Source organism: Emticicia agri, assembly GCF_004168285.1.
In the GTDB taxonomy this organism is placed as follows: Bacteria; Bacteroidota; Bacteroidia; order Cytophagales; family Spirosomataceae; genus Emticicia; species Emticicia agri.
The window spans coordinates 57,672-110,799 of the sequence record NZ_SEWF01000023.1 but is presented as its reverse complement, the minus strand read 5'-3'; the positions used below and the strand labels follow the sequence as shown (position 1 = coordinate 110,799).

Genomic DNA, 53,128 nt, shown 5'->3' with positions numbered 1-53,128 from the left:
TCCCGTCCATAAACCTCAAAAATCACCCCAATTCTTATGCAATATAATGAAAATAAGCTAATTGAAATCTTTGTGAGATGCGATGATTTCTGTCAATTATTTGATAATTGGTTAGCAAAAAGGGGGGTACCTGCAAACCAAAACCAACCCTTAAGTACCTTAAGTGATAGTGAAATTTTGACACTTATTATATTCTATCATTATTCAGGATATAAATGCTTTCAGTACTATTATCAAGATTTAGTAAGGAATGTTTTAGTGAAAGATTTCCCTAAAATACCTTCATATAATCGTTTTATTGAATTAATTCCCTATCAGACTCTGAGATTACAAATGTTCTTAAAATACCTTTCTTTGTTTTCTATTAGGACGGGTAATTATTTTATTGATAGTAAGAAAATGCCCGTTTGTGATAATAGACGAATTCATTCAAATAAAGTCTTTGTAGGGTTTGCTGGTCGTGGAAAATCTTCTACTGGTTGGTTCTATGGACTAAAAACCCACCTGATAATCAATGAATTAGGTCAAATTATTAATTTCGCCCTTACACCAGCCAATATCTCTGATAATGATGACAGACTTATGAATTATATGTTTGATGGTCTAAAAGGACAATGCTTTGGTGATAAAGGATATCTAACTAAACTCTTTGAACAATACTATCTCAGAGGGCTTTTATTGATTACTAAAGTCAGAAAAAATATGAAAAATAAACTGATGAAAATAAAAGACAAAATCAACCTAAAAAAACGGGCTTTGATAGAATCTGTCAATGACATTCTAATGACTGTTTTTGACATAGATCATACCAGACATAGAAATCCTATCAATGCTATGGCTCATACTTTTGGTGGACTAATTGCATATTGCTTTTATGAGACTAAACCAGCTACTTTCATCATTAAATAAACATCGAATTCACGTTAAACTATAAAACTGGTTATATTTGTACATAAACTTCAGAAAAGATGGCAACGGGAACAAGTGATTTTTTACCAAGAATTAGCCTTCATAAACCTGCTCGTAAATATACTTTGGAAGAATATTTACGAAAGGAGGGTAATTCGGCGCATAAACATGAATTTATAAATGGGGAGATAATAAAAATGCCTAACGCAAGATATAATCATAATCTGATAGCGATGAATGTGGCTGTTGATATGACTAATACTATTGAAAAATCTGAAAAGAATTATCTGGTGTTAGGTTCCGACCAGAAAATATATTTGCCAGTTCTTGATGAAAGTGTTTATGCAGATGCCTTAGCCGTTTGTGAAAAGCCGTTATTCTGGGATGATGAGGATTTATTATTAATAAACCCGATTTTAGTGGTGGAAGTTTTGTCAAAATCAACTCAACGTTACGATCGTACAAGTAAGTTTGATAAATATAAAACGCTTGAATCGTTCAAAGAATATGTAATGATTCGTCAGAATGAGTGCTATGCAGAAGTTTGGTATAGAGAGCGCCCCGGCCTTTGGCATGAAACAATAATAACTACTATTGAAGGAAAATTGCCGCTTCAATCTCTCGGAATAGAAATTTCTATGAAGCGAATTTATAAAAATGTAAAGTTCATTGTTTAGGGTAAGAGCTTATACATAATCTATATATTTTGGAAAAATTATCTTCTTAATAAGAGGCACTTTTTGATATATTTTCTCAGCAACAGCAAAAACAAAAAGCCCTCTTGGGTTACAAGAAGGCCTCTATCAATATTTTCTGTCGAGATTATGCTTTTAGCGCATTCTGCAATTCTTCCATAGGAACCATTTCTTCCTTGAAAGTATATGCACCTGTTTTAGGAGACTTCACAGCTTTGATAACTTTTGCGAAGTTTTTTCCTGCGGTTTTATCACGAAGCGTAGCGACTACTTTCTTTGCCATTTTAGTATCGTTTTATGATGTATTGATTCAATTGATTTCCCAGGATTCTGATACAATCTATGAACCCTTACAATCAAAAATTATTTAATTTCTTTGTGAGTAGTATGTTTTTTCAAGAATGGGTTATATTTCTTTAACTCCATACGACCAGTAGTATTTTTACGGTTTTTAGTGGTAACGTAGCGAGACATACCTGCTACACCGCTTGTTTTTTGCTCAGTGCACTCTAAGATAACTTGTACACGATTGCCTTTCTTCGCCATTGTTTTATGTATTTAATATCTTTGCTAATCTAATTCGGGCTGCAAAGATACTAAACTCTTGATTATTAAACAAAACTCTTTTAAAAGTTTTTTGTCTATTTATTAGATTTTTTGCTCCTTATCACAATTTTATAGATTCTTGTATCGACTATTTTCAAAGAAATGCAATAAATTCGTTTTAATATTATAGTTTTGAACTGTACAGATAAACAGACCTGAAATCTTATGAATAATACACGCATTAACTTACTGGCTCGTCCGATTGGTAATCCAACCCCCGAATGTTGGGATATAGAAGAAGTAGATACACCCGATTTACAGGAGAATCAGGTGTTAGTACAAGTGCAGTATCTTTCTATTGACCCTGCCATGCGTGGTTGGATGAATGAAGGAAAATCTTATGTGCGGCCAGTAAGAATCGGAGAGGTAATGCGGGCTTTAGGCGCAGGTATAGTGATAGACTCTAAACATCCTGATTTCAAAGCAGGAGATGCAGTAACAGGAATCACAGGTGTGCAGCAGTATGCGGTGTTAGATGGAAAGGATTTAGTAAAAGTTGACCCGAATTTTGTGCCTTTGCCTGCCTATTTGGGTACATTGGGTATGTCGGGTCTGACGGCTTATTTCGGGCTTTTGGATACAGGCCAGCCTAAATCTGGTGAAACAGTAGTGGTATCAGGCGCTGCAGGTGCCGTTGGAAGTGTAGTAGGGCAGATTGCCAAGATTAAAGGCTGCACAGTTGTGGGCATAGCAGGTGGTGAAGAAAAATGTAAATATGTAGTAGAAGAATTAGGTTTCGATGCCTGTGTGGACTATAAAGCCGGAAATTTGAGAGGACAATTGAAAGAGGTTTGTGCCAATGGTATTGATGTTTATTTTGATAATGTAGGTGGAGAAATATTGGATACCGTTTTGACGCTTATTAATATGAAAGCAAGAATCGTAATTTGTGGGGCTATTTCGCAATACAATGCTATTCAGAAACCGGCAGGGCCGAGCAATTATATGTCGTTGTTAGTCAACCGTGCCCGTATGGAAGGGATTGTGGTTTTTGATAATGCGGCTAATTATGGCAAAGCTATTAAAGAAATGGCAGGCTGGGTGGCGCAAGGAAAACTCAATGCCAAAGTAGAAATTGCCGAAGGAGGTATCAGGGCTTTTCAGGATACATTGATGAAACTATTCAAAGGAGAAAACACAGGTAAGCTGGTTCTGAAAGTAGCATGATGCCAACAGATACCATTCATTCAATCATTCAGACAATCGCCTCGTTACAGTCACGGGGCGATAAATATTTCCCCGAAGGTATTTTCCCTGCTCACCGACAGAATAAATACCTGCTTTACAAAAGACCTGATACTAATATTTTCTATACAGCTTCCATTGTTTTTGTACTCAATCAACTCAAATCTTCTCTGCCTTCTGCTTCACAAACTATTGTTGATGAGATTACAAAAAAGGCTATTCAGAATTATCCGGCATTTCAGAATAAAGATGGCTTAAAGACTTATAATTTCTGGCAGACACCAAAGGATGGTCAGGTTTCTAATCATTTTCCGAATGGCTCTATTTTCCGCCACATGGAGCATTTCAGATTACCCGATGACATTGACGATACATCGTTGATTTATATAACTTCACAGGCAGATAAATCACAAGTGCTGTGGCTGAAAGAAAAACTGAAACTACATGCCAATTTATCGGAAGGTGTTAAAAAGAAAAGACGAGTAAAGAATACTTTTAAGCATTATAAAGATTTAAACATTTACTCTACCTGGTTTGGTAAAAACATGGCTATAGAGTTTGATGCCTGTGCCTTATGCAACCTCATGTATCTGTTTGAATCTCATCAACTGCCACGTAATGAGTATGATGCAGATACCTATATGTATCTCAAAGGAATTATCAGCAGAAAGGAAATGATAAGCCACCCGTTTCAGGTATCACATAATTATGCAACATCACCTCTGATTATCTATCATCTGGCTCGCTTATTAGGCGATTTTAGAGATACTCCTTTAGAGGAATATAGAAAAGACCTGATTGAAAAAACGCTCTTACTGTTTGAAATAGAAAAAGTTGCCTTGAATAAAGTGCTTTTACAAACAGCTTTACTAAAGTTAAGCAGCATAAATGATTTTGGCTATACCAAAGAAATTACGGAATGTTTAAAAACTGACGCTGTGCTGACCATACAAATACCAGACCCTGACTTCTGTTATTTCTTAGGACCTCTCCTAAGTTCTTACGAGAACCCCATTCTACGATTTTTTGCCCCTATGAAAATCACGCAAATGGATTGGAAATGTGATGCCCACGAATGGGTTTTGGTCTTGGAAAATATGATAGAACGAAATAAAAATTAACGTTTCAACCTGTTTTAGTAGCCGTTCATAGCGTTTAGTCTTGTATATATGCAGCCAAAGTAGTAGTATAGCATAGCAAATAGCAGCAAATGTATTGCCTGCTAAGGTTTTATGAAATTTCTCCATCTAAACTTTTATAAGTATGTACCTCCGTTTGCCTTTTGAATCTTCAATTAGCCGACATAAAAACAGATTATTGATTTTTCTATTAGCAATTGCTCTTATAGCAGTTGGACTAATTGTGTTATTGATAAACTATCTAAATGGTAACAAACTTTTTCACAGCTTCCAGGCAGCGCCTACAGCTTATCAGCTTGAAAATGCTTTCCCAAACCTGAAATTCAATAGTCCGGTTGAGTTTGTGCATGCGGGTGATGGTACCAACCGGATTTTTGTATTGGAACAGGAGGGAGTCATTAAGGTATTTGACAATAATCCATCAGTGAAAACGGCCTCTACTTATATGGACATAAGAGACAAGGTAGATGATTTAGGCGAAATGGGGCTATTAGGGATTGCCTTTGACCCGAATTTTAAGGAAAATGGCTATTTCTATGTAAATTACAATAAAAGAAACCCCTTAGAAACGATTATTGCCCGGTTTAAAGCGAACTCTTATAAAGATGCCAAAGTCTCTCCTTCCTCAGAATTGATTATCATGAGATTTCCACAACCTTATGATAACCATAATGGCGGAAAAATAGCTTTTGGCCCTGACGGCTACCTCTATATTGCCGTAGGTGATGGCGGTGCCTGGGGCGACCAGCACAATTATTCGCAGAATAGAACCTCTATATTAGGCAAAATGCTACGGATAGATGTGCATAAAACCGATAAAGGCCATTATGGGATTCCGGCTGATAATCCTTACGTAGGCAATACAGAGGGTTTCAGAGAAGAGATTTATGCCTATGGTCTGCGTAATCCCTGGCGTTTTTGTTTTGACTCAGAAACCGGACAGATGTGGGTAGGAGATGTAGGGCAGAATGAGTTTGAAGAAATAGACATTGTTACGAAAGGAGGTAATTATGGCTGGCGTCTGAAGGAAGCCAATCGTTGTTATAATCCAAGAAATGACTGTAACCCTACAAACACACTCATAGACCCTATTCATCAATACCCTCGTGGTGATGGCACTTCTGTTACCGGAGGATATGTGTATCACGGCAAGCGTATTCCTGCGCTACAAGGTAAATATATCTTTGCCGATTATGCTAAAGGAAATGTATGGGCTCTCTCTTTTGATGGAAATACCAAAACGGGCAATGAATTATTGAGTTCAGAGGGTGGTTCTGTATCATCTTTTGGGGTAGATGCCAATGAAGAAATTTATATCCTTGACCATTATAGCGGACAAATCAAGCGTCTGGTAGCAGGGAAATAAAGGCTATTCAGACACGCATAGAAATGCCCTTACCTTTGAGGTAATACTTTAATTCAGGGATACCTATTTCCTTGAAATGAAAGATACTGGCAGCCAATCCCGCATCGGCTTTTCCGGTAGTAAAAACATCGTAGAAATGTTCCATTGTTCCGGCACCGCCTGAGGCAATAATAGGAATATTGGCATTGTCAGAAATCTGTGCGGTGAGTTCTAACGCAAATCCGGCTTTAGTGCCATCGGTATCCATCGAAGTCAACAGAATTTCTCCTGCTCCCCGGTTTTCTACTTCTTTTGCCCATTCAATGGTTTTCAATTCGGTTGGTTTTCTGCCACCGTGTGTATGTACGATATGCTCCTGTGTGCCATTCTCTAAGTTAATATATCGGGTATCAATAGCTACTACAATACACTGAGAGCCAAATTCTAAAGCCAACTCATTAATCAAATCAGGATTGCGCACGGCCGATGAGTTGATAGAAACCTTATCTGCTCCGGCATTCAGTAATTTAGAGACGTCAGCGACTGACCCAATCCCTCCGCCTACACAAAAAGGGATATTAACTGTTCGGGCAACCCGACGAACCAAATCTATTAACGTTTTACGTTCTTCAACAGTAGCTGTAATATCCAGAAACACCAATTCGTCTGCTCCTTGCAGGGCATATTCTGCTCCTAATTCAACAGGGTCTCCGGCATCACGCAGGTTTACAAAATTTGTGCCCTTTACAGTTCGTCCGTCTTTTATATCTAAACAAGGTATGATTCTTTTGGTAAGCATGAGTTAAATCAAATGTGAATTAGTGAATGAGTGATTTAGTGAATGAGTGATTATTTTGTCTGAACTTTGATTTACCGGATTTAACTGATTGCAGGATTTAAGTTCAGTAAATCCCAAAATCATCTAAAACGGTACGCTGTCGCGGCAAATTTCAAGACTAATCACTAAATCACTCATTTACTAAACCACTCAATTCTTTGTAAATATTAGGCCTTGCAATCTGCATCATTATATCTGGATTATCTAAGGGCGTGAAGCCGAATTGTGCATATAAGCTATGCGCATCACGGGTAGCTAAACCCCAGCGTCTTAGGTTTTGCAATTCAGGTAATTGCATAATACAAGTCATGAGCCATTTTGATAAACCTTTCCCTCTTTCTGACTCCAATATAAATATATCAGCCAGATAAGCAAAAGTAGCACAGTCTGAAATCACACGGGCATAACCTACCTGTTCGCCTGAATCTTTGTAAATACCAAAAGTAATAGAACCTGCGGCTGCTCGTTTCACCACTTCCATAGGAATCTCCGGCGACCAGTAACTGGTTGTAAGGAATTTATGAATCACATCAAACTGCAACAATTGCTGGTCTGTGCTAATGATATATCCGTCTTTCTTGAATTCGTGATTCATATAAATCTGCGTTCTATATCTTTCAAACTAATACGGTTTTCATAAATAGCCTTGCCGACAATTACGCCAAAAATATTCAGTTCAGCTAATTCTTCAAGGTCATCCATCGAACTTACACCACCACTGGCAATCACTTTTAAATCAGGGAATTGCTCCTGCATTTTTTTATACAAGTCCACTGATGGACCTTGTAACAAGCCATCTTTGGCTACGTCAGTACTGATAGTGTATTTGATGCCTTTCTGAATCCATTCGCCCACAAAATCATAGACCCACACACTGGTTTCTTCTTCCCAACCGCTCACGGCAATTTTTTCCTGACGGGCATCGGCTCCTAAAATAATGGCCTCGCTCCCATAAGATTTGAGCCACGATTCAAATAACTCTGGGTTTTTAATAGCAATGCTTCCTCCGGTTACCTGTCTGGCTCCACAATCAAAAGCTAATCTGATGTCAGTATCTGATTGTACTCCTCCGCCAAAATCAATCTGCAGATTGGTTTTGGAAGCAATGGTTTCTAATACTTTGGCATTGACAATCTTTTTTTGTTTGGCACCATCTAAATCAACTAAATGCAAACGCTTGATTCCGGCATCTTCAAACATCTTGGCAACTTCAAGCGGATTTTCATTATAGGTTTTTTTCTGGGAGTAATCACCTTGGGTCAGGCGAACACATTTGCCTTCTATGATGTCAATAGCTGGTATGATTTGTAAACTCATGATATTACGTCTAATGCACAAAATTCTAATTGTTTTTCTAATTTCTCAAACTCTTCGTCCCATAAACTATATTTAACTAATATTTCTCTAATAATAATATAATCATCATCATTTAGCAGGTAGGAAGCCACCACTGCACTATACTCGGCTTCAGGAGTTCCTTCATAAAAGAGGTTTCTTAATTTCCGAAGAATATTATTTCTTTTACGAGTAGTTTTTACTTCTAATCTATCATATTCCTGTAATTCTTGACTAATATCCTCTAATGTCTCAACTGCTTCATTCCCAATTTCATATCTTTTATCAACCCATAAACGAGTATCATTCAAGTTTAAAACCTCTATCGTTTTTCTTCCTATTTCATCTTTCCCTTTAAAACGAAAAGTTTTAAAGGCTAAATGTTTTTTAGGGTTATCAAAACGAGGATTAATAATTGGTTCAAGTTTAGTATCATGAGCCGATTTAGCTTTATTGACAGCATTATTAATAGGTAGTAAATTCTCCCACTTTACTACTTCATCAGGATAGAGAGATTTAGGATGAAAATGCTCAACTTCGGCATATTTTCCTTCTTCGGAAAGTTTACATTCTGAAAAACAACATTTTCCATTCGACATTGTCATAAGTTGTTCAGCAATATAATCTTTCTTCCAAACCGAATTTCCCGTAGTCTTAAATTCGTCAGTAAGTGCTTGCGCTACTTCTTCTGTCAATTCTGGAGGACAAGATAAGTCTTTAAGCTTTATCATGTGTAGGCAGGTGCAATAGAGCCAAGTTGCAATTTCAATAATTTGCGTTGGCTACTTGTAGAGTGTAATATTTTGTCTAATATTTCAAAGGCAGAATTTGCCTTTTCGTAATTTTCTTCATCCATTCCCTCTTCAAATTGCTTTAGTAATTCCAAATATTTATCAGAAACCGTTTTTTCACCTAATCCCATTAAATTTTGGAGTATTTCTTCTACTGTCCAACCTTGAAAAGTACCAAACTCCTGACGGATATGAGTATTATCTTTATCTTTTTCTAAAATTATTAAATTAATATCGTCGGCTGATTGGATAATAAGCGGACTATGAGCTGTAGCTATAAATTGAACATTAGGGAAAATATTGCTTAGATAGCCAATCAATTTTCTTTGCCAATCTGGGTGTAAGTGCAAATCTATTTCATCTATTAAAACTATGGCAGAACCAGTTAATGGATTTTCTAATTCAGGATATTTCTCGAACATTTTTTTTGCTAAATCGACTACCCATGTTAAAGTAGATTGATAACCATATCCTAAATCTTTTAAACGAACTTTGCCATAATCAGTATGAAATAATACATAATTTTGAATTGAGTTAGTTTTTTTATTTATTTCTGATATTAACTCAATATCTTTTACATCTGGCAATAAACCGGTGATTATTATATTCTTTATTTTAGAGAAAATAGCCTTTGCTTCTGTAACAGCATTTTTTTGACTATAGTCTAATTGTATTAACCATTCTTCCGCATTAATATATTCAACTTTGTCATTAAAAATTCCTTGAGAATTATTTGTTGTTAATATATTATTAGAGATATTAGTTTCAGACATTTTCCTTGAAGTACCATATCCGATAAAAAAAGAGTTGTCTAAGGAATTAAAATTAGATTCGGTCTCATCAACAGATTGAAATATAATAGGGTTAATAAATCCTCCACTATCAAGTTTAATTCGAGTTTTAGAAAAATGCCAGTCTAATGAATTGCTTAATATTGAGCTTATACTATAGCTTTTTTCTACTTCTTTTCTTATAGTAGCAGATGGTTGATAAGATTTCACTTCTCTACTTACAATATTACCTCCAACATTAACATCCACTTCATCAAAATAAGTGTATTCTAATTTAGGTTCCAATGAAGCTAAAATTTTTAGAATAGTAGTTTTTCCAGTATTATTGTTGCCTAATATAATATTCCATTGATAAGCCTCTCCATTTGGATTAGTAAAGGAGATTTTATGAGTGTTTTTAAAACACTTTACATCTGTTATCTCTACCTCTTTTAAATAAACACCCTCTTTATCCATTTTTACTTATTTTTAAGTAAATATAAGTAGAAAATAATAAAACTCTAACTTGATTTCTAATTTACACCTTCAAAAAATTCTCAAAAATTTTCTGCCCTACATCACCACTAATCTCAGAGTGAAACTGAGCGGCAAAGAAATTATCTTTTTGTAACATGGCCGAGTATTCGAGCATATAGTCGGTCTTAGCTACGGTATAATCACATAACGGAGCGTAATAACCGTGATTATAATAGACATACGAATGTTCGGCCAGTCCATCGGTCAATTCAGACGCATAGCCATAAATATCATTCCAACCTGTTTGCGGTACTTTAAAGCCTTTAATCTGAGGGAATTTGAGTACAGGTACATCAAATACGCCTAAACAATCGGTATTATTTTCTTCTGATGATTTACAGAGCAATTGCATACCTACACACGTACCTAAAAAAGGTTGTTTCAAAGTCGGAATCAGTTTGTCCAGCCCATTCACACGCAGGCTTTTCATGGCCGTGCTGGCTTCGCCTACACCCGGAAAAATAATTCTTTCTGCCGAGCGGATTGTATCGGTGTCGTCAGATAATTCGTACGCTACCCCAATACGCTCTAAGGCATACATTACCGACTGCACATTGCCTGCGTTATATTTAATAATGATGACTTTCAAAATCAGAGAAAATTGAAGATGATAGATTGTGGTGTTGTTACTACAAATCTATGGCTATACATTGATAATGTATATACAAAATCAAAAAAGTACTATAATTTCTTTTCTTTATTTTATTTAGCTGGATAGGTATTTCAATTAAGAGAATATTAAAAACCATCTTTTGTGTCTTTTGTCCAAAATGAGTAAAAGAATGACCGTTTTGAACTATGTCTTATTAGCTATTTTTCTCCAATTTTGTTACCTATTGGTGTCTGAAATTTTCATTGAGTGAAACTATGAACGAACGAATAATTGTATGTCATAATTTACTAAAGTAGTTCTGACAATTTTAATAACTGAGTATGCAAAAAACAATCTACCACGATTTGCTCCAGTTAACGCTTAACAAAATTTTCGGTAATTTAAGTATTGAAGCTTTTGAGTCAGTATTTAGTTTGCTTGAATGGAAAGAGTTATCAGGAGGAGAAATTTTATTTCATGCAGGAGACCAGTCAGATAGCCTGTATGGTGTTTTAAGTGGCCGACTACAGGCTTATGTTACCGATGGTTCAGGAGAAAAAGTGATTCTTGGAGAAATTCCTCCAGGTGAAACAGTAGGCGAAATGGGCGTTTTTACAGATTCGCCACGTAGTGCAGATATTATTGCCATTCGCGATTCGGTACTGGTAAAAATCAGTAGAGAAACATTCGAGAAAATTATTGCGATATCTCCGAGAGTAGTGCTTAATATCACCAATCTGATTATTGAGCGATTAAACAGGCAGAATCTTTCAAAAAAGACCAACTATAAAATTACAAACATTGCCCTGATTTGTTTACATAATTCGGAAGTTGAAAAACAATTCTGCCAGAAAATATTTCAATCGCTCAGGAAACAGGATACCTGCCAATACTTATCAATCCCTGTCATTAGCAAGTATTTTAATAATACACAGATTGCGAATGCAGAAAAATCAGATGTAGAAAAATACCGGCTATTGAGTAACTGGCTTGATGAACAGGAGGCGCAGTATAGTTATGTATTGTACGAAACTGACTCCATGAACAGCGAATGGACAAAAAGATGTATTCGTCAGGCAGATAAGGTATTGATTATCAGCGAAAGCCATTTTGCGCCCAATCCCCAGCCATCCGAAACTTCTTTATTATATGGGCGTTATTCAGATGTCAGCAAGACCCTTATTCTCATTCATCCGTCTAAAACTGATATACCTTCTAAAACTTCCATCTGGTTGCAAAACAGACAAGTTCAACGGCATTTTCATGTAGAGCAGGATAAACCCTCCGATGTTGAACGTATCCGACGTTACCTGATGGGACAGTCGGTTGGTCTGGTTTTGTCGGGTGGTGGCGCCAGAGGCTTTGTACATGTTGGGGTTTTTAGGGCATTAGAAGAATACGGGATTCCGGTAGATTTTGTCGGTGGAACCAGTATGGGGTCTATTATTGCCAGCTTTATTGCCATGGGCAATTCGGCAGAAAAACTTTATGGCGTGATGCGGGCTATTTATCTCGAAGGCAAAAACCCGACTTCTGACTTTAATCTGATTCCGTATTTTTCGTTGATTAAAGGCAAGAAAGTAGAAGAAATTCTCGAAAAATATTATGGCACTGTTGATATTGAAGATTTGTGGCGAAGTTTCTACTGTGTTTCGAGCAATATTACCAAAGCAGTAGCGGTCATTCATCAGCATGGCAAATTGCGCAAGTATGTAAGAGCCAGTATTTCGTTGCCGGGTGTTTTTCCGCCTGTAATTGATGACGATGGCTTATTGGTAGATGGAGGTATTTTTAACAATACGCCTGTAGATGTCATGCTTTCGATGGGGGTTGGCAAAGTGATTTCGGTTGACATGAATATACAACGCTCGCTTCAGAAGAAAGAAGAGATTCAGACAGGGAATACCTGGACAAGTTTTAAAGCAAGAGTGATGGGAAATAGTACAGGAGCAAAAATTCCTAATATGATGTCTATGATTTTTCAGTCAACTACCATTGCCAGCGACTTTAAAGCTAATCAGTACAAACCTTACTGCGACCTGTATATTAATCCGAATGTGAGTAATTTTGGGTTGATGGATTGGAAATCTTATGATAAAATTGTTGAAATTGGTTACCAGACAGCGGTGAGTGCTATTAAAGAACAACTAACGAATACGATTGATTCGTTTAAATAATCACACAGCTTTATGAGTAAATTTTTTGTAATCCTGTTTTTATCTGCCACGCTATTTCATGGTGCTGTTGCTCAGAGCAACAAAACAGATAGCACGCAGAAAAAAGGCTGGCGACTCTTTGGTAATAAAAAAGCAAGAGAATTAGAGGCAATAGCCAAAGAAAAGGGAAGAATTGAAAACGAAAAGAAACAACTGGAAAAACAGAATGAAGACCTTTATTCGCAACAACGCTCGTTAGATTCGCAATTGGTGATTACCAATAAAAATCTTAAACTCATGAATGAGGCACAGATTAAGGCCGAATTTATGTTATTGCAACAGCGACAACTGCTGGATTCTATTACCTACTCTAAACTGATTGACTCGCTTAAAATAAGCGACCAGCAGAAAGCTTTAGAGCAAAAAGAAGCCGAAGTAAAACTTAAACGTAGCCAGACTAACTTGTTAATTATGGCTGTATTTGCCATGCTCTGTCTGGCAGTTATTTTTTACAGGAGTATGGTAAATGTAAAAAAATACTCTAAAATAATTGATGCCGAGAAAAACAAGGCTGAAAATCTTCTACTCAATATTCTGCCTAAAGAAATAGCCGAAGAACTGAAAAAGAATGGTTTTTCGGAAGCTAAATATTATCCAAAGGTAAGCGTATTGTTTTCAGATTTTGTAGGCTTTACTTTCTTAGCAGAAAAACTGACCCCGCAGGAATTAGTGGCTGAATTAGATTATTGTTTCAAACGGTTCGACCGGATTATGGAACACAATAAAATTGAAAAAATAAAAACCATTGGCGATGCTTATATGGCTGCCGGAGGTGTTCCGGTTTCTGATGACGAAGCACACGTGCGGGTAGTAAGGGCTGCGCTTGAAATGCAGGAGTTTGTAGAAGCCCGCAAACAACAAAGAAAAAAAGAAAACCTGCCTTATTTTGAAGCCCGTGTAGGCATTCATACAGGCGAATTAGTGGCCGGAATTGTAGGCGAAAAGAAATTTGCTTTCGACCTCTGGGGTGATACGGTTAATATCGCCTCCCGGGTTGAATCTGTAAGCCTTCCGGGTAAGGTAAATATTTCAGAAGATACTTACCAGTTGATAAAAGACCGCTTTGTATGTGCCGACAGAGGGAAAAAGGACATTAAAAATCGTGGAGAAAAAGGAATGTACTTTGTAGAAAGTGAAATCATGGACACATAAGTCCGGATTACTCTGTTTTTTTCTTTTTCATAAACACATAAGCTACACCTAAATTGGCTCTGAAAATGCCTAAATCGAATTGCTTGTTGGCATAGGGAGATAGCTCAAAAACGCCCTGAAATTGTGGCACTTTCTCGAAAGGAGAAACACGTACACCTACATTAAAACAATAACCTTCCAAAGGATTTCTTTTTTGTGGGTCGGTATTCATATAATTCAGGAAATTTGCTTTAATGCCTGCCCCAATGTACATTTTAGCCTTGCCTTTAGTGAGATTTACCATTGGCGAAATCTCGGTACTCAACGAAGAAAAATAAGAATTCATCTGAAACCTGAAATCTAACCATACTGGTTTGTTAGGATTGCTGGCAATAGAAAAAACCGAATTGAAAGGATAATAGGTAAAAGCCTGCGAGTAGCAAGCGTTTGTAAGCCACACGAAACAACAAATGAATAATAATTTTTTAAGCATATTTCTGATTTTCATTTCCTGCCGCTAAGTTAAGATAAATATTTGTAGTACTTAAACACCATTTTTAAGTAATACTGATAAAAAACGACTTCATTGTTTAATTGGTACTTTTTAATGAAATTTACAACAAATCAAGAGGTATAGAAGTTAAATGTAGTTAATCTGAGTAGCTTAAACAGATTAATATTTTTTTAATTGGGTCTCATTAAAAATATTCACTCTTTTAGCGTTTGATTAAATACAATAAAAAAAGCCATATAAATATAGACGCATTGTGTACGTATATAAGTCTTTTTTACCTAATATTGAAAAAAAATATTGTGCCTCTCAATGAAAGCCTACAAAACTGTGCAAGGGTTCGTTATCGAATACCAAAACCAATACTTCCTCTCTCGCCATCAGGACTGGGATTTGTTTATTAACCGTGAAGATTTATTTTTTGAATTACAACGTGAAATACAATTGCTTTCACCTGTGCCGGAGTATAAATCATTAATTGATAACAGCCTGCAAGCCCCTATCCAGTCGCAGGAAGTGTGGGCATCGGGTGTTACTTATTTGCGAAGCAGAGATGCCCGTATGGAGGAGTCGAAAAAAGCAGGGGGAGATAATTTTTATGACAGAGTCTATGATGCAGAACGCCCCGAACTTTTCTTCAAATCAACACCCCACCGGGTAGTAGGGTCAGGGCAAAAAGTGCGTATCCGCCGTGATTCTAAATGGAATGTTCCTGAGCCGGAACTGACCCTGTTTATTAATTCTAAAGGGCAGATTTCGGGCTATACCATTGGCAACGATATGAGTTCGAGAGATATAGAGGGCGAAAACCCTTTGTATCTGCCCCAGGCTAAATCTTACGACAAAAGTACAGCCATAGGCCCTTGTATCACTATTTTAGACGAGCCTATTCTTTCTGAAACATTGATTAAGATTGAAATATTGCGTTATGAAATTCCATATTTTTCTGACTCGGTTGCCATTAACCGGATGAAGAGAAAGCATACCGAACTGGTAGAATTTCTGTTTCGGGAAACTTCTTTCCCACATGGCTGTTTTTTAATGACAGGAACTGGAATTGTACCACCAGACGATTTTACTTTAGAAGTAGGAGATGAAATACGTATCTCGATTGAAGGCATAGGTACATTGGTTAATACAGTAGAAACAAAATAAATAAATACTCAGTAACGGAGACAACAGCGATTCGTTCATTAATACTCCTACAATGCAACTCACAGGAAGAAATATCGTTGGTTTCGAGACCTTTTCAGAAGGGACGGTTGCCATACAAAGCATTAATCCGGCTACAGGCGAGGCCTTAGCACCACTTTTTTTTAAAGCTACCATTGACGAGCTCGACTTAGCAGCTGAAAAAGCAGAAAAAGCGTTTCAGATATACCGCAAAAAATCAGGCTTTGAAAAAGCCAATTTCCTGGAAAAAATTGCCGAAGAAATAGAAAATCTGGGCGATGTTTTATTGGAAAGATATACTTTAGAGTCAGGCTTACCACAAGGAAGGGCTATAGGCGAAAGAGGCAGAACCGTAGGACAACTACGTTTGTATGCCCAACTTTTACGCGAAGGCTCATGGGTGAATGCCCGTATTGACCCCGGTATGCCCGACCGTCAGCCCCTTCCCCGTGTTGACTTGCGTTCAATGGAGCGTCCATTGGGGGTAGTAGGTGTTTTTGGTGCCAGTAATTTTCCTTTGGCTTTCTCGGTAGCGGGCGGCGATACCACCTCGGCATTTGCGGCAGGTTGCCCAGTAATTGTAAAAGCTCACCCTGCCCATTTAGGTACTTCTGAATTAGTAGGAAAAGCAGTACAGAAAGCAGCAGAAGCTACAGGCATGCCTGATGGTGTATTTTCCATGTTATTTGATGACGGCCACGAGATAGGCATGGCGCTGGTAAAGCATCCTGCTGTAAAAGCTATCGGTTTTACAGGCTCACTGAAAGGAGGCAAAGCCTTGTATGATGCGGCTGTCAGCCGCCCTGAACCCATTCCAGTATATGCCGAAATGGGCAGTATTAACCCTGTATTTGTTTTACCTAAGATACTTGCCGAGAAAGGCAGAGCGATTGCTAATTCTTATTTGTCATCAGTTACATTAGGCGTTGGTCAGTTCTGTACCAATCCGGGCATTCTGTTTCTGCAAAATGACAAAGATTTCATTGATGAAATAGAAAAAAATGCACCTGATACACAGGGAGGTGTGATGCTTACACCGGGTATCCGTGATGCGTATATCAGAGGAACCGAACACTCGAAACAATATACCAAAGTAGTAGGTATAGGCAAGGCTCCGGAAGGTTATACGGCAGTAGAACCTGTGATTCTGCATACAGATATTGAGTCATGGAATGCACAACCTGATTTGGCAGAAGAGATTTTCGGGCCTACCAGTCTGATAGTAGAAGCCAATACAAAAGAAGAGATTCTGATAGCCGCACAAAACCTGACAGGACACCTGACCGCTACTGTTCATGGTACACAAGAAGATTTGGAAGAATATAGTGAACTGTTGGATATTTTAGAGCAGAAGGTAGGTCGATTGATTATTAACGGTTTACCAACAGGGGTAGAAGTAGGTCATGCTATGATTCATGGAGGGCCGTATCCGGCTACTACCGATTCCCGTTCAACATCGGTTGGTACAAGAGCCATCACCCGTTTTACACGTCCGGTTAGTTTTCAGGATTTCCCTGACGCCTTGTTGCCTGATGAACTGAAGAATGATAACCCGCTGAGCATCTGGCGAATGGTAGATGGCGAGTTGAAGAAATAATGAAATTGTCCAACGCATTTCACCGAATGAATTCGGTGGCTAAGACAACAAAGGTCTTTTTATGCCAAATGCCGGACTTAAGTCCGGCATACACTACTAATGTAACCTTTGTTATCTTAGATGGCGAATTCTATTCGCTGACTTTTTGGTATATGGAAGCCTAAAATACAAAGAGGAGCCACAAAGCTCCTCTTTCCATATACAGACTTTATATTCAGTTAGTCTAATAAGCCCATTACATCTTCTGAAATTCCGGTATTTACAAACCCCCCATCGTGGAAAAGGTTTTGCATGGTTACCATTTTAGTAAGGTCAGAGAATAGGGTGATTACGTAATCAGCACAATCATCTGCTGACGCATTGCCTAATGGGGCAATTTTATCGGCAAAATCATAGAATTTATCAAAACCTCCTATACCCGTACCTGCCGTTGTTTTAGTAGGAGACTGCGAAACCGTATTAACACGTACTTTTTTCAGTTTGCCATAACGGTAACCATAACTTCGGGCAATAGATTCTAACATTGCCTTGGCTTCTGCCATATCAGTATAGAACGGGAACGTTCGTTGAGCCGCCATATAAGTCAGGGCAACTACTGAACCCCATTCATTGATAGCATCCATTTTTTCAGCTACCTGTAAGAATTTATGAAAAGATAAGGCCGATACATCAACACTTTTCATATACCAGTCGTAATTCAGGTCGCCGTAGGCTTTGCCTTTGCGGATATTAGGCGACATACCGATAGAATGTAGTACAAAGTCAACTTTTCCGCCTAAAACCTCCATTGATTTGGTATAAAGGTTTTCAATCTCTTCTACTACTGTGGCATCTGCCGGAATAATCTCTGCCTCACAGGCTTCGGCTAATTTCTTGATTTCGCCCATGCGCATTGCGATAGGAGCATTTGTTAAAACGATTGATGCACCTTCTTCTTTCGCTTTTAGTGCAACTTTCCATGCAATAGATTTCTCGTCTAATGCACCTGAAATAATACCCTTTTTACCTTTAAGGAGTCCGTATGCCATGATGTGTAAGTTTTAAATCTGTGTACGTAGAGATAGCTACGCTTCTGTCGAAATAATATTTGGAGTGCCAAAGGTAATTATTTTACAAAAAATAAAAAACCATCCGACATTTTTACTTAATACCTACTTTTCTCCACTTACACAGATTTAATCGCCTCAATCTTCTCGATTATTTCACTAATCCTTGCTCAATTAATTCATACAGACGCTCATAGCCTTCTCTTACACCAGTCTCCATATCAGAGCGGAGCATCATATCACGGTCGGCAACTGACTGAAAAACAGATAGACCTGTTACCCTTGACCTATTGCCCGGAAGTGATTCAAAAGTGGCAGTTTCTAAAGATACATGGCCTCGGGTTAAAAAGTAACCTTATCTGAACATTTATAAAGATGGTCTATACACCCTGTTATGAATTGGTTTAAGAAAGAATTATTTGTACTTTTGGAATAATACTTTGCCTATCTATCAATTCTATTAACCAACGTCTATGAGAACAGCACTATTGGGTGGGGTCTTTCTTTTGCTGGCATTTACTGCAATTTCTCAAAGTAGATTTTCTTTTTCAGGTACCGTAACAGATGCTGCTAATGGGCAGCCTATTCCGGGTGTGGGTGTTTTTTTCTCAGGTATCAGCAGAGGTGCTTTAACAGATAGTAGTGGCAAATTCAGTATCTACCTGCCTAAATCAGGGTACGTAGTTACTGTCCGTGCGCTGGGGTACAAAATAGAATCTTTCAATATCAATCTTAATCAGAATCTGACAAGAGATATTAAACTTAATTTACGTGTTGATGAGCTGGCTGAGGTAGAGGTGAAAGCGACCAAAGAAGACCGGAATATCAAGGAAACACAAATGGGCGTAGTAAAATTAGAAATGAAAAACCTGAAGAAGATTCCTGTGGTGTTTGGCGAAACAGATATTATTAAAGCCTTGACCCTGCAACCCGGTATTACTACGGTTGGTGAAGGCGCAGGCGGCTTCAATGTAAGAGGCGGGCGGGTTGACCAGAATCTGGTTCTGTTAGATGGGATGCCTATTTATAATACTTCACACTTATTGGGTTTTTTGAGTAGTATTAATTCAGATGCTTTATCGGGTGTAACCCTATACAAAGGAGGTATTCCTGCGCAGTATGGGGGGCGTTTATCGTCATTGCTGGAAATGAATACCAAAAGCGGTAATGCCGAAAAACTGACAGGTACCGTAGGGGTAGGGTTAATTACCAGTAAGGTAGTTTTAGAGGGGCCAATACTGAAAGACAAAATTACTTTTATGGTGGCTGGCAGGGTAGCTTATCCTAATTTCATGATTAATCAGTTTCCGTCACCTACCGATAAAAGTAAAGCCTTCTTTTATGACCTGAACGGAAAACTTCAGTATAAAATCAACGCTAAAAACATACTGACACTGAATAGCTATCGCAGCTTTGATAATTTCAAGTTTGCAGATGATACCCTTTACTATGCCAAAACTCAAACCCTGAGCCTGCAATACAGTAGCCTTATCAGCAAAACACTAACCCTGAATGTGCAGGGCATTTATTGCAACTACGATTTTGGCACACAAGGCTATAGAAAAGACTATGAGTTTACACTCAATTCAAGAATACAGCATAACGAATTGCGTGCTTTTGCTTTATATACGCCAAAAGAACAGCTAAAAACAGAAATCGGGGTGAATGCCGTTGATTATAGAATCAATCCCGGTAATTTAAAGCCTGATGTAAGTACTTCAAGCATCATTACGTTGGATATTCCGAGAGAATATGCCCGTGAAATTTCTCCTTATATCAATATAGACTGGTCTATTACACCAAAAATAAGTGTACAGGCAGGAGCTCGTTATTCTACCTTTCAGAATTTAGGCCCCAGACAGGTTTTTGATTATGCCGGAGGACAAACAAGAACTACCCAGAGTATTACTGACAGCGTATCGTATGGCAAGAATCAGCTGATTAAGCAATATGGTGGTATTGAGCCACGCTTATCCATGCGTTTTGCCTTTACCAAGAGTGCGGCTATTAAGCTGAGCTATATTCGTATGCGCCAGTATCTGCACCTGATTTCGAATACCACAGCTATTTCTCCAGTTGATTTCTGGAAAGTATCAGACAAACATATTCCACCACAGACGGCCGACCAATTGTCGATAGGTATTTTCAAAAACTTTAAAGATAATACTTACGAAACTTCTGTTGAAGCCTATTACAAAGACATTCAGAATCTGGTAGAATATAAGAATGGGGCGAGGTTGTATTTTAATCCGAATATTGAAACCGAACTGGTACAAGCCATCGGAAAAGCGTATGGGATAGAGGGGAGTATTCAGAAAAACAAAGGTCGGCTTAAAGGAAGTTTGTCTTATACCTATTCAAGAACATTGGCAAGGGTTGATTCAGAGTATCCGACAGAACAGGTGAATGGCGGTCAATGGTTTCCTTCCACTTTCGATAAACCGCATAACCTGGCGCTATCTATCCAGCACTTTATCAGTAATGGCTGGACTTTCTCGACCAATTTTGTGTATGCATCTGGTCGTCCTGCTACTTATCCTGACCGTACATATCGATTGTTAGGCAAAACAGTAATTGATTATTCTGCCCGGAATTTAGACCGCATTCCTCAATATCACCGTCTGGATATGTCTTTACTGAAAGATACCCGTAAAACGCCTGAGCAAAAGAAGTATTATACTTTCTCGCTTTCGTTTTACAATATTTATGGGCGCAGAAATCCGTATTCAATCTATTTTGTGCGTTATAATAACTCTATCCGCTCTTATCGTTTATCAGTTTTTGGAAATATCATACCTGCGGTAGCGGTTACTTACAATTTTTAAGAAATGAAACGAAATATACTATTCATAATCTTTGCTATTCTTATTCAGTTATCATGCGTTGAGCAGGTGGAATTACCCTACCGGAACGAAGCGCCTGTACTGGTGGTAGACGGAGAAATAACCAACGAAAATCCACCTTATAATCTACGTTTAAGTTATTCGGGAAAATTTGTTTCGGGGAGCATTATTACCTCAAGATTGGCCGTAAATGGCGCAAGAGTTATTCTGACTGACGATGCTGGTAATTCGGTACGTTTCCGACAAAATATTTATGAACCTGCCTTGTATCAGACAGATAACGAGTTTAAATGTGAGATAGGTAGGTCTTATTCCTTACGTATCGAAATGCCCGATGGCAAAGTATATATTACCAAACCGCAGTTAATGAAAGGTGTGCCGACTATCAATACTATTTATGCCGATAAAATCAAAGACTTTGTACGTACTTATATAGATACCAAAGACGCCGAAAACTCGACAGATTATTACCGATGGAAAAGTTTTTCGATTTCGTATAAAAGAACCAATGGCGGAACTGGCGGCGGTGCCTGTGGGCCTTCCTGTTGGGCATATAACCAGAGCGATGGAATTAATATTTCTGCTGATACTTATATTAACGGCAAAGAAATAAAAAAACGATTAGTTCATTTTTCTCCGATTGATGAGGCTGTTCCGCTTTCAAGGCATTATATTGAAGTAAAACAGATGTCTATTTCGCAGGAAGCCTATCTTTTCTGGCAGCAGTATGAAGACCAAAGAACCCGCACAGGAAGTATTTTTGACCCTCTGCCATCGACTATTATCGGCAATATAGTAAACGAAAAAGATGATAAAGATTTTGCACTGGGCTTTTTTGGCGTATCGGGTGTAAGTACAAAACGTTTAACGGTTGACCCTTCTCTGATAAGTTCTTCGAGTGAACCAAGTTTCGGACTTCTACCACCTCTGATTCCATCAGAAAAACCGGTTGTTGGCTGTCTGAGTGCGTATCCGGGATATGGCTGTACACCCCCGGTTACCTGGGAATAACCAACCGGATTTTATTCCGCTATATTTTTGATTCAGTTGTTAAAAAAGAGATTGTATGAAAAGCGTATATAAAATAGTATTAGCCAGTAGCCTTATAACCGGAATTTTCGCCTGTGAAAAGAAAAATCCGGAGTTTATTGATGAGACCCTGACAAGAGAAGAGGCACCCACCTACACGGCTGATTCACCCATGTGGCGTAAGTTGAATTCTCCGCAAACTTATTCCTTCACTGATGGCGTGGTAAAAACCGAAATGGAAGACCTTTATTCCTGCGTAATGGTAAGACCCGATACCACTAACGACCATTTAGCTATTGATAACAAAAGTCGTATTGAAATGGCAGGAAACATTGATGCGCAAACAACCATTACAGGTACCTATAGCTTTGAAGGAAATTTCTGGAATCTGAGAAAACTGGAAGCTACACCCCGGTATGCGCCTATGTTGTTAGGGCCGTTTGCTGTATTCGGAAGAACTGAGGTTGAATATTTTTCTCTGCTGGGCGGAGGCTATGCTATCAACGAAAACTTTCCGAATGGCATCAATTATTACCTTGATAACTGGATGCAGACAGATTTTAACCTGTCAGGCGACATCGTAGGTGCAACCATACTGACTGGATTTATGGCTAATAACGACGGGTATTTTATTGAGAATAATGCCGGGAAACAGATGTGGCATATCAGCAGGATTCGGGTATATGAAAAACTCAAGCCATTTCCGGGCGCTTTTTTGGGTAAATTTGCTATGGCATCGGCAAAACTCAATAGAAAGGAATATGGGTATGTATTGCTTGAAAGTGAAAGTGCCAACCGAAAAACCAATGAATTTTATCAATATGATGCTGCCAATGATGCCTGGATAAGAAAGGCTGATTTTCCGGGTGAAGACAGGTATGAAGGTGTTATCTTTGGCATAGCCGATAAGATATACTATGGTCTGGGACAGAGTAAAACCGAAGCCAAAGGTTTCAGAGATATATGGGAGTACGACCTTTCGACTGATACATGGGTCAGGTTTGCTACCTATCCGGGTAGTGGCAATATCAAAGTTTCTACCGCTAAAGTATCCGGCAAAGTATATATCGGTTTTGGGTATTATGTAGGAGCTACTAAAATTAATACCGAAAAATATATCGGGGTTTCTGATTTCTGGGAGTTTGTGCCAAGTAGGAAATAGGATAACTAAAAAAGAGAAGCTGCAGCTTCTCTTTTTTAGTTATCCTATTCTATACTTTTCTGGAATATTACTTTTAACACCCTCTTTAAACCTATGAAGAATTGAGTAAGATACCTGTCCATGCCATGCTAAGATTCCTACTATAATAGAAGGATGGATTTCATAAGCTTTTGAGAAAGAAAGAACTTCTGTTTCGGGTATATAATTAAAAAACTTCTTAAAATGCTCTAATATCTCTTCTCCTTTTAATTTTTTAAAAGCTTCTTCATTAGCTTCAATTTCATCAGGGTCTAAATTATCTTTGGATAATGTGCTTTGTTCATCCATAATAACCGCTTTTGACAAATAGTGTTCCCTTATTATATGTACAATCTCATGTGATAAATTAAACCAAAAATTATCTACTCTATCAAATCTACCAGTTAATGCAATAACTGGCCCTAAATCGCTATCAAAAGCTGCACCCTCGGTATAGGTTTTTGAAAGATGAGATAAATATACAAATCTAACTCCAGTTTCGTTAAGTTTCTTTAGAAATGAGAAAATTCCATTATTCTTATTTGTATAAGTATGTATTTCACCAAAAAGCTCTATTAGCTTCGATTTATCATAATTTGGAATATTTTTTAATTGGTTAGCTTTTTGGAGCGCATAGAGATGCCAAGCCATTCTATTATTTTCAACGGGATTAAAGCTTTCATTAGTAGAGTTTCTATAAGAAAGAGTTAATTGATACTTTTGTATTTCGGTATCTAAATCTTCAATGTTTTTTGCTCCAAATCCTAAAGCTTTATTTACCTCTTTAAGTAAATTCTGAAAATCTGTATACTTGCTTATCCAGCCTTTTTTTATCATTTCTCCTATTGGGAGAAGTTTATATAGTTTTGCTTTTTGCTCTATTTCGCTATTTTCTTTTTGGTTTAATTGTTTAAGTCTGAATTCGGAATATATATCCACAAACTTGTTTTTGTCCTCTAAGTCTAATCTAAAGGTGAGTACAATATCTGAAATCAATTCAAGTGATAATGGCCTTTTATCTTTTATAATTTCATTAACATGCTTTAATGAAAGTGAAAGAATTTGAGCTAAATCCTCTTGCGTCCATTCCGCTTGCTGTAAACAATCTTTGATTACTTCGCCTGGACTGGAATAGGTTTTATTTGTTAGTGTTATCATTATTCATTTCTTATAAAATTATTAAGATTAAGTAAAATGAAAGCACATTTTAGATAAAATAATAAACACAAAATAGTGTGTTGAATGTAAGCAGGAACTTATGCAACTTTTAATTGCTGCTATTAGTAGAGTGAAGTAAAGAAAATTAAGTATAGGTTATAATCATATAGAATTGGAGATTTTAGAAGATGATGATTTAACAGATGATGACAAAGTAAAGTATTATATATATATTAACCAAATAATTGAGATATTATTACAATTGTTTATAATAAATATTGCCTTATTGTAAATGATTCTGGTTGTAATTGTTATATATAACTATATTAATATTAGTAATGAAGATATAAGTAATGCTCGTAAAGATTTAATAATGTACATTTTATGTAATAACGAAACAGAAAATGAAATTTTACATTTTATGTCTTATTTTTATTTAAAATTTTTCTAAAAATAATTTGTTTTTCATTTTTTAGTTTATACATTTGGTAAAAAATAAAGCCACTGGTTTCCCAATGGCTTTGGAAAGAGGATGACGGTCTGATAAAACCGCCAAATTTCTTTGTATCTTGCACATCAAAGATATTCAAACTTCTTCATATTTCCAAATCTGGGAGCCTTGGTTAAGTATTAATTTAATCATTTACTTTCTATCTAACTTCATTTTTTATTTGTTGAAGGCTGTCTTTAAACACATTTCTGTGTGCCTTAGACTTCTATTGCATAGTTTTCAACTTTGCTAGGCCTCCTATTTGTATATTCATAATTTTAACAATTATTAGACATGAAGTTGTTTTTTAGAAAAAATAATGATGTTAATGCCTACAAAATAGAAGCGGAGCCTTCTATGACTATTGGCGAATTAATGAAAAAGGTATTGCCAGATTTGGGAAAAAAGTCAGATTTCGAAGAAGATATTGAAGTTTATATTCAAAATCAAAACGAAGACTTAGATAAAGGCAAAACTTTAGACTTTTATAAAGTAAAGGAAGGAGATACTCTATTTATCGGTATGTGCAAAAGAGTATTTGTTTCTATTTCGTATGCAGGTAAAGGTTTTTCTTTGCAAACGACACCTGCGCTGATGCTTAAAAATTTAATAAAAAAGGCAGCAGAACATTTTGGAATGTCTGATGAAGAAGTAGCTGATTTTCAGTTTTTATTAAATGGTAATGCACTTAATGATTTAAAAATCATGGTTGGTTCTTTAACGCAATATTCAGAATGCTCTGTTTCATTAGTTTTTGGTCCGAAAAAAGATATCAATGGTTTTCTTGAAACGCCAGAAGATATTTTAAAAAAAGACATGGAAAATGCAGATTATCTTTCGGGAGAGATTGATGGAGATTGGGGATTGATTAATAATGAAAATGGGCCCAAGTGGCCCATTTATCTTTTCTGGGTTTTGGCCAAAAATAATGAAAAATACTATTTAAGGTTTGACTTGACAGATTATAACAAAGTTGCACCCACTGCTCAATTATGGGATATAGTTGATAACCAACCTCTTCCACAGCATAAATGGCCAAATTGGTCAAAAAGATGTCAGCAGGTTTTTAGAAACTGGGGACCTTTATGTCTTTATCTGCCATGTGACCGTATCGCTTTTAATGGCCATCATGATTGGCCAGCAATTCATCCTAATTTGGTATGGCAGCCTAATAAAGACTCAATATTTAAATACTTAAATGAAGTTTATCAAATTTTAAATTAAAAATATGAGAATTTCATTTTATAAATGGTTGTACCTCACGATAGGTTTAAGGAAACGTGGGCAGGGAATTAGAGAAAGTGGTGCTTTTTTAATAGGGAAAATAGGATCTACAAAAATTTCAAAAATTATATTTTATGATGAATTAGACCCTAATGTCTTTAAATCTGGGATTATAGAATTCGATGGTTTGGGTCATGGAAAACTTGCCGAAATGTTGAAGGATTTTAAAGGTGAGGTTTTAGCCGATATTCATACACATCCTATAGGATTTAGTACTAAGCAAAGTGATTCTGATAAAGCACATCCAATGGTACGTTTAAAAGGACATGTTGCTTTTATTGCGCCTGATTACGCATTAAATAAGTTTTTAATGCCAAAAGGTTGTAGTGCTTACTTATATGAAGGTTCTTATAAATGGAGAACTTTAGATAATAGGGATTTTCCGCTTAAAATAGTACTTATATGAAAATAGATATTAATCAAGTAGATAGGGTTGTAATTGCATTAGCTGAAAAGAATAATATTTCTTTAGAGAATGCCAAAGAATTACTTAGTAAACATCAGGTAGTATTAGAGACAACTGAAAGAGTAAAAAGTTCTTATCATTTACAGGTCGCATTTTTAACTTGTTATAATATAGCTAACAGAGTTTTCAAGGGCGGAGTAATATGTAATATGCCTGAAGATATTCCTAATCTTTTAAAGTTTGAAAAAGAGACATTTATAGAAGTACTCGAAGGTTTTTTTCCTTTAAATAAGGTAAGCCAAAAAAATGCTGAAATACCTAAGATTCTTTTTGGTAAACATCCATTAGCTAAAAATGAAGCAGAATTAGTTTGTTCTAATTGGCAAGGAGGGCTAAATATATATAATTCTGAAATAATTGAATTAAAAAGTATAGGTAATAGTATTTCTTTAGGTGCATGCCTTGCGAGTGCTTATGCAATATTTTGGGCTTTCAATAGAACATATTTTATAACAGAAGATCAATATAAAGAGTCTTTTGGATATTCTTTATGGAATAATTCTTTAGAATTAGACTGGCATAGTAGTAATGGAGAGGGGCCTGAAAAAATATATTTACCTTCAAAAATTTGGTCAGTTGGGTTAGGCCATCTTGGGCAGGCATATTTATGGATTATATCCCTGCTTAAATCTAAACAAGATTACGAGATACTGCTTCAAGACTATGATAAATTAGGTATTGAAAATTTGGGTGCTCAAATCTTAAGTTTTGAAAGTCAAATAAATAAAAGTAAGGCAAGAATATGTGCTGAATTTTTAGAAAAAGTTGGTGTTGATTCTATAATTATGGAAAAAAAATTTATCGAATCTGACCAACAAGATGAATCATTAAAAGACTTTGAAGTTCTGCTTACTGGTCTTGATAATATTCAGTCCAGACAAAAAATTGACACAGATAGATTTAAAATTTGCTTAGATGGAGCTACAAATGGTAAGTTAATAAATTTTGACTCTTTTACTTTTAGAAATTTGACTCTTTCTCAAAGAAAACCATCTGATATATGGCAAGAAAATCAGACAAGCAACGAGATTCTACATGAAAACCTATATAGAATGGTTGAGGAAAAAGGCGGTTGTGGAATTTTAACAAATGTAGGTATTTCAACACCTTTTGTTGGGCTTTTTGGTGCAAGTATATTAATATCGGAATTAATTAAAATGATGAATAAAGGTAATCCGATAAAACATTTCTCAGGCAAAATGAGTACAATTAATTCATATACAGTTAGCTAATAGTTTATATGAAGAAAGTAGCCAATAAAAAACCGTCTTCCAAAACAGAAAGACGGTTTGTTGGTTCTTAGTTATTGATTATTTGAGCTTTAAAATCTTTAGAATATATATTTATTCTCCTCAATCATGGCTTCTGCTACTCTGCGGCGTGCATTTTTGAGGTTAAATGGTTCAATTTTTGTAAAACGTTTCAAGCCCATCAGCATCACTCTGAGTTCATCACCTTCGGCAAATGAAGTAATGGCTTCACGACCTGCATTATTTACTCTTGATACGGCCTCATGTAGGTAAATCATAGCCATATCTTTGTGTAAGGCAACCGCACTTTCACCTTTAATGCCAATCAGTTTTTCTACTCTCAGTAAAGTTGATTCTGCTACGTAGATTTCGATAGCCATATCAGCCACATTCATCAGAATTTCCTGCTCACTCGAAAGCGACATCATGAATTTCTGTACTGCCGCACCTGCTACCATTAAAGCAGCTTTTTTCAGGTTTTTCAATACTTTCTTTTCTGCAGCAAACAAGCTGTCGTCGTCAGAAGCACCAAAATCAGGAATCGACATAATTTCTTTCGCAACAGCCATTGCCGGAGACATCAGGTCTATTTCTCCCTTCATCGCACGTTTCAAAAGCATATCTACAATCAACATACGGTTGATTTCGTTGGTGCCTTCAAAAATACGGTTAATACGGGCATCACGGTAGGCACGCTCCATGGGTGCATCTGCCGAATAACCCATACCGCCATATACCTGTAAACTTTCATCAACAGTATAATCCAATACCTCAGAGCTATGCACTTTCATAATGGCACATTCAATAGAGAATTGTTCCAGTGCTTTCAGCTTTGCTTCGGCATCGTTCAGACCTTGTTTTTTTAAGTCTTCTATGGCATCATCAATGTTTTGTCCGGCTCTGTAGTTGGCAGATTCAGAAGCAAAAATACGGGTAGCCATTTCAGCTAATTTATATTTAATAGCCCCGAAAGTAGCAATAGAAACACCAAATTGTTTGCGCTCGTTGGCGTAATTAATGGCATGGCCTAACGAACCTTTAGAACCACCAATGACAGCAATACCTAATTTGATACGACCGATATTCAGTATATTTACAGCAATCTTGAAACCATTACCACGGCTCGAAAGCATATTTTCTACAGGCACGTGGCAATCGTTGAAGAAAATCTGACGGGTATCAGAGCCTTTGATACCTAATTTATGCTCAGGCTCATTCATGGTGATTCCATCAGTAGTTTTTTCGATAATGAAGGCTGTTAAGTTTTTGTCATCGTCTATTTTGGCAAAAACAATAAACAAATCAGCGAAACCACCGTTGGTAATCCACATTTTTTGTCCGTTAATAATATAGTGTTTACCATCTGCCGATAAAACAGCTTTCGCTTTGCCCGAATTAGCATCAGAACCCGAATCCGGTTCTGTTAAGCAGTAAGCAGCTTTCCACTCGCCTGTGGCTAATAATGGAAGATATTTGGCTTTTTGCTCTTCGTTACCATAATAAACGATAGGCAAAGTACCAATACCTGTATGGGCTGATTGTGCCACTGAAAATGAATGTCCCTGACCCAAAGCCTCAGCTACGAGCATAGAAGTATTGAAATTCATACCAAATCCGCCGTACTCTTCCGGTACTGCTGTGCCCAATAACCCTAAAGCTCCTGCTTTAGACATTAAAGACGACATCAATTCGGGTGATTTGGCATTATCAATCTCATTCAGTCTTGGGTGGATTTCTGTACGCAAGAAATCGCGACAGGTTTCAGCAATCATGAGTTGTTCTTCTGAAAACTCTTCCGGAATGAAAATCTGATGTGCTTCTACATCTTTTATCAAGAATTCTCCGCCTTTGATAGAGGCTTTATTTTCAGTTGCTACCATAGTATTAATAGTAAAATTTGTCAGAATCAGAAGTTGACGCAATTGTTATGCGTGCATACTGTTACAAAGATAAAGAATTTTAAAAATATTATGCAAGCATACTATTGATTTTTTTTGGAATACAATGAGGTTTATTTTTTACGGACTAAAAACAGCAGAGGCTGACCGTGCTGATAGACAGGTTTTTCGTCGGGGTCGTTAATCTGATTGAGTTGAAAAAGAGTAAGAGTATCGTTTTTAGAACGGAAACCATACTGGTCTGCTGTTCCTTTGTTATTCAGAATAATCAGGTCGCCGCTTTCGTTGGCCGCACAATCACCATTGACACAAATGGTATAAGTAAGGTACTTGTCCCACCCTTTAATCTGCCCGAAACGGTCGAACTGAACAACTTTGGCAGGAGATGTTCCCTCTACCATATTCCATGAACCTTCTAACAGAGTTTTATTAACGGCAGTAGGGAAAGCAATAGCTGGGCTGTACGTTTTATCAATCAGGCTGCTATCGGCTCTGACAAAGGTATAAACCCTATTCAGAGCCTTATCTACATAAGATAGTGTTTTGGTTGCAGGATTATAAATGATTTCGGTTTCAGGGTCAAGATTCAGTTTCAGGCGTAAGGTATCTCCACTTCTTTTAAAGGGTAGCGTAGTAGTTTCTACCTGACCGTTAAAAACCGTAATTGAATCAGGCGTGTGATTGTTGAAAAGAAATTCTGTGGTATAAAACGGAATATTGTCAGCCACCGTTTGTGGAGATTGTGTACTGGCAAGAGCATCTAAATATTCTTTATTCAGCCAATGTCCTACTATGTTTGATGGGGCTTTGTCTTTTTCACTGGTACTACTGTCACAGGCATTTAATACAACAACGAGAGTTAAAAGGAACAGGTATTGGAGTTTTTTCATTGAGTTATTGGTATGTGTTTCTGGAGACAAATATACAATTGATTGAAAGATAGGGCAATTTAAATAACAGCGAATGAATTCGCCGTCTAAGATAACAAAGGTATTTTTTTCATACATTGCCGGACTTAAGTCCGGCTCACATAATAAATATTTCCTTTGTTATTTTAGACACCGAATTCATTCGGTGAAATCAGCAATACATGAATTTTTTATTAGGCTTTTATTCTTTTCCGAATATCAGCCAATGAATCATCAATCAACAATTTGCCATCTCTGAAAACCTCTCTTAACTCACCTTGTTTTTCTTCTTCCCATGTACATTGGTCTTTTAACTGAAAATGGCCGCTTGGGTCTTTATAAATCTGGATTAGTCCTTTGGCTGATTTCTTCGTGCCATCGTCAGTAACTGGGTCTTTATAAATCTCTCTGCCCTCACCGTTTACTTCCCCATAAGTGGCTTTCATGGCAAAACCAAAGGTATCACGTGTATTATACTGGTAAGTATAAGAGCCAATGCCTAACACCACATTAGTTGAGGCAAAGCCTTTTTGCTTGAGTCTTTCACAGATTTGCGTGGCTCTGTCAATCGTGATACTATCGCCATAAATAGCCCCGATTTGAGGAATTAATTCTTGATAGCCTTTGGCATTGGTTGTGCCGCCAAAAGTATCCCAAAGCAACTCTATTACCCCTTTCTTTTCTTTAATGGTTTTTCCATCAGGATTACCACAGATAATATCCACAGGGTCGCCTGAATCGGGGCGAATCACTACTTTCCCTTCTCTGTTAGTAATTTCTTCTTTCAGGTCAGGTAAATATTCGGTCAGTACTTTCCATAAATCCCAGGTATCAGATACAATTGATACAATCCCTTTCGGATATATCTCTGTAATCAGGCGTTTGAAAGTCTCAGATTCACCCTCGTTGGTACCCATACACATCACAGAGTGTTCGGTCGCAGCTACAGAACCTCCAATAAGCTCGGTATCTGAGTTGGCATTGTAATATGTCTCCAAAAACTGCAAAGTCGGAATGGTATCAGTACCCGTAAAACTCAATAAATGTCCACCACCAGAAGTAACGCTGGCTTCAATGCCGCCCATGCCACGCATCGAAAAATCATGTGCCTGCCAGTCGACAAACTCAGGTACTGATGAGGTTTCCTGTGCATATTTATCTAAAATCTTACGGTATTGTTTGGCTATGGTCGCCGAAGTACAAGGTACCCAGATAGCCGTTGAAAGCAAGGTTTCAAAATAGTTTGTCAACCAGAAAAACTCAGGTAAAGTATTATACATCGTAAACATAGGTACCCTTACAGGCACACTTACACCCTCGGGTAATGCCTTAAACACCATGGGTATATAGCCTAAATCATGTAGCGCCTCAATATGCTTAGTACCTACCTGATTTTCGCCTAAATAATTATTAATAAAGCGGGCATATTGTTTCACTACTACTTCTTTAGGCTGATTAAAAAAGTGGTTCGTAAAATCTTCGATGATATATTTTTTCAGAAAATACTGTAAGCCAAAAAACACCACTTCATGGATATCCTCGATTCTGCTTTTTCTGGGAGTCCAGTTTGAATATACTAAAGTAGTACCTGTGGGGTATTGTCTGCGATGATCTACTTTGTAGCCATCGGTTAATAATAAAGGATTCATAGCTATTGTTATATAAAATTTATTTGTTTCTTCCTTTTTCGTTCGGATACAGATCTGGTAAAGGGTCGCTTTGCCAGTATTCTTTTGTATCTATATCCATCATAGTCAGACTTCCGGTAAAGGCAGCCCCTGTATCTATATTCCAGACATTGCACCCATTCATCGGGACGGTCATATCATAGTTAAGTGTAGGGGTATGGCCGATATAGATTTCTTTAAAGTGTAATAGTCTTTTAGGATACAATTTTGAGTCTTTTCTGATGTGTTTATCCATCGTCAGAGCCATTTCCCAAAGTGTTCTGTCCCATTTGAAATTAGACTGATGAAACTCAGATGCCGGGCCATGCATAGAAGTAAACCCTGCATGAACAAAGAGCCTGTTTTGCTCATCTACATAATAGAGATTCATCCATTCAAAGAAATTAAGATGCACTTCCCGTTCAATATCTTCAATAAGTTCATAACTTTTAACTGTCGATTGTCCGCCATGAAAAAACCATGTTTTGTCTAATTGCCCCTCTCTTAACCAATCTTCACACCAGCTATCATGATTGCCCTTAATGAAAATGCAGTTCTGCTTTTTGTCTAATTCTATCAGAAACTGAATAACCTGTGCAGACTCACTCCAGCCATCTACGTAATCACCTAAAAAAATGAGGGTATCCTGTTCGGTTACGGCGGCTCTTTCCAGTACTTGTTTTAATCCTTTCAAGCCGCCATGTATATCGCCTACTACTAAAGTTCTCGGTTTCATAGTTGTATGTATTGCGTAGCTACCGAATCAGTAAGCCAGACACCATTGTCTGACTGATAAAATAGTAAACCATTCAAGTGCATCTGAGCTGTATTGATAGTCAATATCACAGGCTTGCCATGTCTTGACCCCACTTTAAAGGCGGTTTCTCTGTCCTGACTCAAATGCACATGTTGGCGGCTCATTTTCTCTATACCCTTTTCAAGAATAGAACCCAGATTCTTTTCAGCAGTACCATGATACAGTACATCGGGTGGCGTAACAGGTTGCAATGCCAAATCTATTTCTACCGAGTGCCCCTGATTTGCCCGAATCATGGTTTTGTCTTCGTTAAAAGAAAAACGCTTTTTATCGTTGGTGCCTACAATTTCTTCCAATTCTTCTATTGAAAAACGTCTGCCTTTTTTGGCTGATTTCTGCATCAATTCTGCCACCTCAGCCCAGCCGTTTTCGTTGAGTATCAAACCAATTTCCTGTGGCTGATGCCTGAGCACCAGACTGAGAAATTTGCTGATGGTTTTTTTATGTTCTTCTGTCATTTTGTATTCGATTTTAAAACTAAGCAGTAAATAAATTATAATAATGAATAAGGCTAAGAATATGAACGATTTTTTATTTGTTGGTTTGCGGACACACTAATATAGATTTATTTTTACCCATTCTTATAAATCGAATATCTAATTCTGAAGTTAGTAATAGTTAGTTTCCATCCATTTAATGTGTCCTGCTATTCCATCTAATCCTGGATATATAGTAGCTTGATTTACCCCCATTCTATTAAGAAGTTTTCTTAATTCTCTTCTATAACTTAAATCAATGATAACCGTTGATAAATCAGGAGAATTATATTCTTCTATCCATGGATAAGGATGAATCGTAAATAATCCATTTTGATTAATTATTCTATCATCATTAAAGTTGGGTATGAAAAATTCAACTTTATCAACCTTTATAGTTTTAAAAGATTTATTGATAAATGCGTTAAATGATTTATTATAAATATAGATTAAACTGTGTTCTATCCTCTTTGAAGGGTCGTTAGGTTGGATAATTTCTTTTTCTACGGCAAAATATGTGGCTGCTAAAGGATTAAATGTCCAATCCAATAATCTTGTCGGTAAACCATGATGTTGAGCAATTGCTAGTAAATTCATATCGTCATAATTTTTAGATAAATAAGGTTGCGCCCTTTGTTTAAAATATCTAAAAATTAAGTCTTCATCCTTTTCTGTTAAATACCTATCATTGGTCTTATATTTATCTCTACCAATGCTTGGAATGAGCTTATATTTATTACTGCTGACTCCACGATAAATTTTTGTATTTCTTGTGTCAGCAAATTCTTCAAGAAATAATAAGAATGTTTTTTTGTTTTCTATAGTCATTTTTTCTTATCAAGTAAAGTTTTATATATTTCATAATTCTCTTCATCAAAACAGACAAAAACTACTTCCTGAATAGTTTTATTTTCTGTTCTGAGAAATTCCTGTACTGTCTGAATGGCTATTTCGGCTGCTTCCTTTTTTGGGAAATGATAAATTCCGGTACTGATATTAGGAAAAGCAATCGTAGCTACATTCAATTCATTGGCTATTTTCAGCGAATGATGATAGCAATTTTTTAATAGCTCTCTTTCTTTAGTTTTCCCCCCATTCCAGATAGGCCCTACCGTATGAATCACATAACGGCAAGGCAATAAACCACCGGAAGTATAAACAGCTTCGCCTGTTTTGCAACCACCTTGTCGGTTTCTGATGGCTATACATTCTTCTAAAATCTGCGGCCCTCCTTTGCGATGAATGGCTCCATCGACACCGCCGCCACCTAAAAGTGATGAGTTAGCTGCATTGACAATAGCATCTGTATCTGATACAGTAATATCGTCTTTAATTAATCTGATTGTTGCCATGAGTTTATGACTTTTGTTGCTTCGTCATTTTTGGAAGCATTAAATTGTGTGCCTACAAAAACCCGTATAATTTCTATGCCACCTGTTATCTGGCTGTTAAATTCTTCCAGTTCTTCTGCAGGAACCCATAATTCATCGTGAATTTTAGCTCCTACATTCTGTACAGGATATTTTTGTAAATAATCGGTTGGTAAAGAAAAGGCTGTTACAATGCCACAATATCCCGAAAACTCATCATTTGTATTCCATTCCAAAGCTATCTGTTCAGCATAAGCCTGATTCAGAACCGGATAAAAGATAGGTTGCCATGCTAATCGGGGCGGAAACTTTTTATAGTCACTATCAATAATCAGTTGTAATTCTTTTAGACCAATAGGTCTTTATAATGTTGTATTCATTTCATTCAAAATCGTAAATAAAGGTTTCTATATCCCTTATCAATAGCGTTTTCTCAATAATAGGCTCTATTACTTCCCATTTTCCACCTGCCAGACCGCAACCTATTCTTGGCATGTGTACACTCGCTTGAAGTGCCTGAGCATTTTTAGCTAATTCTGCCAAACATAATTCAACGGCGTTATAGTCAATAGGAGGTTGGTTTTTTACAATACCTACACCTCTTTGTGCAAGCATATTTGCAACAAAAATTTCATCTTCTACCTGAACCACCTGAATATTTCCTAAACTGAAGTCTGCTTTTGTTTTATGCCATTCTCTATAAGCTGTTTCAGGAGTTTTCCAACGTTTAGAGATTGCCAGAACAAACCCTTTACCCCAACCACCTATATTGTTACATATATGAGCAATAATCTTATTTCCGGTCTCTTTTGGTAAGGTGGCATCGCCTTTTAAATAGTTTATGCTTTTCATTGTGTCCTTAATTCATCTCTAACTTCCATCAAAGCAAACCCCAATAGGTTTAAGCCTTTCCATTTTTCTGGATTTTCTATGTCTTTATGGTCTGTTGCCATGCCAATTCCCCAGATACTATCCACAGGGCTTGCTTCTACAATTACTCTATCGGCAGTATTTAAAAGAAAATCTTTCAATGCCTGATTCTGACTGAATTTATGAAGATTACCCTCTTTTACAATAGCATATCGATTAGCCAACCAGACTTCGTCCTGATAATTTTTCACTTTTCGACCTAATTTCTTAGCCTCAGCAGGAGATTTGGCTGATAAAATCTTATGTAATGTTTCTTTGTCTTCAAATAAAAGGGCTTTTTTAGCCATCATCCAATGCTCGGCCGTTGCGTATGTAACTCCCTCTACTGTGAAAGCACTCAACCACCATTGGCTAAAGCAAGTTTTGGTAATACTCCCATCTTTAGCCGGTTGATGCCCCCAGAAGAAAAGGTATTTATTTCTGTTACCTGCTGATTGGTTTGCTATCAACTTTTCTGTACTATATTTCATTGTTGTTTATCGTTGTGTGTATTTTACTCTGTCTTCTTTTAATATTTTTAGCTGTTCCACTTTTCTCTCTTCCGATTCTTATCCAGGCTATGTCAATGTCGCTATTTTCAGTCATATAAGCGTCTCTTTCTGTGTCATTGGCAAAACCTCCTATATATTTCCATTCGTTAGATAAAAGACCAGCAATATCTACTTTATAACGAGCACTTGAAAAGCAATGAGTAATCGTAACAGAAGCCGTTTTATCTTTTAAATACTCCATACTCAAAGTATCAACCCCTCTGAAATCGCCAATGATGAAGCAAGAATCTTCTTTCAATGCCTGGTCTATTACAGGTTTATAATGCTCCAGCCATTCTTCAAAAGTGATATTACCATGTCCTGAAATAAAATAGCATATCTTTTTCATTGTTTATTTATCTAAAACGTCTCCTAAACTAATCTGCTTAACCCCATTCTCTTCAATATTCTTAACCGAATCAGTAGTAAATATCTTTTCAAATGCCGGAGTCAGGGTAGCAAATCCTTTACTGAATATTCCATGACTGATGGCTAAATACAGATTTCCTGCATTTTTCTTTTTTAATTCCTGCGCCAATCCGATAAAGGTGGCTCCACCGTCGCAGATGTCATCTACTATCAGGCAATCCTTACCTTGCAAATCGTCGGCATATACTTTAAAACCTGAAAGTTTACCTGTTTTTACATCCCGGCTCTTAGAACATTCTACTACCTCAACGCCTCCTAAATATTCAGAAACCTTATAGATTTTCTTTAAAGCCCCACCATCAGGCGAAACCAGTAAAGTATCTTTCCCGATTACTTCAATTACCTTTTTGATAAAAGCATGGTTCGGAATTACCTCGCAATTGTTCAACAAAGCAGGAGTTACCTCTGAATGTGGGTCAAAAACCATTACTTTATCTAATTGCAAAGTGTTGATTATATCAGCATATACTTTTACTGTCAGTGGTTCACCACCTACCATTACTCTGTCCTGTCTGGCTGCCGGAAAGTAGGGGATAAAAGCACTAAGCTCTTTCACTTTCATTCGCTTTAAGGCATCAACCGCCACACACAAAAGCCCTAAATCATTAAATGAGTTAAGTCTGTGGGTAATCATTACCGGCTGTGTGGTATCAAAATCCGGTTTGAGTTTGATATGAGGCTCGCCACCGGCAAAAGTGAAGGCTTCAAAATTGATGCTATCCGATTGAGGAAATGGATTGAAATTTTTATCTAAATTAATCGTTTTCATGTATTTGTGTAATTTTTACGCAAATGTAAATATAATAAACTGACATCTCAAAATATTTTGTGTAAAATTTACGCAAATTTAATTTCGAAATGGAAACCTTTACTAAGGAGTTGGTTATAAGTATCTTTATTAAACCTGAATAATCGGGCAGGGCGACCGCTTCCGGTATTGGCTACGAGCGTATCGGTTTCTTCTATAAAACCAAGGCTCAGTATCTTTTTTCTGAAATTGCGACGGTCAATGTCTTGTTCTAATATGATTGTATAAAGACTCTCTAAGTCGGAGAAAGGGAATTCATCGGCTAATAAATCGAAGCCAATGGGTTGGTAAGTCAGTTTGTTCTTGATTCGCTGATGCGCTACCTTGATAATCTCGTTGTGGTCGTACCCTAATCTGGGGATTCTGTCTATGGCAAACCACTGGGCTTCTTCGGCATCGGTATCATTCTGCTCTACCAACGCAAAGTTATTGGGATTCACCAAAGCAAAATAAGCTACAGAAATTACTCTGAAACGAGGGTCTCTATGAATATTATCGCCAAAAGTATAAAGCTGCTCCAGATAATTTACCTGTATGCCTGCTTCTTCCTGCAGCTCACGGGTTACAGCTTCTATTAACGACTCATGTTTGAGCACAAAGCCACCGGGCAATACCCAGGTACCTTTCATTTGTCCGAACTTCTGTTTTACCAGTAAAACAAACAATGTGTTTTGCTGATACCCAAACACAATGGCATCGACAGCTACTTTAATTTCGTTCGTTTCAGACATAACCCCGGTGTATAATTTACGCAAAAGTAGCGACTAACAGCAAATATAAGTATAGAATCAGCCTGTTTTTTGAGGCAACGGTATAAGCGAGATTAAAAAACTTGTCTTAACAACTATTTTTGCATTTTTCCTTGACAATGTGGTATATTATTTGTTGTTTCGCAAATGAAATAGTTATTTGAGTACATATTTAATAAAGTTTATCATGACAGAGACATTAAACTTCGACGTTACCACAGTTACAGAAAGCAGAATTCATCAGTTTGACCCTAATAATATTACATTCGGCTCGCTCTTTACAGACCACATGCTCGTGGCTGACTATATTGATGGACAATGGCAAACACCGAAGATTCTTCCTTTTGGTGATATCAGCTATAATCCGGCTCTGGCAAGTTTGCATTACGGACAAGCCATTTTTGAAGGAATGAAGGCTTTCAAAAACGATGACGATGAAGTATTAATGTTCCGTCCGCAAGATAACTGGCAGCGTTTTAATATCTCTGCCGAACGTATGTGCATGGCACAAGTACCGGAAGAAATCTTTATTGGTGGGTTGGAAGAATTATTGCGTTTAGATGCAGCCTGGGTACCAAAAGGTGAAGATAATTCATTGTATCTACGTCCGTTCATGATTTCGAGCGATGTGTATCTGGGCGTTCGTCCATCACAAAACTATCGATTCATGATTATCATGAGCCCTGCAGGTCAATACTACTCTACCCCTCCGAAAGTGAAAGTAGAGACTGAATTTATCCGTGCAGCACCGGGTGGCGTAGGATATGCCAAATGTGCAGGTAACTATGCCTCTTCGTTGTATCCTGCGAAACTGGCGCAAGAGCAGGGTTATACACAATTGTTGTGGACAGATGCCATTGAACATAAATATTTTGAAGAATCAGGTACCATGAACGTGATGTTCGTGATAGATGGTAAACTGGTTACGCCTGCCGTAAGCAGCACTATTCTGAAAGGTGTTACCCGTGATTCATTGATAAAATTAGCACAATCAATGGGTATTGAAGTAGAGGAAAGAAGAGTATCAGTAGAAGAAGTAATTTCAGGTATCAGCAATGGCACTGTAACCGAAGTATTTGGCGCAGGTACTGCCGTTGTGGTATCGCCATTTGCAGCCATTGGTTACGAAGGTGAAGATTATGTATTGCCTGCCATTACCGAACAATCTCTTTCTTCGAAATTGAAAAAAGCCCTGAACGATGTTCGTACAGGTAAAGTAGAAGATACCTTTGGTTGGGTTTGGAAAGTGAATGCCTGATAGAATAAATTACATTTTGATATTGAAAAAGCGGCTGAGGGGACTTAGCCGCTTTTTTGTTCTGTCTTATCTATTAAAAAATTAAGCCTATTAATTAATTGAAGATATTAACCACGGAGTAGCACCAAGTTTTACACTGAGTTGCACGGATTATTATCTTTTAAACTCTGTGTTACTTCGTGCTAAACCGAGCGTCGGTCGCTTCGTGAAACTCTGTGGTTTAAAATATTAAAGCCAACTTTACTCATTTCATTAGAATTACTACTGAAGCAGATTGAAGAATTCATTCTCAAAATAATTTTCTTAACCGTATGCCTGCATACTGATTTTTTTCTACATTTGTGGTTACCCGAAGCGCAAACACCAATGAGGAAGGAAAAAACAATAGATTTTCATATAAAATGGGCCTGGCATGCCATTTCTCGCATGTATAATGCCTACGCAAGTCAGTATGATATAACTATGGCTATTGGCTATGTATTATTGAATATTGATTCAGAAAAAGGTACGCCTGCTACTAAAATAGGCCCATCGATAGGTATGGAACCCCGAAGCCTGACCCGAATGCTGAAAACATTAGAAGAAAAAGGCTGGATTTACAGAGAGACAGATGCCGACGATAAACGCTTTGTAAAGGTATATCTGACAGAAGAAGGCAAGAAAAAAAGAAACTTTGCACGTGAGGGGGTAATTATCTTTAACAAAAAGATTCAGGAAGTAATACCTGCTGATAAATTAGCTGTTTTCTTCGATGTGATTAAGGAAATCAATACGATGGTAGATGAAGAAAACAGTAAAGTAAAAGACAATATTATATTCGAAATAATGGATTAAAAATAAAGAGTGCCTCTCAAAATTTTTTAAGCCAAATCATATCTCAACGGCGCAACGTTTGGTTAGTACCTCATCTTACCTCCAACAATGGAGAAGCCTCTGCGCAGGGAGAAAGGGTTAATTCATTTCCAAAATAATACATGAAATTAGAAACGCTCAGCATTCATACCGGAAATCATGGTGAACCTGCTACCGGAGCAGTTGTACCCCCTATTATTCTTTCTACTACTTTTGAGCGTGCCGAAGATGGAAATTTTGTAGAGGGAAGAGATATTTATGCCCGGGCGTCTAACCCTAACCGACGGATGTTAGAGGAGAAATTGGCAGCTTTGGAGGGTGGAACTGATGCCATCGCATTTTCCTCAGGTCAGGCAGCTACTATGAGTATTTTTCATGCATTGGGTACAAACAGTCATGTGATTCTGCCCGATGATATTTATTATGGTACCCGATATATGATTGAGAGCCTGTATGCACATTGGGGCATGACCTGTACACCTGTAGATATGACAGACATCAGCCAGATAAGAAAGGCCATTAAAAAAAACACAAAACTTATCTGGATAGAAAGCCCTTCTAACCCAAGCCTGAAAGTAACTGATATTGAGGCTGTAGTAAAACTGGCTCAATCGAAAAATATACTCACGGGCTGCGATAATACCTGGGCAACCCCCTATTTTACGAAGCCTTTTGATTTTGGTGTAGATATCATTATGCACTCTACTACCAAGTATTTCGGAGGACATTCTGATATACTAAGCGGTTGCATTATTGTGAATGAAAGCCTGCCACAAGACCTGAAAGCTAAAATCAGAAATTTTCAGACTACCGGGGGTGTTATTCCTTCTCCGTTCGACTGCTGGTTGTTGTTCCGTAGCCTGGCTACCTTTGCTGTGCGTATGCCAGTACATGCGCAAAACGCCATGAAATTGGCTACTTTCTTAGAGAGTTGCCCTCAGATAGAAAAAGTAAACTATCCGGGACTAAAAGCTAACGAGTACCATAAAGTAGCCAAAAAACAGATGAAGAATGGTTTTGGGGGAATGATGTCTGTTCTGGTAAAGGGCGGGCAGGAATCTGCCCTTAAACTAACCTCGGAATTAAAATTAGTGAAGCATGCCACGAGTTTAGGCGGAGTTGAGACTTTAATAGAGCATCGAAAATCGGCAGAGGGTGCACATTCAGTCAGCCCCGATAACCTGTTAAGGATTTCGGTAGGTATCGAAAATATCGAAGATTTAATTGAGGATTTCAGACAAGCATTAGACAGACTCTAAGATATAAACTGTTTGAATTAACCTTATTTTGTTCAAAAAGCTCAACTCAAACAGTTTCTTTATACCCTCCATTTAATAAAATAACCCATTATGGGTTAAATAAAATTCGAATCAATTCGTTTATTTCGCAGTTTACAGGTTTAACTATAAGCCGATTTACTTTAACAGAACGTAGATTTCTATTTCAAAAAAACTAAACATGAAAAAAATAATTTTTGCTTTTTGCTTTTCTCCTTTTCTTTTTCTTCAAACCAATGCACAAGAATTAAAAACTAAATCTAACTGGCAGAATCTTGACTTTGAAAAAGACGGTGTTCGTGGCATGAGTGTAGAGCGTGCTTATCAGGAATTACTGAAAGGCAGAACCTCTAAAACAGTTGTAGTAGCTGTGATTGATGGTGGAACAGACGTAAACCACGAAGACCTGAAAGATAAAATATGGGTAAATACCAAAGAGATTGCAGGGAATGGTAAAGATGATGATAAAAATGGCTTTATCGATGATATTAATGGTTGGGATTTTCTGGGAGGTGCAGACGGACAAGATGTAAATCATGAGCAGGTTGAACTTACCCGCCTGTTGAAAAAATACAAAGATAAATTTGGCAAAGACCCATCTAAAAAGCTGATTCGCAAAAATCAGGTTGAATATGATTTAATGGGCAAATTGCAGAAAGAATATGACGAAAAACGTGCGGAAGCTGAACAGTATGCGCCTTTTTATGCGCAACTATATAAAAACTACACAGAGTCGGAAACTATTCTGAAAAATCATCTGAAAGTTGAAACACTTACTAAGGAAGCTATCTCAGGAATTGATGAAAATAATGTTGACCGCACCGTAAGAGCAGCTAAACGTACGCTGGAGAAATTTATGGAATTAGGTGCTACGGGCAACGATATTAAAGAGGCCGTAGAGCATTATGAAAGCGAGTTGAAATATAATTATAATCTGGATTATAACCCTCGTACAGTAGTTGGCGACAAACCCGATAAATTGCAATATGGTGAGTATGGCAACAATGAAGTACAAGGCCCTGATGGCATGCACGGTACACATGTAGCAGGTATTATTGGTGCCAGCCGTAATAATAACCTGGGTATTATGGGTGTAGCCGATGATGTAAAACTGATGATTGTGCGTGCTGTACCTGATGGTGATGAAAGAGATAAAGATGTAGCCAATGCGATTCGTTATGCTGCTGACAATGGGGCACAGATTATTAATATGAGTTTTGGAAAGCCTTATTCGCCTGAGAAAAAATGGGTAGATGATGCCGTGAAATATGCGCAGTCAAAAGGTGTATTGTTAATAGCTGCGGCAGGGAATGATAATCTGGATGTGGACGTTGACGTGCATTATCCGACGGGTACTTATGAAAACAAGGAAAGAGCAGAAAACTGGATTTCGGTGGGGGCTTTATCATGGAAAAATGCGCCTGATGCCGTAGCTGAATTCAGTAACTTCGGAAAGCAGAATGTAGATGTATTTGCACCGGGAGTAGATATTTATTCAACTATACCGGGTTCTAAATATGAAGAGAAAAGTGGTACGAGTATGGCGGCTCCGGCAACTACAGGCGTAGCGGCTTTGTTGAAATCATATTTTCCTGAGCTAACAGCCGCACAGCTTAAAAAGATAATCTTAGAATCTTCTGTGAAAGTACCTGATTTCAGAATCTATAAGCCGGGTTCTAAAGAAATTATCAAGTTCGAAGATTTATCGTCAACAGGGGGTATTGTTAATGCTTACAATGCTGTAAAAATGGCGAAAGAAATGATGAAAGTAGAATAACAAATGTTTAACCGATATTCTGAATCCGCAGTAGAAGCTACTGCGGATTTTTTATTTTATCAGAAAGCAGGAGAGTAAATGAGGGTGATTGATTACAATTCTTTTTATTTTGTCAACAAGGGTAGAATATTATACATACGAATTTAAATTAAGAAAATAGTACGCCTATTATTACGCCCAAAAAAGCGAAAGCCGAAGAAATTCTTCGGCTTTCATCGTTTATAAAAAAAAGACGGGGTTAATTCTTTCCGCTGGTTTGTACGCCTGATGGCTGATTTTGTTTGGCCTGTTGCATAGGGTTAGGTCCTTGCTGAAAACCTCTTTGTTTGAATGCCTGAAATCTGCTTGGTTTTTCCGGTTCACGTGGGAACGAATTATTAGCTGTATCAATATCGGCGGTTTCATAGAATGGGTCAAGCGTAAACTTCGCTACTTTCTTGGTAGTGGGTAGTGTTTTCTTGATTTCCTTATCATTTGTACGCCAGATTTCAGCCGGGATTCTTACAATTTCGTTGGTACCGTCTTCATAATCTAATTTGATAATAACAGGCATTGGTAAGCCACCTTTATTCTTGATTTTTAATACATAAAAGTTCTTACCTGCTTCCAATAGTTTACGTTCATCTTCTGACAAACTTGCTCTGTACTGCTCTGATTTTTGTTTGTCGGCAGCGGTTACGGCAAACCTGTCATAAGAGTTATAGAAGTCTCTCATGGTAGAATCAGCTTCTACTACGGTTTGTTTAATATCTGTTTTATTACGGATATTGCTCAAAGTCTCACGTTTGGCATCAAAGTCTGCTTTATCTGCCGCTTTTTTGGCAACTGGGTCCTGGGTATCAATGGCATACCATTCTACCTCGGCCAAATCCTGGTCAACAGGTTCTACGCCATAGAACCACCCTTTCCAGAACCAGTCTAAATCAACCCCTGAGGCATCTTCTAAAGTACGGAAGAAGTCGGCAGGTTGTGGCGATTTAAAAGCCCAGCGACGTGCATATTCTTTAAAGGCATAGTCAAATAATTCACGACCCATGATGGTTTCACGAAGCATATTCAAACCTGTGGCAGGTTTAGCATACGCATTAGGTCCTAAAGAAATAACATTATCTGAACTGGTCATGATAGGTGATAACTGCGACTTATCTGTTTTCATATAAGGCACAATATACTGTGGCTCACCTCTGCGGGAAGGAAAATCACGGTCCCACTCCTGCTCGGCCAGATACTGGCAGAAAGTATTCAGCCCTTCGTCCATCCATGTCCATTGACGCTCGTCAGTATTCACAATCATCGGGAAGAAGTTATGACCTACTTCGTGAATAATTACCCCAATCATACCAGCTTTGGTTTGTTCAGAATAAGTGCCGTCAGTTTCCGGACGACCGCCATTGAATGAAATCATCGGATACTCCATTCCGCCTGAAGCGTGACAAGAGATAGCTACCGGATAAGGGTACTGAATAGTACGGTTACCATAGCTTCTTAAGGTATGCTCTACAACTCTGGTTGAGTATTGTCCCCAAAGTGGATTACCTTCTTTTGAGTAGAATGACATCGACCAGATTTTGCGGCCATTATTATACACATCGGTCTGCATAGCATCCCAGATAAATTTACGAGAAGAGGCAAAGGCGAAATCACGTACGTTTGATGCTTTGTAAATCCAGGTTTTTTTGCCTGTTGGCTTGCCTTTTTCAGCAGCTTCGGCTTCTGCCTGCGTTACAATCAATACAGGCGTTTTTGAGTTTTTAGCTTGCTCCCAACGTTTCAATTGGGTTGATGATAACACTTTATCATAATTCTGGCACTCGCCAGTAGCAGCTACCAAATGGTCATTTGGTACAGTAATTTCTACTTTATAATCACCAAAAGGCAAGGTAAACTCGCCCTGACCTAAAAATTGTTTATGCTGCCAGCCGTTTACATCATCATACACAGCCATACGTGGAAACCAGTGTGCAATAAAATAGTTATAGTTGCCATCTTTCGGAAAATACTCTAAACCTGAGCGGCCATAGTATTCAGTGATATTGTAATTCCAGTCAATACGAAAAGCATACGACTGACCTGTTTTTAGTGGTACAGGTACTTCAATGCGCATCATAGTATTGTTGATAGTATAAACAAGGTCGGCACCTGTTTTGGCATCCTTTACTACCGTAATTTTATAACCGTATTCTTTATTTCCGGTGATGGTTGCCCTTACCGAGCTTGGAGAATTAATACCCTGAATAGCACCAAAAGACATCTGATTATTCTCGATACCTCCTGTTTTTGTCATGGCATTGATAGAGGTCTTCTCAAATAAATTCTGGTCAAGTTGTAGCCAGATATAACGCAGTTCGTCAGGCGATTTGTTGGTATAAGTAACTACCTCAGTACCAATAATACGCTGGTTAATGTCGTCTAATTCTACTTTAATATCGTAGTCGGCTTTTTGTTGCCAGTAATCTTTACCCGGAGCTCCCGAGGCGGTACGATAGGTATTTGGCGTTGGTAACTCTGTACCCATCTGCTCAAAACGAGTATTGGCATTGTATTGCGTAGAAGCAGGTTGTTGAGCAAACACTGCGACGCTTGTCAGAAGACAGAGCAGAAAAATGGTGTTTTTCATGAATTATGATGAAGGGCTTAATGATAAACAAAAATAACTAAAAAGGTTAATCTTTCACATTAAAAATGCCTTTTTGAGATATTTTGTAACTTATTTTCGACGAATTTTAGGTAAAACGGCTATTACAGCAATTTCAATACTTGCCCCACCGGGTAAATTTGCCACGCCAATAGTGGTGCGGGCAGGGAATTTTCCGGTGAAATACTGGCCATATAATTCGTTTACTTTGGCAAAATTGCCAATGTCTTTCATATAGATAGTGGTATTCACAATATCTTCCATTTTTGCTCCGGCAGCTTCTACAATAGCTTTAATGTTTTCCATAATCTGCACGGTTTCTGCTTCTACCCCACCCTCAACCAATTTGCGGTTTTCAGGTTTCAGCCCTATTTGTCCGGCTACATAAAGCATTCCATTGGCTTTTACACCTTGACTATAGGGAGCAATAGGTACAGGAGCATTCTTGGTTTCGACAATTTCTTTGTTTTGCGCAAATACAAGAGTGTTAGAAAGAGCTAAAAAGCCAGTTAATAGAAGTTTATTCATGTGATTTTGATTTGTGTTTACAATTTTCTGTATTTTGTATTTAAAATCAAAGTATATGAATCCGGAAACTGTTTTTTCTATTGTAAATGCCTTGGTAATGCCTCAATGGCTATTGATGATATTTGCGCCTTATTGGCGATGGACACAGAAATTAGCTGACTCATACCTGATTCCTGTATTATTGGCAGTTACTTATGCTTTTTATGTAATTACAAGTCTTGGGAACTTAGATTTTATGTCGTTCAGTACTCTGGCAGGCATTAAAAATATGTTTTCAGAAGAACAAAGTGTGCTGGTTGGGTGGATTCATTATCTGTGTTTTGATTTAGTAGCAGGTACCTATATTTACAAAGACTCGTTAAGCAAAGGCATTAATCGCATAGGGGTTGGGGTATGTCTGTTCTTTTGCCTGATGCTTGGGCCTGTTGGTTTCTTGTTATACTGGATAATCGGAAAAACTGCCGGAACCCGTGCCACGTAATACCACTACGTGCTACGCTATATCTCCATCAGCCTTTTCAGGTTATCGCCATAAGTAGAGCCTGTTTCAATTTTAGTAATCTTGCTATCACGCATTACTACTAAGTATTTACCATTAAAATACTTCTGTAACTCTTTAATAAGATGAGAATTAACAATAGAAGAGCGACTCACCCGAACAAAATTATCCGGTAGTTTTTCTTCTAAATTCGTAATGGTATAGTTAGTCAGATACTGTTTACCGTCGGTAGTATTCAGAAAAACATATTTATCTTCTGCCTCAAAATAACTGATGTCGGTTAATGGAATAAACAGAATTCTTTCACCCGATTTTACCGAAATAGAATGGGCGGGTGTCTGTTTTTGAGCCGGAGTGCGCTGTGCTTCTTCTTTTACCTTAAACTGTTCCAACAGTTGCATCAGATTGGCGTTCAAAGAATTGTCTTCTTTTTTATCTTCTATTTTTTTAGTTTTTCTATGGTTTTCTCTAATCGTTCGGCCTCAATCGGTTTCAGCAGGTAATCAACCGAGTTTTCTTCAAAGGCTCTGATGGCATACTGGTCGTAGGCAGTAGAGAATATTACCTTTGGCATATATGATAAGTTTGCTAACATCTCAAAACCTGTCATCAAAGGCATTTCAATATCTAAAAATATCAAATCAGGTTTTTGTGCTTCAATTTTTTCTAAGCCCTCTTGTCCGTTATGTGCTTCGTCGATAATGCTGATAACAGCACTGTAGTGAGACAACAGTCTTTTCAGGCGACTGATAGCCAGAGGCTCGTCATCAATTAATATAGTCTTAAACATAATCTTCTGTTTTAATGGTTATACACTCATTTTATCTAAAGTCTCCATAGGAACTTTGATAATAATGGATTTATAATCGTTGTTTTCAATTTGTAGCGTGGCCTGGTTGCCGTAAATCAGTTGCAATTTATCACTAATACTTCTCAGCCCGTATCCTCCACTTAAATCTTCTTTAAAAGCCGGGCCGTTATCATGTATCTGAAAGACTATCAGGTCATTCTCCTTGGTAATTCTTACCTCAATAATGCCATGCTCGGTAATTTTAGAAATACCGTGCTTAATGGCATTTTCAACAATGGGTTGCAAAAGAAACCTTGGTATCTTAATGTTTTCAAGACCCGATTCTAAGTGAATTGAGTATTTAAGTCGGTCGCCAAAGCGCATCTGTTCAATAGACAGATAAGACTTTACAATGTCTAACTCTTCGGCTATGCTATGAAAACTCTGGTCAGAGCGACCCGTGGTGGCTCTGAATAATTTCGATAGTTGTATGGTCATTTCTTCGGCCTTATCAGGATTATCATGAATCAGGCCTGTAATACTGTTTAATGAGTTATATAGAAAGTGTGGATTAATACGGGCTTCCAAGGCGTTTAGTTGTGCTTTGGTTTTTAGTTTTTCGAGGTTCAGCAGTTGATACTCCTGTTCTGAAATCTTCCGGTCAAGGTCTTTAGACCGTTGCCAGTTATAGAAAATCACACAAACGGCAATCATCGGAATCACCAAGTACAAAGTACCGTGGCTACTGATACTGCTTGCATTGTATTCTACCGACATTATTTTCCAATAGTGTGCCCAGTATTTTCCTCCGTCATTTTCTATTAAATAAAAGGCTTTCTGAAAAAGACGGATAAGCATGAGCATACAATAAGTAAACACTATCAGAATGGTGTATTTCGACCAGTTTTTACTAAGAAATCTTTCAATAAACAGAATAAAAATAATCAGGCTTACAAAACAGGAAAATCCTGTGGTAAGGTTTGCTAAAAAAACGGCCTTGTTTTGTTCGGCTTCTAAAGAAGTAGGATTCAGCAACTCTAAAGAAAAATACAAAATACTATTCAGCCCGTAAATAAGAAAAAGAGCAAACAAAAACGTATATAATACAAACTGCGGATTAAGCCGATTGATAGCATTTTTAAATCCTGTTCTGAAACGGCTATTCCGTTCTCTCCGGTAAGGTCTTGTATTTTCCGTAGCAGGTATAACTACATTATTGGTAGCAGTTCTTGAACTGACATCAGGAGCTTTCTCCAGATTCATCCTGTCTACCCAGCTATATGGTTTTTTTTTTTAATTCCTCTTCTATATCCGGAAAAATCTCAGCTTTGGGGGCATAGATTCTGACATTGCCCCCAAAAGATTTTAATTTTACACTTGCGCCACCGCCATTGGTACTACCTGACACAAACCCTGTTCTGTTAATGCCCTGAAAATTGGGCAGGTGGGGTGTTCGGACCATTGCACCGTCAGCTTCTATCTGTAAACCCTGGTTTAAAGGCAATTGTGCTTTTATATTCCCTCCGCTTGTTTCGAGCCATAGGTACTCGTTGATTGCTATTGCCTGAATATTGATATTACCTCCTTTGGTTGAGGCACCAATATTGCCTCTCATATTCTCCAGACGGATATTGCCGCCAAAAGTAAATGTTTTAAATTCACCTGAAATATTAGAGGCTCTGATATTGCCCCCACTGGTTTTGGTATAAAGTTTTCCGCTGAAATTATCTAATTTGATATTGCCGCCACTGGTATTGCTGTTAATCTCACCTTTAGAATGGTGAATAAGCACATTGCCACCTGAAGTAGAAAGGTCTGCTTTTATATCACAATTGGCTACTTTTACATTTCCTGCTGATGCTTTTCCCTGTATCTCTCCGGTTGTATTAGCTATTTTTATATCTCCTACACTTGTGCGGAGTGTTTGCTTGCCAATAAGGTTATTCAGAGAAATATCGCCTACTGTAGTAGTCATAATAGCATTGATATTCTTCGGAAGAAAAACACGGAACGATACCTGAAAAAAACTCAGCCAGTCCCATCTCCAGAAACCATTATTGCGAGCCGCAATTCTAAGATAGTCGTTCTGTTGTGAGATATTTACCAGTTCATATCCTAATTCAATAGAACTTACAGGCGTTTTTTTGAAAAAATTGATAAACAGACGTTTAGACGCATATATTTCAATTCTTATCTGGTCTTCGTCGCTACCCAGAAGTTCTATATTGCCCACAATAGTTTCTATCTGTATATTTCTGATACCTTCAGCAGAGACAGTCTTTATTTCGGATGGTAAGTAATTCATTGGTTGCTTAATTTTTTTCGTTCTACAATCCACATCACAAAGAGGGTCTCAAAAATCAGGGTAAACGGAATAATAGAAATATTTTTAAAAAATAAGAGGACAGGCCATTTTGATGCCGCAGGGCCGATTAACTCATTTGCTCTCAGCCATTCTAAAAATGGGGTATAATCAAACAAAGCAAATAATGCAATATTGAAAATAGCCGCTATGACAATATAGATAATAAAATTAACTAAAATAGCCAGAAAGTTAGCCGAGAAATTATCTTTGATAGTAGTCCATACTGCATACCATTTACTTTTGGTCAGGCTGAACAGGTTAACGAAATTTCTGAAACCTGCCTGCATATATCCTTGCCCTATCACAACAATAATAATTAAAAGACGAGCCCCATTTACGATAACTTCTAAAATACCATGTGTAGAAGAGGATATCGAACAGTAGCCCCCTTCCTGAAAAAATCTACCCATGCCTGCTACTGCTCCTAAAAAGAGTATCAGAAGAAAATTTCTTTTGAAATAAGTGTCGGTTTTCTGAATAAGGTCAGAAAAACCCAACAAAGTGTAAGTTTCTTTCATGATAAGGCAGATTTTAGATTAATTGGTTTGTGACAATAACCAGTTGGCGGCTCTTTCTCCCCAGTTTGGCGCAATACTTGAAGCTGGTTTGAATTTGGCAAATTTACTCAATGCTTCTTCAAATAAAGGGACTGATTTCTTTTTACCACCACCATAGGTTTCAGGCGTAAAATAAACACCTTGCGCTTCTAATAGTTTAGCTCTTGGGTTTTCAGGATTCAGTTTATACGCATTTTTTAAACCTGTACTCACAGCACCGCCATATTTCTGCCAGCGGTCTTGCGGTGCTACAGCCATCCGTGCCCCTGCTATATAGGCCTTCAAAACTTCAATTTCATCGTTGTTGGTTTGTAGTTTTTCGGCAGCAGCCAGAAATTTATCGGCTTTATCCAGCAACATATCTTTCTTATCGGCATCGGTTTCTGTAAAAGTCAGATTGGTTAAACCATACGCTGCCCAGTAATTAGGTAGCCATTCTTTTGGTTCAGCAGCGGCAATGCGCTCCAACTGGCTCACACCCTGCTTGGTATTTTCGGTGTTTTCAACTTCACTAAGCAGGTTAATGGCGTTTTCCATAGCTGATACATACTCGGCTTTCTGAGCAAAAGTGCTGACGAAAATTAAAGATAAAAAGCTGATAGTTAAAATAATTCGTTTCATTTCTAAAGGTGTTTAAATGATAAATGATGTCTTGTACATGATTGACGATTCGAAATTATATAGTAGTGCCTCAGCAAGACAGGAGTTTCTGACAAAGACCTGAATTGCCGGAGTAAAATGGGTTTTTAAAGGAGTAAATACTTTAGTACTTTTGAGCCATAAACTTATATTTCTCAAATGAATCGTATAGACCGCCTGATGGCTATTGTAACTACCTTACAATCCAGAAAATTTGTGAGTGCCGAAAGCATCTCAGAGAAGTTTGAAATCAGTGTGCGTACAGTCTATCGGGATATTAAGGCATTGGGCGAATTAGGTATTCCGGTGAGTTTTGAGAATCAGAAAGGTTATTTTATAGTACCGGGTTATTTTCTGCCTCCTGTGGCATTCAGTATAGAAGAAGCCAATGCACTTTTGCTGATGGAGAGTGTAACCGCAGGGTTTGCAGACAAATCTATCAGAAAACATTATTCTTCTGCGCTAAACAAAGTTAAGTCGGTTCTACGTACCAGTCAGAAAGAAAAAGTAGAGTTCCTGACAGATAATATAAAGTTACAGGTACCTCAGCGGTTAAGTAATGATTTTGAATACCTGAGTACCATTCAGAATGCTATTGTATCAAAGCATCTACTTGATATAGCCTATACCAGTAATAAAGAAGAAGTCAGCAGGCGGCAGGTAGAAGCTATAGGACTGGTTTTTTATGCTTTTAGCTGGCACATGATAGCCTGGTGCCATCTACGTGAAGAATACCGGGATTTTAAAGTCTCACGCATACGTACCATTCATGATACCGGATTACCTTTCAGAAAGCAAAATCATATCAGACTCAATGACTATCCGCTGCCTGTGGAATATTAGATAGTTCCTCCCGTGACAGTGAATAGAATTCACTGCCTAAGATATCAAAGGAATCATTGCTTACATGAGACCGACTTAAGTCGGCCGTTGAGATGAAAAAATACCTTCTGTTTTCTTAGCTACCGCCTCAGTAGTCCTACCAATTTTATTTGGTGAATATCGTCCAAAATTCTCTCTCAAAAATTTCTGAAAAAATTTTAAAAATTTCAAAAACCGACTGCCATAGGGTTGTCAGTGGGGTATGTTTACTTTGTAAGGTAAACTAAAACACAGCAAAAAATGACTATTATTCAGCAATTCTCAAGACAATTGGAGCAGGAAGCTCAAACCACACGCAAAATGTTAGCGATTGTTCCAAACGACAAGTATGACTGGAAACCACACGAAAAAAGCATGACAATTAAACGCTT

The 53,128-nt window shown here is 37.6% G+C and carries 54 protein-coding genes (1 of these 54 running past the window's edge); 22 read left to right on the top strand and 32 right to left on the bottom strand.

The features are described 5' to 3' along the window. Nucleotides 1-36: 36 nt before the first annotated feature. Together EWM59_RS16230 and EWM59_RS16225 are read left to right on the top strand one after the other, a co-directional pair. Complete coding sequence (locus EWM59_RS16230) at nucleotides 37-909, top strand: IS982 family transposase (protein WP_229239262.1); 873 nt, start codon at nucleotides 37-39, stop codon at nucleotides 907-909. Between the two features lie 59 nt (nucleotides 910-968). Further along, entirely contained in the window at nucleotides 969-1,586 is a 618-nt protein-coding gene (locus EWM59_RS16225) for a Uma2 family endonuclease (RefSeq protein ID WP_130022278.1), read from the top strand. Nucleotides 1,587-1,731: 145 nt separating this feature from the next. Here the strand turns inward: EWM59_RS16225 and EWM59_RS16220 are convergent, their stop codons facing one another. Both EWM59_RS16220 and rpmG read right to left on the bottom strand, forming a co-directional pair. Beyond that, nucleotides 1,732-1,887 carry a DUF4295 domain-containing protein gene (locus EWM59_RS16220; RefSeq protein ID WP_015029008.1) on the bottom strand — a complete coding sequence of 52 codons (156 nt, stop codon included), beginning with the start codon at nucleotides 1,885-1,887 and terminating at the stop codon, nucleotides 1,732-1,734. Nucleotides 1,888-1,967: 80 nt separating this feature from the next. After that, complete coding sequence (rpmG, locus tag EWM59_RS16215; protein WP_116983688.1) at nucleotides 1,968-2,150, bottom strand: 50S ribosomal protein L33; 183 nt, start codon at nucleotides 2,148-2,150, stop codon at nucleotides 1,968-1,970. 225 nt (nucleotides 2,151-2,375) lie between these two features. Between rpmG and EWM59_RS16210 the strand changes: the two genes are divergently transcribed. The 3 genes from EWM59_RS16210 (at nucleotide 2,376) to EWM59_RS16200 (ending at nucleotide 5,900) form a co-directional block, all read left to right on the top strand. Continuing rightward, nucleotides 2,376-3,377, top strand: a complete 1,002-nt coding sequence (locus EWM59_RS16210; protein ID WP_130022277.1) for an NADP-dependent oxidoreductase — start codon at nucleotides 2,376-2,378, stop codon at nucleotides 3,375-3,377. Beyond that, complete coding sequence (locus tag EWM59_RS16205) at nucleotides 3,374-4,516, top strand: hypothetical protein (RefSeq protein ID WP_130022276.1); 1,143 nt, start codon at nucleotides 3,374-3,376, stop codon at nucleotides 4,514-4,516. Before EWM59_RS16210 ends, EWM59_RS16205 begins: the two co-directional genes overlap by 4 nt. Before the next feature lie 142 nt (nucleotides 4,517-4,658). After that, entirely contained in the window at nucleotides 4,659-5,900 is a 1,242-nt protein-coding gene (locus tag EWM59_RS16200) for a PQQ-dependent sugar dehydrogenase (protein WP_130022275.1), read from the top strand. A gap of 7 nt (nucleotides 5,901-5,907) precedes the next feature. Here the strand turns inward: EWM59_RS16200 and hisF are convergent, their stop codons facing one another. The 6 genes from hisF to hisH form a co-directional block, all read right to left on the bottom strand. Then, nucleotides 5,908-6,678, bottom strand: a complete 771-nt coding sequence (hisF, locus tag EWM59_RS16195; protein WP_130022274.1) for an imidazole glycerol phosphate synthase subunit HisF — start codon at nucleotides 6,676-6,678, stop codon at nucleotides 5,908-5,910. A gap of 169 nt (nucleotides 6,679-6,847) precedes the next feature. Further along, nucleotides 6,848-7,312, bottom strand: coding sequence for a GNAT family N-acetyltransferase (locus EWM59_RS16190; protein WP_130022273.1), 465 nt, complete (start codon nucleotides 7,310-7,312; stop codon nucleotides 6,848-6,850). Continuing rightward, nucleotides 7,309-8,034: a 1-(5-phosphoribosyl)-5-[(5-phosphoribosylamino)methylideneamino]imidazole-4-carboxamide isomerase gene (gene hisA, locus EWM59_RS16185; RefSeq protein ID WP_130022272.1), complete on the bottom strand. Its 726-nt coding sequence runs from the start codon at nucleotides 8,032-8,034 to the stop codon at nucleotides 7,309-7,311. The genes EWM59_RS16190 and hisA overlap by 4 nt, the downstream gene beginning before the upstream one ends. After that, nucleotides 8,031-8,783: an HNH endonuclease family protein gene (locus EWM59_RS16180; protein ID WP_130022271.1), complete on the bottom strand. Its 753-nt coding sequence runs from the start codon at nucleotides 8,781-8,783 to the stop codon at nucleotides 8,031-8,033. The genes hisA and EWM59_RS16180 overlap by 4 nt, the downstream gene beginning before the upstream one ends. Next, complete coding sequence (locus EWM59_RS16175; RefSeq protein ID WP_130022270.1) at nucleotides 8,780-10,090, bottom strand: AAA family ATPase; 1,311 nt, start codon at nucleotides 10,088-10,090, stop codon at nucleotides 8,780-8,782. Before EWM59_RS16175 ends, EWM59_RS16180 begins: the two co-directional genes overlap by 4 nt. Nucleotides 10,091-10,151: 61 nt before the next feature. Further along, on the bottom strand, nucleotides 10,152-10,739 hold the full coding sequence (gene hisH / locus EWM59_RS16170) for an imidazole glycerol phosphate synthase subunit HisH (protein ID WP_130022269.1): 588 nt from the start codon (nucleotides 10,737-10,739) through the stop codon (nucleotides 10,152-10,154). Between the two features lie 344 nt (nucleotides 10,740-11,083). On the opposite strand from hisH, the gene EWM59_RS16165 reads away from it, so the two are divergent. Then, nucleotides 11,084-12,919, top strand: a complete 1,836-nt coding sequence (locus EWM59_RS16165; RefSeq protein WP_130022268.1) for a patatin-like phospholipase family protein — start codon at nucleotides 11,084-11,086, stop codon at nucleotides 12,917-12,919. A gap of 12 nt (nucleotides 12,920-12,931) precedes the next feature. Beyond that, nucleotides 12,932-14,110 (top strand): adenylate/guanylate cyclase domain-containing protein, encoded by a 1,179-nt coding sequence (locus EWM59_RS16160; RefSeq protein ID WP_130022267.1) that lies wholly within the window; start codon nucleotides 12,932-12,934, stop codon nucleotides 14,108-14,110. A gap of 7 nt (nucleotides 14,111-14,117) precedes the next feature. Here EWM59_RS16160 and EWM59_RS16155 read toward each other — a convergent pair whose 3' ends face one another. Next, nucleotides 14,118-14,549, bottom strand: coding sequence for a hypothetical protein (locus EWM59_RS16155; RefSeq protein WP_165372194.1), 432 nt, complete (start codon nucleotides 14,547-14,549; stop codon nucleotides 14,118-14,120). 363 nt (nucleotides 14,550-14,912) lie between these two features. Between EWM59_RS16155 and EWM59_RS16150 the strand changes: the two genes are divergently transcribed. After that, entirely contained in the window at nucleotides 14,913-15,755 is an 843-nt protein-coding gene (locus EWM59_RS16150) for a fumarylacetoacetate hydrolase family protein (RefSeq protein ID WP_130022265.1), read from the top strand. A 52-nt stretch (nucleotides 15,756-15,807) separates the two neighbouring features. After that, entirely contained in the window at nucleotides 15,808-17,370 is a 1,563-nt protein-coding gene (locus EWM59_RS16145; protein ID WP_130022264.1) for an aldehyde dehydrogenase (NADP(+)), read from the top strand. A 218-nt stretch (nucleotides 17,371-17,588) separates the two neighbouring features. On the opposite strand, the gene EWM59_RS16140 is transcribed toward EWM59_RS16145, so the two are convergent. After that, nucleotides 17,589-18,398, bottom strand: a complete 810-nt coding sequence (locus EWM59_RS16140; RefSeq protein WP_130022263.1) for an enoyl-ACP reductase FabI — start codon at nucleotides 18,396-18,398, stop codon at nucleotides 17,589-17,591. A 491-nt stretch (nucleotides 18,399-18,889) separates the two neighbouring features. Here EWM59_RS16140 and EWM59_RS16135 point away from each other — a divergent pair, with 491 nt between their 5' ends. From EWM59_RS16135 to EWM59_RS16125, 3 genes are read left to right on the top strand one after another with little or no spacing between them, the layout of a single operon-like run. Continuing rightward, the gene (locus EWM59_RS16135; protein ID WP_130022262.1) at nucleotides 18,890-21,241 is read left to right on the top strand and encodes a TonB-dependent receptor; all 2,352 of its coding nucleotides are present in this window, start codon (nucleotides 18,890-18,892) and stop codon (nucleotides 21,239-21,241) included. A 3-nt stretch (nucleotides 21,242-21,244) separates the two neighbouring features. Next, entirely contained in the window at nucleotides 21,245-22,270 is a 1,026-nt protein-coding gene (locus EWM59_RS16130) for a DUF4249 domain-containing protein (protein WP_130022261.1), read from the top strand. Nucleotides 22,271-22,325: 55 nt separating this feature from the next. Further along, on the top strand, nucleotides 22,326-23,450 hold the full coding sequence (locus EWM59_RS16125; RefSeq protein ID WP_130022260.1) for a Kelch repeat-containing protein: 1,125 nt from the start codon (nucleotides 22,326-22,328) through the stop codon (nucleotides 23,448-23,450). Nucleotides 23,451-23,489: 39 nt separating this feature from the next. Here EWM59_RS16125 and EWM59_RS16120 read toward each other — a convergent pair whose 3' ends face one another. Beyond that, nucleotides 23,490-24,626, bottom strand: a complete 1,137-nt coding sequence (locus EWM59_RS16120; RefSeq protein WP_130022259.1) for an XRE family transcriptional regulator — start codon at nucleotides 24,624-24,626, stop codon at nucleotides 23,490-23,492. A gap of 784 nt (nucleotides 24,627-25,410) precedes the next feature. Between EWM59_RS16120 and EWM59_RS16115 the strand changes: the two genes are divergently transcribed. From EWM59_RS16115 to EWM59_RS16105, 3 genes are read left to right on the top strand one after another with little or no spacing between them, the layout of a single operon-like run. Then, on the top strand, nucleotides 25,411-26,340 hold the full coding sequence (locus EWM59_RS16115; RefSeq protein ID WP_130022258.1) for a ubiquitin-like domain-containing protein: 930 nt from the start codon (nucleotides 25,411-25,413) through the stop codon (nucleotides 26,338-26,340). A gap of 4 nt (nucleotides 26,341-26,344) precedes the next feature. Beyond that, a complete protein-coding gene (locus EWM59_RS16110; RefSeq protein WP_130022257.1) occupies nucleotides 26,345-26,806 on the top strand; it encodes an MPN domain-containing protein in 462 nt (153 codons plus the stop codon). After that, nucleotides 26,803-28,098 (top strand): BilD N-terminal domain-containing protein, encoded by a 1,296-nt coding sequence (locus tag EWM59_RS16105; protein ID WP_130022256.1) that lies wholly within the window; start codon nucleotides 26,803-26,805, stop codon nucleotides 28,096-28,098. Before EWM59_RS16110 ends, EWM59_RS16105 begins: the two co-directional genes overlap by 4 nt. A 98-nt stretch (nucleotides 28,099-28,196) precedes the next feature. Here EWM59_RS16105 and EWM59_RS16100 read toward each other — a convergent pair whose 3' ends face one another. The 13 genes from EWM59_RS16100 to EWM59_RS16040 all read right to left on the bottom strand — a co-directional run bounded on the left by EWM59_RS16100 (nucleotide 28,197) and on the right by EWM59_RS16040 (nucleotide 38,680). Next, a complete protein-coding gene (locus tag EWM59_RS16100) occupies nucleotides 28,197-29,996 on the bottom strand; it encodes an acyl-CoA dehydrogenase FadE (RefSeq protein WP_130022255.1) in 1,800 nt (599 codons plus the stop codon). 131 nt (nucleotides 29,997-30,127) lie between these two features. Next, complete coding sequence (locus EWM59_RS16095; RefSeq protein ID WP_130022254.1) at nucleotides 30,128-30,904, bottom strand: hypothetical protein; 777 nt, start codon at nucleotides 30,902-30,904, stop codon at nucleotides 30,128-30,130. Nucleotides 30,905-31,116: 212 nt separating this feature from the next. Then, nucleotides 31,117-32,571, bottom strand: coding sequence for a nicotinate phosphoribosyltransferase (locus tag EWM59_RS16090; protein ID WP_130022253.1), 1,455 nt, complete (start codon nucleotides 32,569-32,571; stop codon nucleotides 31,117-31,119). A 19-nt stretch (nucleotides 32,572-32,590) separates the two neighbouring features. After that, the gene (locus tag EWM59_RS16085; protein WP_130022252.1) at nucleotides 32,591-33,325 is read right to left on the bottom strand and encodes a metallophosphoesterase family protein; all 735 of its coding nucleotides are present in this window, start codon (nucleotides 33,323-33,325) and stop codon (nucleotides 32,591-32,593) included. Continuing rightward, nucleotides 33,322-33,864, bottom strand: coding sequence for an RNA 2'-phosphotransferase (locus tag EWM59_RS16080; protein ID WP_130022251.1), 543 nt, complete (start codon nucleotides 33,862-33,864; stop codon nucleotides 33,322-33,324). The genes EWM59_RS16085 and EWM59_RS16080 overlap by 4 nt, the downstream gene beginning before the upstream one ends. A gap of 150 nt (nucleotides 33,865-34,014) precedes the next feature. After that, on the bottom strand, nucleotides 34,015-34,710 hold the full coding sequence (locus EWM59_RS16075; RefSeq protein WP_130022250.1) for an FRG domain-containing protein: 696 nt from the start codon (nucleotides 34,708-34,710) through the stop codon (nucleotides 34,015-34,017). Next, nucleotides 34,707-35,234: an O-acetyl-ADP-ribose deacetylase gene (locus EWM59_RS16070; RefSeq protein ID WP_130022249.1), complete on the bottom strand. Its 528-nt coding sequence runs from the start codon at nucleotides 35,232-35,234 to the stop codon at nucleotides 34,707-34,709. The genes EWM59_RS16075 and EWM59_RS16070 overlap by 4 nt, the downstream gene beginning before the upstream one ends. Next, nucleotides 35,216-35,488, bottom strand: a complete 273-nt coding sequence (locus EWM59_RS16065; RefSeq protein WP_207219997.1) for a hypothetical protein — start codon at nucleotides 35,486-35,488, stop codon at nucleotides 35,216-35,218. Before EWM59_RS16065 ends, EWM59_RS16070 begins: the two co-directional genes overlap by 19 nt. 145 nt (nucleotides 35,489-35,633) lie before the next feature. Beyond that, on the bottom strand, nucleotides 35,634-36,104 hold the full coding sequence (locus EWM59_RS16060; RefSeq protein ID WP_130022248.1) for a macro domain-containing protein: 471 nt from the start codon (nucleotides 36,102-36,104) through the stop codon (nucleotides 35,634-35,636). Beyond that, a complete protein-coding gene (gene ybiA / locus EWM59_RS16055; RefSeq protein ID WP_130022247.1) occupies nucleotides 36,101-36,652 on the bottom strand; it encodes a riboflavin biosynthesis intermediates N-glycosidase in 552 nt (183 codons plus the stop codon). Before ybiA ends, EWM59_RS16060 begins: the two co-directional genes overlap by 4 nt. Then, entirely contained in the window at nucleotides 36,642-37,061 is a 420-nt protein-coding gene (locus EWM59_RS16050) for a hypothetical protein (RefSeq protein ID WP_207219996.1), read from the bottom strand. The genes ybiA and EWM59_RS16050 overlap by 11 nt, the downstream gene beginning before the upstream one ends. A 3-nt stretch (nucleotides 37,062-37,064) precedes the next feature. Then, on the bottom strand, nucleotides 37,065-37,910 hold the full coding sequence (gene prs / locus EWM59_RS16045; protein WP_130022246.1) for a ribose-phosphate diphosphokinase: 846 nt from the start codon (nucleotides 37,908-37,910) through the stop codon (nucleotides 37,065-37,067). Between the two features lie 68 nt (nucleotides 37,911-37,978). Then, nucleotides 37,979-38,680: an NUDIX hydrolase gene (locus EWM59_RS16040; RefSeq protein ID WP_130022245.1), complete on the bottom strand. Its 702-nt coding sequence runs from the start codon at nucleotides 38,678-38,680 to the stop codon at nucleotides 37,979-37,981. Nucleotides 38,681-38,882: 202 nt separating this feature from the next. On the opposite strand from EWM59_RS16040, the gene EWM59_RS16035 reads away from it, so the two are divergent. From EWM59_RS16035 to EWM59_RS16020, 4 genes are all read left to right on the top strand, one after another. Further along, nucleotides 38,883-39,956 (top strand): branched-chain amino acid aminotransferase, encoded by a 1,074-nt coding sequence (locus EWM59_RS16035; protein WP_374755950.1) that lies wholly within the window; start codon nucleotides 38,883-38,885, stop codon nucleotides 39,954-39,956. Nucleotides 39,957-40,322: 366 nt separating this feature from the next. Continuing rightward, complete coding sequence (locus EWM59_RS16030; RefSeq protein WP_130022243.1) at nucleotides 40,323-40,790, top strand: MarR family winged helix-turn-helix transcriptional regulator; 468 nt, start codon at nucleotides 40,323-40,325, stop codon at nucleotides 40,788-40,790. A gap of 140 nt (nucleotides 40,791-40,930) precedes the next feature. Beyond that, entirely contained in the window at nucleotides 40,931-42,067 is a 1,137-nt protein-coding gene (locus EWM59_RS16025; RefSeq protein ID WP_130022242.1) for a trans-sulfuration enzyme family protein, read from the top strand. 199 nt (nucleotides 42,068-42,266) lie between these two features. After that, the gene (locus tag EWM59_RS16020; RefSeq protein WP_130022241.1) at nucleotides 42,267-43,862 is read left to right on the top strand and encodes a S8 family peptidase; all 1,596 of its coding nucleotides are present in this window, start codon (nucleotides 42,267-42,269) and stop codon (nucleotides 43,860-43,862) included. A gap of 238 nt (nucleotides 43,863-44,100) precedes the next feature. Here EWM59_RS16020 and EWM59_RS16015 read toward each other — a convergent pair whose 3' ends face one another. Both EWM59_RS16015 and EWM59_RS16010 read right to left on the bottom strand, forming a co-directional pair. After that, nucleotides 44,101-46,479, bottom strand: coding sequence for a M1 family metallopeptidase (locus EWM59_RS16015; protein WP_130022240.1), 2,379 nt, complete (start codon nucleotides 46,477-46,479; stop codon nucleotides 44,101-44,103). Nucleotides 46,480-46,569: 90 nt separating this feature from the next. Then, nucleotides 46,570-47,025, bottom strand: a complete 456-nt coding sequence (locus EWM59_RS16010; RefSeq protein ID WP_130022239.1) for a RidA family protein — start codon at nucleotides 47,023-47,025, stop codon at nucleotides 46,570-46,572. 55 nt (nucleotides 47,026-47,080) lie between these two features. Between EWM59_RS16010 and EWM59_RS16005 the strand changes: the two genes are divergently transcribed. Beyond that, complete coding sequence (locus EWM59_RS16005; RefSeq protein ID WP_130022238.1) at nucleotides 47,081-47,506, top strand: ABA4-like family protein; 426 nt, start codon at nucleotides 47,081-47,083, stop codon at nucleotides 47,504-47,506. A gap of 17 nt (nucleotides 47,507-47,523) precedes the next feature. Here the strand turns inward: EWM59_RS16005 and EWM59_RS28680 are convergent, their stop codons facing one another. The 6 genes from EWM59_RS28680 to EWM59_RS15980 are packed head-to-tail and all read right to left on the bottom strand — an operon-like array spanning nucleotide 47,524 to nucleotide 51,857. Continuing rightward, nucleotides 47,524-47,925 carry a LytR/AlgR family response regulator transcription factor gene (locus EWM59_RS28680; protein WP_310587865.1) on the bottom strand — a complete coding sequence of 134 codons (402 nt, stop codon included), beginning with the start codon at nucleotides 47,923-47,925 and terminating at the stop codon, nucleotides 47,524-47,526. Nucleotides 47,926-47,963: 38 nt separating this feature from the next. Beyond that, nucleotides 47,964-48,314 (bottom strand): LytR/AlgR family response regulator transcription factor, encoded by a 351-nt coding sequence (locus tag EWM59_RS28675; RefSeq protein ID WP_310587864.1) that lies wholly within the window; start codon nucleotides 48,312-48,314, stop codon nucleotides 47,964-47,966. An 18-nt stretch (nucleotides 48,315-48,332) separates the two neighbouring features. Then, the gene (locus tag EWM59_RS15995) at nucleotides 48,333-49,577 is read right to left on the bottom strand and encodes a sensor histidine kinase (protein ID WP_130022237.1); all 1,245 of its coding nucleotides are present in this window, start codon (nucleotides 49,575-49,577) and stop codon (nucleotides 48,333-48,335) included. 13 nt (nucleotides 49,578-49,590) lie between these two features. Then, the gene (locus EWM59_RS15990) at nucleotides 49,591-50,619 is read right to left on the bottom strand and encodes a DUF4097 family beta strand repeat-containing protein (protein WP_130022236.1); all 1,029 of its coding nucleotides are present in this window, start codon (nucleotides 50,617-50,619) and stop codon (nucleotides 49,591-49,593) included. Continuing rightward, nucleotides 50,616-51,197, bottom strand: coding sequence for a hypothetical protein (locus tag EWM59_RS15985; protein WP_130022235.1), 582 nt, complete (start codon nucleotides 51,195-51,197; stop codon nucleotides 50,616-50,618). The genes EWM59_RS15990 and EWM59_RS15985 overlap by 4 nt, the downstream gene beginning before the upstream one ends. Nucleotides 51,198-51,215: 18 nt before the next feature. After that, entirely contained in the window at nucleotides 51,216-51,857 is a 642-nt protein-coding gene (locus EWM59_RS15980; RefSeq protein WP_130022234.1) for a hypothetical protein, read from the bottom strand. A 177-nt stretch (nucleotides 51,858-52,034) separates the two neighbouring features. Here EWM59_RS15980 and EWM59_RS15975 point away from each other — a divergent pair, with 177 nt between their 5' ends. After that, entirely contained in the window at nucleotides 52,035-52,718 is a 684-nt protein-coding gene (locus EWM59_RS15975; protein ID WP_130022233.1) for a helix-turn-helix transcriptional regulator, read from the top strand. A gap of 279 nt (nucleotides 52,719-52,997) precedes the next feature. Then, nucleotides 52,998-53,128, top strand: partial view of a DinB family protein gene (locus EWM59_RS15970; protein WP_130022232.1) — the beginning only. The gene runs 364 nt beyond the window's last position; the window shows 131 of its 495 coding nt (coding positions 1-131); the start codon lies at nucleotides 52,998-53,000; its stop codon lies off the right edge, out of view.

What these genes read in the sequence shown, in the direction of transcription:
- EWM59_RS16230 (WP_229239262.1), top strand. Translation starts at nt 37, where the DNA reads ATGCAATATAATGAAAATAAGCTAATTGAAATCTTTGTGAGATGCGAT.
- EWM59_RS16225 (WP_130022278.1), top strand. Translation starts at nt 969, where the DNA reads ATGGCAACGGGAACAAGTGATTTTTTACCAAGAATTAGCCTTCATAAA.
- EWM59_RS16220 (WP_015029008.1), bottom strand. Translation starts at nt 1,887, where the DNA reads ATGGCAAAGAAAGTAGTCGCTACGCTTCGTGATAAAACCGCAGGAAAA.
- rpmG (WP_116983688.1), bottom strand. Translation starts at nt 2,150, where the DNA reads ATGGCGAAGAAAGGCAATCGTGTACAAGTTATCTTAGAGTGCACTGAG.
- EWM59_RS16210 (WP_130022277.1), top strand. Translation starts at nt 2,376, where the DNA reads ATGAATAATACACGCATTAACTTACTGGCTCGTCCGATTGGTAATCCA.
- EWM59_RS16205 (WP_130022276.1), top strand. Translation starts at nt 3,374, where the DNA reads ATGATGCCAACAGATACCATTCATTCAATCATTCAGACAATCGCCTCG.
- EWM59_RS16200 (WP_130022275.1), top strand. Translation starts at nt 4,659, where the DNA reads ATGTACCTCCGTTTGCCTTTTGAATCTTCAATTAGCCGACATAAAAAC.
- hisF (WP_130022274.1), bottom strand. Translation starts at nt 6,678, where the DNA reads ATGCTTACCAAAAGAATCATACCTTGTTTAGATATAAAAGACGGACGA.
- EWM59_RS16190 (WP_130022273.1), bottom strand. Translation starts at nt 7,312, where the DNA reads ATGAATCACGAATTCAAGAAAGACGGATATATCATTAGCACAGACCAG.
- hisA (WP_130022272.1), bottom strand. Translation starts at nt 8,034, where the DNA reads ATGAGTTTACAAATCATACCAGCTATTGACATCATAGAAGGCAAATGT.
- EWM59_RS16180 (WP_130022271.1), bottom strand. Translation starts at nt 8,783, where the DNA reads ATGATAAAGCTTAAAGACTTATCTTGTCCTCCAGAATTGACAGAAGAA.
- EWM59_RS16175 (WP_130022270.1), bottom strand. Translation starts at nt 10,090, where the DNA reads ATGGATAAAGAGGGTGTTTATTTAAAAGAGGTAGAGATAACAGATGTA.
- EWM59_RS16165 (WP_130022268.1), top strand. Translation starts at nt 11,084, where the DNA reads ATGCAAAAAACAATCTACCACGATTTGCTCCAGTTAACGCTTAACAAA.
- EWM59_RS16160 (WP_130022267.1), top strand. Translation starts at nt 12,932, where the DNA reads ATGAGTAAATTTTTTGTAATCCTGTTTTTATCTGCCACGCTATTTCAT.
- EWM59_RS16150 (WP_130022265.1), top strand. Translation starts at nt 14,913, where the DNA reads ATGAAAGCCTACAAAACTGTGCAAGGGTTCGTTATCGAATACCAAAAC.
- EWM59_RS16145 (WP_130022264.1), top strand. Translation starts at nt 15,808, where the DNA reads ATGCAACTCACAGGAAGAAATATCGTTGGTTTCGAGACCTTTTCAGAA.
- EWM59_RS16140 (WP_130022263.1), bottom strand. Translation starts at nt 18,398, where the DNA reads ATGGCATACGGACTCCTTAAAGGTAAAAAGGGTATTATTTCAGGTGCA.
- EWM59_RS16135 (WP_130022262.1), top strand. Translation starts at nt 18,890, where the DNA reads ATGAGAACAGCACTATTGGGTGGGGTCTTTCTTTTGCTGGCATTTACT.
- EWM59_RS16130 (WP_130022261.1), top strand. Translation starts at nt 21,245, where the DNA reads ATGAAACGAAATATACTATTCATAATCTTTGCTATTCTTATTCAGTTA.
- EWM59_RS16125 (WP_130022260.1), top strand. Translation starts at nt 22,326, where the DNA reads ATGAAAAGCGTATATAAAATAGTATTAGCCAGTAGCCTTATAACCGGA.
- EWM59_RS16120 (WP_130022259.1), bottom strand. Translation starts at nt 24,626, where the DNA reads ATGATAACACTAACAAATAAAACCTATTCCAGTCCAGGCGAAGTAATC.
- EWM59_RS16115 (WP_130022258.1), top strand. Translation starts at nt 25,411, where the DNA reads ATGAAGTTGTTTTTTAGAAAAAATAATGATGTTAATGCCTACAAAATA.
- EWM59_RS16110 (WP_130022257.1), top strand. Translation starts at nt 26,345, where the DNA reads ATGAGAATTTCATTTTATAAATGGTTGTACCTCACGATAGGTTTAAGG.
- EWM59_RS16105 (WP_130022256.1), top strand. Translation starts at nt 26,803, where the DNA reads ATGAAAATAGATATTAATCAAGTAGATAGGGTTGTAATTGCATTAGCT.
- EWM59_RS16100 (WP_130022255.1), bottom strand. Translation starts at nt 29,996, where the DNA reads ATGGTAGCAACTGAAAATAAAGCCTCTATCAAAGGCGGAGAATTCTTG.
- EWM59_RS16095 (WP_130022254.1), bottom strand. Translation starts at nt 30,904, where the DNA reads ATGAAAAAACTCCAATACCTGTTCCTTTTAACTCTCGTTGTTGTATTA.
- EWM59_RS16090 (WP_130022253.1), bottom strand. Translation starts at nt 32,571, where the DNA reads ATGAATCCTTTATTATTAACCGATGGCTACAAAGTAGATCATCGCAGA.
- EWM59_RS16085 (WP_130022252.1), bottom strand. Translation starts at nt 33,325, where the DNA reads ATGAAACCGAGAACTTTAGTAGTAGGCGATATACATGGCGGCTTGAAA.
- EWM59_RS16080 (WP_130022251.1), bottom strand. Translation starts at nt 33,864, where the DNA reads ATGACAGAAGAACATAAAAAAACCATCAGCAAATTTCTCAGTCTGGTG.
- EWM59_RS16075 (WP_130022250.1), bottom strand. Translation starts at nt 34,710, where the DNA reads ATGACTATAGAAAACAAAAAAACATTCTTATTATTTCTTGAAGAATTT.
- EWM59_RS16070 (WP_130022249.1), bottom strand. Translation starts at nt 35,234, where the DNA reads ATGGCAACAATCAGATTAATTAAAGACGATATTACTGTATCAGATACA.
- EWM59_RS16060 (WP_130022248.1), bottom strand. Translation starts at nt 36,104, where the DNA reads ATGAAAAGCATAAACTATTTAAAAGGCGATGCCACCTTACCAAAAGAG.
- ybiA (WP_130022247.1), bottom strand. Translation starts at nt 36,652, where the DNA reads ATGAAATATAGTACAGAAAAGTTGATAGCAAACCAATCAGCAGGTAAC.
- EWM59_RS16050 (WP_207219996.1), bottom strand. Translation starts at nt 37,061, where the DNA reads ATGAAAAAGATATGCTATTTTATTTCAGGACATGGTAATATCACTTTT.
- prs (WP_130022246.1), bottom strand. Translation starts at nt 37,910, where the DNA reads ATGAAAACGATTAATTTAGATAAAAATTTCAATCCATTTCCTCAATCG.
- EWM59_RS16040 (WP_130022245.1), bottom strand. Translation starts at nt 38,680, where the DNA reads ATGTCTGAAACGAACGAAATTAAAGTAGCTGTCGATGCCATTGTGTTT.
- EWM59_RS16030 (WP_130022243.1), top strand. Translation starts at nt 40,323, where the DNA reads ATGAGGAAGGAAAAAACAATAGATTTTCATATAAAATGGGCCTGGCAT.
- EWM59_RS16025 (WP_130022242.1), top strand. Translation starts at nt 40,931, where the DNA reads ATGAAATTAGAAACGCTCAGCATTCATACCGGAAATCATGGTGAACCT.
- EWM59_RS16020 (WP_130022241.1), top strand. Translation starts at nt 42,267, where the DNA reads ATGAAAAAAATAATTTTTGCTTTTTGCTTTTCTCCTTTTCTTTTTCTT.
- EWM59_RS16015 (WP_130022240.1), bottom strand. Translation starts at nt 46,479, where the DNA reads ATGAAAAACACCATTTTTCTGCTCTGTCTTCTGACAAGCGTCGCAGTG.
- EWM59_RS16010 (WP_130022239.1), bottom strand. Translation starts at nt 47,025, where the DNA reads ATGAATAAACTTCTATTAACTGGCTTTTTAGCTCTTTCTAACACTCTT.
- EWM59_RS16005 (WP_130022238.1), top strand. Translation starts at nt 47,081, where the DNA reads ATGAATCCGGAAACTGTTTTTTCTATTGTAAATGCCTTGGTAATGCCT.
- EWM59_RS28680 (WP_310587865.1), bottom strand. Translation starts at nt 47,925, where the DNA reads ATGCAACTGTTGGAACAGTTTAAGGTAAAAGAAGAAGCACAGCGCACT.
- EWM59_RS28675 (WP_310587864.1), bottom strand. Translation starts at nt 48,314, where the DNA reads ATGTTTAAGACTATATTAATTGATGACGAGCCTCTGGCTATCAGTCGC.
- EWM59_RS15995 (WP_130022237.1), bottom strand. Translation starts at nt 49,577, where the DNA reads ATGAATCTGGAGAAAGCTCCTGATGTCAGTTCAAGAACTGCTACCAAT.
- EWM59_RS15990 (WP_130022236.1), bottom strand. Translation starts at nt 50,619, where the DNA reads ATGAATTACTTACCATCCGAAATAAAGACTGTCTCTGCTGAAGGTATC.
- EWM59_RS15985 (WP_130022235.1), bottom strand. Translation starts at nt 51,197, where the DNA reads ATGAAAGAAACTTACACTTTGTTGGGTTTTTCTGACCTTATTCAGAAA.
- EWM59_RS15980 (WP_130022234.1), bottom strand. Translation starts at nt 51,857, where the DNA reads ATGAAACGAATTATTTTAACTATCAGCTTTTTATCTTTAATTTTCGTC.
- EWM59_RS15975 (WP_130022233.1), top strand. Translation starts at nt 52,035, where the DNA reads ATGAATCGTATAGACCGCCTGATGGCTATTGTAACTACCTTACAATCC.